The following is a 56925-nucleotide window of genomic DNA, read 5'->3' on the forward strand; positions in this document are numbered from 1 at the left end:
CTGAGCAGCGCCAGCCCGCGGCGTCCCGCGGGCGGCTCAGGCGGCCCGCCGGTCGCGCTTGGTGTTCCGGCGGAGGTGGGCGATGAGCGACGCTGTGCTGGCATACGTGCCGATCGCGGCCACCAGCGTCAGCCACATCGGTCCATGGTCGTGCAGGTTGTTCACGAGATACATGCCGAAGAACGCGGTGCCGGCCGCGGACCGCACGTCGTTCCGCTGCCACCAGTGCTGTCGGGGCGCTTCCGCCTCGGCGAGCTGCCGTGCGTATGCGGCCACGGGCCCGAATTCCTCCTCGGGCTCACGTCCGCATTCCGCGAGGTGGCGGCTCGCTTCCCGGGTGAGTTCGGCCGCGCGCGCCCGCGGGAGCGCGTGGCGTCCTTCCAGGAGCCGCGGCAGCTTGCGCAGCCACGCCTCGGACGGCAGTCGCTCGTGGGCGGGGGCGGTCGGCGGCTTGGAGAACAGCACCCATGAGGGGAGCAGGACGCCCAGCGCACCGATGGCGGGCGTCGGCACGTGTGCGATCACGGTGTCGGGCCCCTCGACCAACGCGACAGCGGCGACGACGACGGCGGCGATGGCCGCCAGCCCGCAACCGGCCGCGCGGCGGCGGGAGCCGGAGTGCAGTGCGAACTGCACGCCGTGCAGGGCAGCCACGGCGGCGGCGATGGCGACGCAGCCGACGAGGGCGGCGGTGGTGAGACCGGTCATGAGGCCGTTCGTCACGAACTCGTACGCCCCGGCCCCAAAGGTCATCAAGCCCAACTGCCCGGTCACGGCGACGGCGTAGTCGGTGGCCGTCATCGCGTCGGGGTCGCCTCCGGCCCGTACGGCGGCGGGCCGCCGCCCGCTCGCCACGGCCTCGGCGAAGTCGTCCGGGCGGCCGAAGGTGTCCCTGTCCATGCCGGTCACCTCAGCCGGGGCGCTTGGCCGTGACGACCAGACCCGGCCCCGTTTGCTCATCCGCGGGGAGCCGGAGTTCGGCGACCGGGCGCAGTCCGGCCTGCTCGATCAGGTCCACGAGGTGTTCCGGCCGCCATTTGTATGTCGTCCAGCGGATGGGCACACCTCCGTAGCCCTCGGTGCGCACCGCGTCTTCGTCGCCGACGTGTGTCGCGGTGATGAAGTGTCCGCCCGGCTTCAGGGCGCGCGCGAACAGGGCGAGAACCTGAGGGAGGACGTCACGGGGGAGGTTGAATAGTGACCACCACCCGAGCACGCCGCCAAGGGAGGCTTCACCGAGGTCGAGGTCGGTGGCGGAGGCGACGCTGAAGCGGCATTCGGGATGAAGACGGCGCGCGTTCTCGATCATGCGAGGGGAGAGATCCACCCCGGACACGTCGAGTCCGCGTTCGGCGAGGTAGGCGGTCACCGTTCCGGGTCCGCAGCCGACGTCGAGCACAGGCCCGAGGTCGCTCACGGTGTCGGCGAAGGCGTCGATCGATGCCTTGAGCCATGGATGCCTACGGATGTCGCCGAGCCCCGTCGTCTCCACCATGTGGGCGTAGTTGTCGGCCACGCGGTCATAGGACTCACGGACCACGTCGAGATCGGCTGGGCGGGCAACACGGTCTAAGCGCATCAGCCAACCATAGGGGCGGCGCGGCAGAGCGTGTCCTTTTCCGGCATCGTGCCCTCGACCAGGTAGCGCGTGGTGGTGTTCAGCGTGCAGGGGTTGTCGCCGAGGACGTAGGCGCCGTGACCGGTGTCGTCGACGCTGAGCAGCCGGGATCGGTCCGCGAACTTCCGGCGGAGCATCTTCCCGCCCTGGTGCGGCGTCGCCGGGTCGCGCAGGTTCTGTACGAGCAGCACGTTCCGCGGTCCGTCGTCGTCGACCGCGACCGGCGGCTCGGCCGGGGCGTACGGCCAGAAGGCGCAGGGCGTGATGTTGGCGGTGGCGGCGCCGAACAGCGGGTACCGCTCGCGGTCCTTGGCGACGCCGTGCCGGTAGGTGTCCACGTTCTCGGGCCACTTGATGTCGTTGCAGGTCACGGCGAGGAAAACCGACAAGGCGTTGTCGAACGAGGACGGCACCTCGCCTGCGGTGGCGTTCTGCGGCAGCAGGCGGCGGGCCGCCGTGGCGTCGCCGCCTGCCAGCGCTTGCCACTGCTGGGCCAGCTTGGGGTACTGCGTCTTCTTGAACAGATTGCCGAAGGTGTACTGCCGCAACAGGCTGCCGTCGAAGCCTGCCACCGGAGCCTTGTCGAGTCGCTCGGCCAGGGTGACGTAGGTCCTGCGGACCTGCGCGGGAGTACGGCCCAGGCCGTAGCTGTCGTGCCGTGCGGCTGCCCACGCCGCGAAGTCGGGGAACGACTGCTCCGTCCCGAGGGCGTAGCGGCGCAGGCCGTCGCGGTCGAGGTGGGTGTCGCCGATGTTGCTGTCGAGCACGATCCGGTCGGAGCGCTCGGGGAACATCGACGCGTAGGCGGCGCCCAGCGCCGTGCCGTAGGAGTAGCCCAGGTAGCTGGTCTTCTCCTCGCCGAGCGCGGCCCGGATGCGGTCCAGGTCGCGGGCGGTGTTCGCCGTGGTCACGTGGCGCAGCAATCCGTTGCGGTCATGGCGCGCGCACTGCTCGGCCACCTGCTCGGCGACCTTCGCCCGTGCGGTGACCGCCGCGTCGTCGGCCGCGTAGGGAGGGATGTTGGCGAAGTAGGGGCCGTCCGGCGTGAACCCGCAACGGACCGGTGCCGAGTGCCCGATGCCGCGGGTGTCCATGCCGATCAGGTCGTAGCGGTCCAGGACGTCGGCAGGAACGCCCCGGGCCACGAGCAGCGCGGGCAGCGCCAGTCCGGACCCTCCGGGGCCGCCCGGATTGAGCATGAGTGTCCCGCGCCGCTTGTCCGGGCGCGCACTGGCCAGCCGGGAGATCATGAGGTCGATCCGGGCGCTCCCGGGGTCGGCGTAGTCCACCGGCACGGACACGGTGGCGCACCGCAGCTCGGTCGGAGCCGCCTCGGCCACGACGTCCTCGGGACAGGTGCCCCACCGCACCTGCGGCGCCCGTGGCCCGTCCGCCACGGCGGGCGCCGCGACCAGCGAGCCGCTGAGGCCGAGGACGGCCGTCACCAGGGCCGCGTACCGGCCGATACTGCATCGTCGTTTCATGTTTCCGTCTCCCCATACCCGTCTCGTCGGCTGTGGTCGCTCCCATCGCACTCCGTGCCCCAAGGGCATGGTCAACACCGTCCCGCTGGTGTGAAGAGACCGGCGCGGTCGAGCGTTGACCGTGCCCCAGGGGCATGGTCTTGAATGACCCGGTGGCGTGGAGCACAAGTCAGCTGGCCGAACTCGCGGGTACGACACTGAAAACCGTCCGGCACTATCACGAGATCGGCTTGCTGGAGGAGCCGGAACGAGCGGCCAACGGCTACAAGCGGTACGGCGTCAAGCACCTGGTCCGCCTGCTGCGCATCCGCAGACTGGTCGACCTCGGCGTGCCGCTGTCGGACATCCCCGCGGTCGGAGCCGGCGACGAGAGGGCGGAGCGGATCCTGCGCGCCCTGGACGCGGAACTCGCGGCGAGCATCGAACGCCAGCAGCGGATGCGACGGGAACTGGCGGAGATCCTGGACAACCGGGCCTCGATCGACCTGCCGGTGGACGTGAAGACACTCGCCGAGGACCTGCCGGAGGGGCAGCGATCCTTGCTGGTGGCGTACTCCAGCATTCTCAGCCCCGCGGCGATGTCCGCGATCCAGGAGCAGCTCTCAGCGCCTCCCAGCGACGTCGCCGCGCAGTTCGAGGCCCTCCCCGCGGACGCGCCCGAGGACGTTCGCCGACAGCTCGCGCAACGCCTCGCGCCCGTGGTCCGCCAACAGCAGCAGGACCACCCGGTCCTGCGTGACCTGGAAGCCTCCTCCCGCTGGGGAGGGGCGATCGCCCAGTCGGTTGTCGTGCAGGCATTGGTCGAGTTCTACAACGAGGCCCACCTCGACGTCCTGCGACGCGTGCACGCGTTGCTCGCGGAGGACGACGCCGGGGAGTGCCGTCGGTAGGGTCACCGCTGTCCGCCGCTGCCGATCGGAACAGGTTTCATGTCTGGTTCCCCCGCCCCTTGGATCTTCTCGCTGGTCTTCACCCTGGTCGGAACCGTCCTCGGCGTGGTGATGTACCGCCAGATCCAGCGGCGTCGGACCCTGCTCCGGACGGGCGCGCGTGCGCAGGGTGTGGTGACCGGCCTGGAACCGACCCACATGACACCCGGTTCGGAAGGCGGGCGCACCATCCGGAGCTACGGGACCCTCGTCTACTACCCGGTCATCTCCTGGACCACGGCCGACGACCGGCCCATGGAGACCCGGTTCCACATGGCCCGCCCCCGCGAGAAGACCTTCGCCCTCGGCACCCGGGTCGAGGTCCGCTACGACCCGGCGGATCCCTCCCGCTGGACGCTCCCGGCGGAGAGCGACACCGTGTGGTGGCTCTTCACCGCGGTGGGGGCGCTCTTCGCGGCGATCGGGCTGGGCAGCTTCATCTGGGCGCTGCTCGCGCTGCCGCTCTGAGCGGTCTGGCGGACCGGCGGCATCATGATCAAAGCTAGGTGCCGTGGACGGAGTTACGGACAGCACGGTTCTCGCCCTGATCGGCGTTCTGCTCGGGACGGCGGGGACCCTCATCGGGCAGCACCTGGCGAACCGCGTCGAGGTGCAGCGCGACCATCGGCACCGCGCGGACCTGGCGCGGTCGGAGCGCAAGGAGGCCATATCGGGGTTCTTAAAGGCGGTCCAGCGGGTCGAACTGGTCTTGGACCGCCGAAAGCTCGGCATGCCGACCCTCGACGACCCCGAGGACGTGAAGCTGCATGACCTGTGGCTGGCGACGAAGGCGGTCGAGCTGGTGTGTTCCACCGAGGCCGCCCAGGCCGCCCACGACTACACCAAGGAGCTGCACGCGCTGATGCGCAGTGAGCGGGGGCGGTCGCCGGTCAAGCGCGAACGGCGCGAGGCGTTCGTGGAGGTGGCCCGCGAGGAGCTGGAAAGCGGCCGCGCGCGCATCAGAAGGTGAGGGGCATCTCTAATGATCTCCCTGGTGATCCGCGTGGACAATGCGAACCGAGGTGGCCGACCTCCCCCACACGGCCGCCGAGGAGGATGCATGACGTCCGCCCAGCCTCTGACGTAACCGTTCGCGGCCGAGAAGCTGAACCTGGCCCCGCTTGTACGCACGCCGCGCGTACGGCCGTAGGCGCCCGGCCCCGGCACCATCAGCACCTTCGACCCGCCGGAGCACAGCCGGTTGCGGCGGCTCGTGACGAAGGCGTTCACCGTGCGCCAGATCGAGCGGTTGCGCATCCGCGCCCAGCAGATCGCCGACGACCTGGTCGACGCGATACGGGCCGACGGCGCCCCCACCGACCTCGTCGAGGACTTCGCCCTGCCCCTGCCGATCACGGTCATCTGTGAGCTGCTGGGCGTGCCGGTCGAGGACCGGGAGGACTTCCGTCTGTGGTCCGAGGCGTTCCTGTCCACGACGAGGGCTACCGGGCCCTGCACCGGGACTACATGGCCGGTCTCGTCGAGCAGCGACGGACCGCGCCGCAGGAGGATCTGCTCAGCTCCCTCGTTGCCGCGCGCGACAACGACGACCGGCTGTCCGAGGACGAACTGCTGTCGTTGGCCGAGTCGATACTCATCGCGGGCCACGAGACCACCGCCACGCAGATCGCCAACTTCCTCACCTCGACCTGCGCCGTCACGAGGCAACCCACATCGGCTTCGGCCACGGCCCCACCACTGCCTGGGCGCTCCGCTGGCCCGGATGGAGCTACAGATCGCCCTGCGGACGCTGCTGGAACGGCTGCCGGGGCTGCGGCTCGCCGACGCGGACGTGGAGTGGAAGGTGGGCGTGTCCACGCGCGGCGTGCGGAGGTTGCCGGTTACCTGGAGCGCGTGAGGGTGGTCAGGAAGCTCGACCAGGCGTCGGCGGGTATGTGAAGGTTCGGCCCGTCGGTGACCTTGGAGTCCCGTACGTGGACGGTGGCGGGGGTACGGGCGATCTCTACGCACTGACCGCCGGTGTTGTCGCTGTAGCTGGACTTGTGCCAGTCGAGGGCGACCTCGACGCAGTCGCCTCCGCTTGAGTCGCTGTAGCTGCTCTTGAACCACATGAGTCTGCTCATAGCTCACCCATCAACTGCTCGATGAAGCCTACGGATTCGTCCGGCCCGAGAGCCTGGGACCTGATCATGGCATAGCGCCGGGATAGGACGCCCACTTCGTCGGGCTTGGACAACAGGATGCTCCTCCCGTTGCTCTCCATGTAGACCATGGGTGTCTCGTCCGGCGTTTCGATCAGCTTCATGGGCCCTTGCAACCCCGCGTGTCCGGCTCGGCTCATCGGCATTACCTGGATGACGATGTTGGGCCGTGCGGCACACTCGATGAGGTGCGCGTATTGCGCACGCATGAGCTCTGGTCCGCCAATCTGCCGCCGCAGCGCCGCCTCTTCCAGAATGACGCTGACCACGGCTCCTGGCTTCCGGTCAAGGAGCGCCTTGCGATCCATCCGAGCCTCGGTCAGATCGGCGATCTCTTGCTCTTCAAGCGGCGGAAAGGCATGCACCAGAACCTCGCGGGCGTACTCCTTGGTCTGCAACAGACCGTCGATCAGCTGCGTGCAGTACGACGACACGCTGACCGCCTCCTGCTCCAGCTGTACGAAGCCCTGGAAGTGCACTGGGTACCGCTCCAGCCGCAGGAGCTTGATGGCCGCCCTCAGCAACCCTCCCGCGTCCAGTGCCATATCAGCCGCTTCGATGAACGCGTCCGTCGGCGGCTTCGCACACGTCTCGACCGCGCTCACGGCCGAGCCCGCGTATCCCATCCGTTCACCCAACTCTTCCTGAGTCAGTCCCACTTGCTGGCGCAATAACCGCAGCACAGCGGCGAAGTACTGCGCGGTCGGCGATGCCGAGTCCTTCTTCTTCGACTGGGCCACCTCAGTCAGCCTTTCAACGTGACTCAACGCCAATCAACGGCTGTTCGACCAGGCTCGCTGATTCGTACCGTCGACTCTCTGCTACTGGTGACGCTAGCCACCTGCACCGACAGTGGGGGCATGAATGCACAAAGTCACGACGTAAATCCCTGCCATGGCTGGAAGCAGAGGTTTACGCCCGTACCCCCATCCGTCCACCGCGCCCGCCACGCCGCCGAGGCCGCTCTCCGCACGTGGGGCGTGGCTCCCGGGTCCATCCCCATCGTGCTGCTCGTGGTCTCGGAATTGGCGACGAACGCGGTACGGCATGGCCGCGTACCCGGGAGGTACTACGAGGTGCGTATCGCATACGACGCAGAGAAGTTGGTCGGCGTCGAGGTGTCCGACCCCCGCGAGGGCTACCCCGGCTCGGCGACGCGACGCCGGACGCCGAGTCGGGGCGCGGGCTGGCGATCGTGGAGGCGTTCGCCGAGGCGTGGGGCGTACGCGAGCGCATCGTCGGAAAGACCGTCTGGGCTCGCGTCCGCCTCTAGGCGCTCACGCGGGCAGCTTTGTGTCGGCGACGAGGCTGATCTCGATGACCTGGCCGGGGAAGGTCAGTTCGGTGACGCCGAGGACCGTACTGGCGGGGCGGTGGTCACCGAAGTACGCTCGGTTGCCCTCCGCCACCGCCGCGGCGTTCTTCAGCAGGTTCACCACGTACAGGGTCTGCGAGACGACCTGGCTGCGGGTGACGCCGTAGTGGTCCAGGACCTTGTCCATGTTGACGTACGTCTGCTCGAGCTGGGCGGTGAAGTCGTCCGCGTGGCGGAAGTCGCCCGACTCGTCCAGCGAGAGCTGTCCGGAGACGTGGATCAGATCGCCGGACTTGATCGCCTGCGAGTAGCCGAAGTCGTCCTCGGCGGGCACGTTGTGGTTGAAGACATCGATGGTGGTCACAGTTCTCACTCTCTTCTTGTGCGCTCTCTTGCGGTTACTCGGAAACCGTAAGAGAGTGAGGGCCGACCTGGAAGAACGCACTTTTCGGTGACTGGGGAACCTGATGGTGACCAAGCAGCAACTCAAGGGCCTGCCCGAGGACGCGGACCTGCGCCGCGCGGATTCGCTGGCGCGGGAGATCTTCTCGGACGTCGCCAACAAGTGGGCGCTCCTGATCATCGAGGCGCTCGGCGAGCGCACCCTGCGCTTCAGCGAGCTGCGGAACGAGGTCGAGGGCGTCAGCCACAAGATGCTCACCCAGAACCTGCGCATGCTGGAGCGCAACGGCCTGGTCGACCGCAAGGTGCACCCCACCGTGCCGCCGCGGGTCGAGTACACCCTCACCGAGCCGGGCCGGGCCCTGCGCGCCACGGTCGACGCCATATGCGGCTGGACCCACCAGTACCTGGGTCACATCGAGGGGGCGCGTCATCGCTTCGATGCCTGACGCCTTCGTGACGACGGGGCGTCGTGCCGAATCCGCCCAAGTGACGCGCCCCGGGCGCGAGGCGCTGGGGCGGGCCCTGTTGGAGGGGCAGGCTATGGCGGCGGACTGGGCTGCTACCTTCGCCGCCGTGGACCGGGCCGCCTTCCTGCCCGACCTCATGTAGCCGTTCGACACCCACACCCACGTGGCCACGCCCGTCCACAAGGCCGAGGACCCCGGCGCCTGGTACGCCGCCGCCGACCGCGACGCGCCGATCGTGACGCAGTGGGACGACGGCGAGCACACCGGCACCGAACCCGGACGGGTATCCACCAGCAGCTCCTCCAAGCCATCCGTCGTCTACGCGTTGCTCCAGGACCTCGCCGTGGACGACGGCATGACGGTGCTGGACGTCGGCACCGGCACGGGCGAGACGGCGGCGGCCCTGGCGCACCGCTGTGGCAGTGGCGGCGGGGTCACCACCGTCGAGGTGGACCCCGCCGTATCGCGGCGGGCGGGCGAACGGCTCCGCACCGCCGGGTGGCACCCGGCCGTCGTCGTGGCGACGGAGCGGAGGGGCACGCGGGCCGCGCACCGTACGACCGCGTCCTGGCCACCGTGGGGGTCCGTGCGATCCCCGGGGCGTGGATCCAGCAGACCCGTCCCGGCGGCTTCATCGTCGCACCCGGGGGCACGCACTTCACCCACGCCGACGCCGTCGCCCGGCTCACCGTGCACAAGGGGACGGCGACCGGCCGCTTCACCCGGCCCGGGGAGTTCATGAAGCTGCGCTCCCAGCGGCCGGCGCTCCCCGACCACGGCGCGTACGACCCGACCGACGGCGCCGATACGGTGGAGGGCGCGTACCGGTGGTGGCAGGCGCAGGGCGCGCCGGACCACACCCGGTTCGGGCTGACCGTGACGCCGGACGGGCACCGGGTGTGGCTGGACGAGCCGGACGTCACCGTGTCGTAGGCCGCCTCAGTGGCCGGAGGGCGGCTCGAAGCAGCCGGTCTCCATGTAGGGCCCGTTGGTGCTGACCTGGAAGTTGGTCGGTTGCAGGAACGCCGTGACGCACGCGTCGTCATGGACGCGAAGGGCGACCCGGGTGCCCTCGGGGGTGACGTAGTGGTCGCGCTCGTAGCGCGAGGCCATCCCCTGTACGGTGAGCTTCCCGCCCAGCCGCTCTCCCTTGGGCCCGATGCGCTCCTCCTCGTAGCCGAGCTTGAGCAGCGCCGCGCGCACGCTCTTGGGGTCCCACTTCGTCTGGCCCCACAGCCGCTTGAGCACGGGCTCGATGCGGTCGGCTTCCTTCCGTGCGTCCTCGGCACTGGCCGGGGACATCTCGCCGGGACGGCGATAGGCGTTGTTGTCGCCGTGGTGCGGGGCGCCGTCGACGACTTTGGGTTCCACGTAAGGGGAGGCGCCGGAAGGACTGGGGCTGGAACTCGGGGGAGCGCTCGGGGCGTCAGCCGTCGTGACGCGCTGCTCCCCGCAGGCGGTCAGGGAGAGGGCGGAGCCCAGGAGGAGAGCGGCGACGCGTCTGCGCCGCCCCGGCAATAAGGTCAGCATGCGCATGACTCTACGGCTCGGCAGCCGGACGCACGCCCAGTCCGACGCCCATGGTCTCACCGGTGGAGGCGAAGGGACTGCCTCCTCCTACGAGGTCACGACGCGCTGTCGTGCGGGAATGCTGCCCCTGACCGGGTCGGCGGGGCGGGCGCGCGGTTCGCATCGGCGACCGCGGCCGTCAGCTGCTTCTGGACCGCTTCGGGCAGGGTGCCTCCCTGCATCGTGCCGACCAGGTCCCGGGCCAAGCGGTGCAGCTTGGTGTTGGTGTTCTGGGAGGTCTTGACCAGCACGTTCCAGGCCGCCTCGGGGGTCAGGCCGAAGGAGGCCATCAGCATGCCGCGGGCCAGGTCGATGGTCGGCCGGGTCTGCATGGCCCTGCGCAGTTGGAGCACCTCGGTGCACAAATCCTGCCCGGTTTCCTCTCGTGGGTTCGCGTCGTGGCGGGCGGTGGGCGCCGCGCCCTTGCCGGCGGAGCCCGGGTGGGCTAACAGATCCCGAGTGCCGGTCTCGTCCAGCAGCCGCTCGACGGCCGGGCTGCTGCCGCGGATCATGACGGTCTTGCCCTGGCCAAGGGCCCGCCGGCGCAGGTCGAGCAGGATGTTGAGGCCGGAGCAGTCGCAGAATCGCAACGCGGTCAGGTCCAGATCGATGCCGCTTCCCGACCGGCGCAGGGCTTCGTGCAGGTCGCCCTGGAGCAGCTGGCCGCCGAGGTCGAGTTCCCCCCGCAGACTCACGCGCATCCGGTCGCCGTCCGGCGCGACGTCGCTGGCCGCCGGGCAGGGCATGACCACCGTCGGTTCGCCGTCGCTCTCCGCGTGCCCGACGCCCTTCTCGGCGACGGGCTGTGCAGGTTCCGGCATGACGGTGGCCTCCCCATGTCTGATCGCCGGCCTCGGCTTTCAGATTCACCTACCTGCCCCACACACGTCAACCGATACATGAAATGAGTTACGTGTTTTTGGGTGCGTGTAGGGTCAGTCGCTAGAGTTGGGCCATGGATGAAGTGCCCGAGCCGCACACCGGATGGACGTTCCTGACCAACCATGCACGGGTGCTGGCAGCCATCGCGGACAACCACAACGCTCGCATCCGTGATATCGCCGTCCACTGCCGACTCACCGAACGCGCCGTTCAGAAGATCATTTCTGATCTGGAGCGGGACGGCTATCTCTCCCACACCCGGGAGGGACGCACCAACACGTACCAGATCGACCCGAGCAAGGTGCTGCGCCACCCGGCCGAAGCCGGACTGACCGTGGCATCGCTGCTCTCCTGGCTCGTCCAGGACGAGGCCGAACGCACGACGGCCCCCGACCGCCACGCCCGGTCTCGCACCTCCGCCTGACGGCGGTCACGCCCCGTCGCGGTGGCCGGTCGAGGATGTACGGTCGCGGCCGGTATCGGCCGTCACCATGTCGTAAGCGGAATGGTCCACTCCCCGTCACCTCGTGCCCGCCGGGACGCACCCGCGCTGTGTAACGCTGGGAATCGGTCCGCGCGCCCAGCGCGGACCGGAATCCGAAGTGAGGCCACGGCGTGCAGAAGCCCCGATGGAAGACCGTGGGGGGAGCGCTGCTCCGGGTGACGGCCGTGTGGGCGGTGTCGACGCTCACGATGCTGGCGCTCGCGGGCATCCTGCCCGATTTCCGGTTGCAGGCCGCTGGCGGCGACAGCGCGACGCGGATCGCGATCACCGCCGCCAGCGGTGCCGGTGCGTTCGGTGTGCTGAGCGCGCTGGTGTGGCCGCTGCTGGTGCGGGCGTTGCTGCTGATGCCCGCGTTGGTGCTGGGGCTGCTGGTGTTCGTGCTGAACGGGTCGATGCTGCTGATCGCGCTCAGCGTGATCCCCGACGGGCGGGGCGCGGTGGACCCGGAGACGGCGGTCGTGGTGGCGGCGGCGATGTCGGCCGCGTCCTCGGCGACCAGCACCTTCCTGACCGTGCGGGACGACGGGGCGTACCGGCGCCGGCTGGCGCGGCTCGCGGACCGTCAACGACGGCTCAGCGGCGGGGACGGGGGCCGGGCGCGGCCGCCGGGGACGGTGTTCCTCCAGCTCGACGGGGTGGGGCATGCCGTGCTGCGGGACGCGCTGCGGCCGCGGGACAACAAGCCGCCGGTCATGGAGACCGTGTCGACGTGGGTGGGACGCACGCACACCGTCACGCCGTGGCGCACCGACTGGTCCAGCCAGACCGGCGCCAGCCAGCTCGGAATCCTGCACGGCTCGAACGAGGACGTGCCCGCCTTCCGCTGGTACGAGAAGAAGAGCGGGGAGGTGATGGTGAGCAACCGGCCGACGAGCGCGGCCGTGTTGCAGCGCCGCGCCGCCGCCCGCGCCGGGCACGAGGGGCTGCTGACGGTGGACGGAGCGAGCCGGGGCAACCTGTTCACCGGGGGCGCCGACGAACTCGCGCTGGTGCTGTCGGTCGCGGCGCGGCGCAGCAAGCGCAACCGCTCCCGCAGCGGCTACTTCGCGTACTTCTCCGACCCGGCCAACGCCACCCGCACCGCGGCCTCGTTCGTGGCGGAGGTGTTCCGGGAGCTCTGCCAGTCCACGCGGGCCAAGCTGCGCCGGGAGTCGCCGCGGGTGGGGCGCGGCGGGCTGTACCCCTTCATCCGGGCGTTCGCCACGGTCGTGGAGCGGGACGTGGTGGTGGCGGCGGTGAGCGGGGACATCCTGTCGGGCCGCACCGCGATCTACGCCGACCTGGTGGCGTACGACGAGGTCGCGCACCACTCCGGCCCGCGCAGCCGCGACGCCCAGCAGGTGCTGGCCCGCCTGGACCGGTCGATCGCGCTGATCGCCAAGGTCGCGGAGCGCGCGCCGCGCGACTACCGCATCGTGCTGCTGTCCGACCACGGCCAGAGCCCGGGCGCCACCTTCGCGGGGGCGTACGGGCTGACGCTGGAGGACCTGGTGCGCGCCGGGTGCGGGCTGCCGGTGCCGAAGGCGGCCGGGCGTACGGCGAGCGGGGCGGAGGCGCGCGAGGCGGCGCGGGCGGCGCTCCACCGGCCCGAGAAGGACGACACGGACGCGGAAGGGGCCCGGCCGGTGGTGCTCGCCTCCGGGAACCTGGGGCTGATCTCGTTCCCCGACGTCCCCGGCCGGATGAGTCGCGAGGCCGTCGACCGGCGCCATCCCGCGCTGCTGCACACCCTCGCCAACCACCCCGGCGTCGGCTTCCTGCTCGTGCGCTCCGAGACGGAGGGCGCGGTGGTGCTGGGGGCGAACGGCGCCGAGCACCATCTCGACACCGGCCGGGTGATCAAGGAGAGCCCGCTCGCGGTCTTCGGACCGGGCGCCGCCGAGGCCGTACGGCGGACCGCGCACTTCCGGAACACCCCCGACATCATGGTCAACTCGGCCTATGACGCGGCGACCGGCGAGGTGCACGCCTTCGAGGAACAGATCGGCTCGCACGGCGGGCTCGGCGGCGAGCAGGGCCACCCCTTTCTGCTGTGGCCGGTCCAGCTCTCCGCGCCCGTCGCGGCGGGGGAGGAGCTGGTGGGCGCGGAGCGGGTGCACACGGTGCTGCGGCGCTGGCTGCGGGAGGCGGACGGGCCGGAGGTGCCGGAGGTCTCCGAGATCCCCGAGGTCTCCGCGGTCTCCGTGCAGACGGACGAGGGGGTCTTGTCTGACGGTGCGCAGGGTCTGGCGCAGGAATCCCGGATTCCGGGCCCCACGGCCGTACCATTTCCGGCAGCCGACCCCCTCCTGCCGGACAAAGCCCGGTGATTTGGTGCACCGTACATCGTCCATGACGATATTCGCATGCTCGACCAGCACCACACGCGCCGTTTCGGCCTGCCCACGGCGACCGCCCTCGTCATGGGCAACATCATCGGCGGCGGCATCTTCCTGCTCCCCGCCTCCGTCGCCCCGTACGGCACCCTCAGCCTGCTGGCCTTCGTCGTCCTGACGGTCGGGGCCATCGCGCTCGCGCTCGTCTTCGGGCGGCTCGCGCGGCGCGACCCGAGCACGGGCGGGCCGTACGTCCACGCCCGCGCCGCCTTCGGCGACTTCGCGGGCTTCCTGTCGGCGTGGTCGTACTGGACGATGACCTGGGTCAGCAACGCGGCGCTCGCGGTGGCGGCGGTCGGCTATGTGCATGTGCTGGCCCCCGGGCACGCCTCCAAGGGCATGGACCTGGCCATCGCGCTGCTCGCGCTGTGGCTGCCCGCGCTGGCGAACCTCGCGGGGACGCGCTGGATCGGTGCCGTACAACTCGTGTCGACCGTGCTGAAGTTCATCCCCCTGCTCTTCGTCGCGGTCGTCGGGCTCTTCTACTTCGACCCGGCCAACATCGGCCCCTTCAACGCGGGCGGCGGCAGCGCGGTCGGCGGGATGTCGGCGGCGGCCGCGATCCTGCTCTACAGCTACCTGGGCGTGGAATCGGCGTCGATGAGCGCGGGCGAGATGGAGAACCCGGAGCGGAACGTGGGACGGGCGAGCGTGCTCGGCACGATCGGCGCGGCCGTGGTCTACCTCCTCGGCACGGTGTCGGTGTTCGGCACCGTCGCCCACAAGGACCTGGTGAACTCCACCGCCCCCTTCTCGGACGCGGTCGACGCGATGTTCGGCGGCACCTGGGGCGGGACGCTGATCGCGCTGGCCGCCGTCGTGTCCATCGTCGGCGCGCTCAACGGCTGGATCCTGATGAGCGCCCAGGCGCCGTACGCGGCCGCCAAGGACGGGCTCTTCCCGGCCGTGTTCGCGAACCGGCGGCGCGGGGTGCCGACGGTCGGGGTGTTCGTCGGCGTGATCCTGGCGTCGCTGCTCACCGTGGTCAACTACACCTCCGGGTCGAACGGCGTCTTCGCGACCCTCGTCCTGATCACCACCTTCTCGGCGACGGTCCCGTATCTCCTGGCGGCGGGCGCGCAGCTGTACTTCCTGCTGGCGGGGCGCCGCGACGAGGTCCGGACCGGGCGCTTCGTCTGGGACCTGGTGCTGGCGCTGGCGGGCTTCGGCTTCTCCTTCTGGCTGGTCTCGGGGGCCGGGTACGCGGCGGTGTACCAGGGCGTGCTGTTCCTGTTCGCCGGGGTGCTCGTGTACGTGGTGATCGCGGCCCGCCGCCAGAGCCAGGGGGCGGACGGCGCGGTCGCCGGGGAGGGCGCAGCGGTGGCCGGGGACGGCACGGCGGCGGCCGGGGACGGCACAGCCGCGGAGGCCGGTATTCCGTAACGCCGCGGTCGCATATATTTTCGTAGGCACCGCACACGTAGTTTCATGCCTCCTCGATATTCCCCCGGGATATGTGATGAGGAGCCGTGAATTCCCCTTTGAAACACGGCATTTCTCGTGCGGCATATGGGGATGAGGGGGTGGATGTTATCCCTTTCGGTTCGCCTTTCCTCTTTTCTCGTGCGGCGCAATGGGGCGAAAATTTCTCACCATGAGTGCCGAGCTGACCACCGGTTGCCCCTTCCGTCTCGACCCCACCGCGGGTGACATCCACACCGAGGCGGACCAGTTGCGGGACCGGGGTCCGGCGACCCCGGTGGAACTGCCCGGCGGCGTGGTGGCGTGGGCGGTGACCGACCCGGCTCTGGTCAAGCGGCTGCTCACGGACAGCCGGATCTCCAAGGACGCCCACCGGCACTGGCCCGACAGCTACATCGACGAGCGTATTCCGCCCAAGTGGCCGCTCCGCCTGTGGATGGACGTCCGTAACGCGCTGACCGCATACGGCCCGGAACACGTCCGGCTCCGCCGGCTGATCGGTGCCGCGTTCACGCCCGGCCGGGTGCGGGCCCTCGCGCCGAGAATCGAGGGAATCACCCAGTCTTTGCTCGACGGGTTGGATGCCACCGAGGCCACCGCCCCCGGGGCGCCGGTGGATCTGCGGTCGCGGTTCGCCTGGCTGTTACCGCTGATGGTCGTCAACACGCTCCTCGGCGTCCCCGACGAGTTGCACAACGCCTTCCGCGCCGGGGTCGCCGGGGTCTTCGCGACCGGGCTGTCGGAGGAGGAGGCGGAGGCCAACACCCGTGAGTTGTACGGGCTGTTGACGGAGCTGCTGGCCATCAAGCGGCAGGCTCCCGGCGACGATGTGACCAGCGTTCTCATCGACGCACACGACGACGAGACCGACTCCCGGCTCAGCGAGCAGGAGTTGGCGGACAGCGTGCTGCTGTTGATCGGCGCGGGACACGAGACCACGGTGAACCTGCTCGACCACGCGATCGTCAATCTGCTCACCCACCCCGACCAGCTCGCCCTGCTGCGCTCCGGGCAGGCGTCATGGGAGGACGCGGTGGAGGAGACGCTGCGCCATCAGGCACCGATCGCCTCCATCGTCATGCGGTTCCCGATCGAGGACGTCCACGACCCGGCAACCGGACTGACCTTCCGTGAGGGCGACCCGATCGTGGTCAACTACGCCGCCGCGAACCGCGATCCGCGGGTCCACGGCGACCACGGCGGACGCTTCGATCTCACCCGGGCGACCCGCCGCGAACACCTGGCGTTCGGCTACGGCCCCCACTTCTGCCTGGGTGCGGAGCTGGCCAGGCTGGAAGGGCGTATCGGCCTGCGTGCCCTCTTCGAGCGCTTTCCCGACCTCGCCCTCGCGGCACCGGCCGCCGAGCTTCGTCCACTGGAGTCCTTCATCTCCAATGGACATCAACAACTGCCCGTCCTGCTGCGGCGCTAGATCTTCATCATCGGGGCCGCCCACCTCGCATACCTCGCAAAGGGCGAGTTGACCATAAAACGGTCCGTCACGTTTTGGTTGCGTCCTCCGCGCGGCGACTGCTACGGTCGCTTCGTCTTGGAACTGATGTTAACTCGCAATCGTGAATACCGCGGTTCGTTAACGATCCCGGTCGGGCCCGGGATGAGCCTTATCGACATCTGCCGTAATGAACTCCGATGAACCGGCCGACGTGTGGGAGCCGGCGCTCCGGGTAGTGGCAAGGGGCTCGCGTTCCATGAGACAGACGGGGTAAGCGGAAGTCCACGGGGGTGGCCCTTGAGCCGGTCATTACTTCACCTTCGCGTCGATGTGGCTGGGCTTGTCGTCCAGCGTCCAGCCCTCCATGGGTAGTACGCCTCCTGATGTCTTCGTCCATTGCTGTCTTCCATGAAGCACCGGATTGTCACAGGGGGATAGGCACATGAATGGTCAGCTCATGGCTGACACCGCCGAAATCATGTCGCAGCGGTCCACCGAAATGGTGTCCCTGAGCGAGTTAACGCACTTTGATTCGCCCCGGCTGTCGGGCGCGGACCACGAACATGTGCGGCTGCTCGCCGAGTCGGATGCCGAACTGCCGCCCATTCTCGTCAATCGCAGGACGATGCATGTCATCGACGGGATGCATCGGGTGCATGCCGCGGATCTGCGCGGCCTGGGTAAAATCGAGGCGATTTTCTGCGAGTGCGACGATGAAGAAGCGTTCGTCCTCGCGGTCAAAGCAAACGTCTCACATGGACTTCCACTGCCGCGAGCCGACAGGAATGCCGCGGCCAAACGTATCATCAACTCCCATCCGGAGTGGTCCGATCGAGCCATTGCCTCGGTCACCGGGCTCTCCCACAAGACGGTCGGCGCGATCCGCCGCCGTGCGAGTGGGGAAATTCCCCAGTCGAGCACCCGGCTCGGGCGCGACGGCCGGGAACGCCCGGTCGACGCCGCCGAGGGCCGTCTCCAGGCCGGCCGGATCCTCGCCGAGCGCCCGGGTGTCTCGCTGCGGGAGGTCGCCCGGGAGGCCGGGGTCTGTGCCGCCACCGTGCGGGACGTCCGCGACCGGCTGCGGCGCGGTGAGGCCCCCGTGGGGCCCGTACGCCGCGAGTCCGAGGCGGCGGCCACCGCGACCCCGCTGGTGCCCAAGGCGGTGGCCCGCATCGACGGCGCCGACCGCGCCACCGACCTCCCCGCGCTGATCCACAACCTGCGCAAGGACCCTTCGCTGCGGCTCTCCGAGTCGGGCCGCACGTTGCTGCGGCTGCTGGACGCCTGCACGGTGGGCCCGCAAGAGTGGACCCGGATCAGCGACAACGTCCCGCCGCACCGCGTGGAGCTGATCGCCACGGCCGCACGTGAATGCAGCAGGGCGTGGCAGGACTTCGCCACGGAGCTGGAGCAGCGCTCCAGCCGGCAGGCGTCGGGCTGACGTTCCGCGTCCGTCCCGTTCGTTCACCTCCCCGTTCGTTTACTTCGTCTCCTTCGTCCATCCACTCCCAGCGGGTCGATACCCGTCGCATCGTGAGTCAGCTTCTCGGCGCCCAGGGGGTGTCGTGCCGATCATGCCGGGCTCCCGACGCCTGGCACGGCACCTCGCGGCGCCGCGCTCGTCGCACGCAGCGCCGCTGCGCTCTCCTCACGCGACGTGCGAGCCACCGCACCAGACGCCGCTCGCTGATCCGGCCTGATCGACAAGACACCCCCTAGGGAAGGCAGGCATGACGAGCCATCAAGTCAGGGGCCTCCGCGACACGGATGCCCAGGATCTCCTCCACACGCTGGTGGCGCCCGACCCGCCCCCGTTCGCCCTGCTGCGCAGAGCGTGTGCGGGCGGGCACGAGGTGGAGGTGCTGACCGGGACGGTGGCCGAGGTGGGATCGCTCGCCGAACTGCCGTCGCCCGGCCCCGCGGACCCGGGCTCCGGGGGCGGCGGACCGGCCGAGGTGCTGGCGGCCATCCCCTTCCGCCAGGTCACCGAGCGCGGCTACGCGTGCAACGACGACGGCGAACCGATCCTGGCGCTGACCGCGGAGCGCCGCGCCGCCCTCCCCGTCAAAGAGGCGCTGGATCTGCTGCCCGACGCCGAAGTCGCCCTGCACGACGGCGGGTTCGACATCGGGGACGAGGACTACGAGAAGGTCGTGGAGAAGATCCTCGACCAGGAGATCCGGGCCGGTGAGGGCTCCAACTTCGTCATCAGGCGGTCCTTCCGGGCCACCCTGGGCGACTACCGGCCCGAGGTCGCCCTGACCGTCTTCCGGCGGCTGCTCACCATGGAGTCCGGCGCCTACTGGACCTTCGTGATGCACACCGGCGACCGCACCTTCGTCGGCGCCTCCCCGGAGCTGCACGTCCAGGTCGACGGGGGCACCGCGCGGATGAACCCGATCAGCGGCACCTACCGCTATCCGCCCTCCGGCGCGGACCTGGACGGGGTGCTGGAGTTCCTGGGCGACCAGAAGGAGACCGACGAACTCTTCATGGTCGTGGACGAGGAGCTGAAGATGCTCGCCCGGGTCTGCGACCGCGGCGCCCGGGCCCGCGGCCCCCATCTGCGCGAGATGGCCAAGCTCGCGCACACCGAATACCTGCTGGAGGGCGCCACCTCGCGGGACGTCCGCGAGGTGCTGCGCGAGACGATGTTCGCGCCGACCATCACCGGCAGCCCGCTGGAGAACGCCTGCCGGGTGATCGCCCGGCACGAGGAGAGCGGACGCGGCTACTACGGCGGCGCCCTGGCCCTCCTCGGCCGGGACACCACCGGCCGGGACACCCTGGACTCGGCGATCCTCATCCGCACCGCCGACATAGGCCGCGAGGGCGACCTGCGCATCGACGTCGGCGCCACCCTGGTCCGGGACTCCCGGCCCGCCGCGGAGGTCGCCGAGACCTGGGCCAAGGTGGACGCGCTGCTGGCCGCCACCGGACTGGAGCGGCGGTGCGCCGGGCCCGCGGCACCGGCCCGGCCCGCGGGCGGCGGTGCGCCACTCGCCCACGACCCCAAGGTGATCAGTGCGCTGGAGCGGCGCAACGCTGGTCTCTCCGCCTTCTGGCTGGGCAAGGAGGACGACCGGCCCGTACGGACGGCCGGTCCGGACGCCGGACGGGTGCTGATCGTCGACGCCGAGGACATGTTCACCGGCATGCTCGGCCACCAGACCCGCTCGCTGGGCCTGGACGCCACCATCCGCTCCTGGGACGCGGTGGCGCCCGGGGACGTCGACGGCTACGACTGCGTCGTCCTGGGGCCCGGCCCCGGCGACCCCCGGGCCACCACCGACCCCAAGGTGCGCGGCATCGCCGACCTGATCGTCCGGCTCTTCGCCCGGGGCATCCCGTTCGTCGGCGAATGCCTCAGCCACCAGGTGCTGTGCGCGCTGCTGGGGCTCGAACTCTTCCCCAGGGAGCGGCCCAACCAGGGCACCCAGCGCCGCATCGACTTCTTCGGACGGTCCGAGCCCGTCGGCTTCTACAACTCCTACGCCGCCCGCCACACCGCCGACCGGCTGCATTCCCCACTTGCCCGCGGCGCCGTCGAGCTGTGCCGCAACCCGGCCACCGGCGAGGTGCACGCGGTGCGCGGCGAGCGGTTCGCCGCCACCCAGTTCCATCTGGAGTCGGTGCTGACCGAGCACGGCACCGACCTCCTCGCCGACCTGCTCGGCTGGGCGCTGCGGCACCCCGCCGAGCTGATCGAATGCGAAGCCGACCGGTGATCGGCGACGGCACCCGGGCCGCGCCCGGACCCTCCTGGCCCGAGGGGGCGGTGGCCGCCCAGCAGCCGGAGTGGAAGACCCACCCGGACTACGTGGCGAGCCGCGCCGCGCTGGCCGCCGCGCCCGCGCTGGTGACCGCCGCGGAACTGGCCCGGCTGCGCCGGGGGCTGGCGGTGGTGGCCGGTGGCGGGGCGCGGATGGTCCAGCTCGGCGATTGCGCGGAGAGCTTCGAGGAGACCGGCGCCGATCACGTCCGCGCCAAGACGGCGGTGCTGCACGCCCTCGCCGATGAACTCGGCGGCGACGGACCGGTGTTACGGGTCGGGCGGATCGGCGGCCAGTTCGCCAAGCCGCGCAGCAGTCCCTTCGAGGACGTCGACGGGGTGCAGCTGCCCGCCTTCCGCGGCCACATGGTCAACGGCGAGGCACCGTCCGCCGGGGCGCGGGCGCACGATCCGCGGCGGATGGTGCGGGCGTACGAGGCGAGCGCCGAGGTGTTACGGGTCCTCGCCCGCGACCGGGACCGCCGCGCCGGACGCCGCACGCGGCCGTTCCCCGACGGGCCCTGGGCCAGCCACGACGCGCTGGTCATCGACTACGAGGCCCCGCTGGTCCGCACTGACGCCGGGCGGCGGATCCTGGGCTCCACCCATCTGCCCTGGCTCGGCGACCGCACCAGAGCGCCCGGCTCGGCCCATGTGCGGCTGCTGTCCCAGGTGGCCAACCCGGTCGCGCTCAAGCTCGGCCCCTCCGCCGACCCCGCCGAACTGGCCGAGGTGTGCGCCCTGCTGGACCCGGACCGGACCCCCGGCAGACTCACCCTGATCGCGCGCATGGGCGCGGAGCGGGTCACCGAACTGCTGCCGCCCCTGGTGGCCGCCGTACGGGCCCGGGGCCACCGGGCGGTCTGGCTGAGCGACCCGATGCACGGCAACACCGTGCGGGCGGGCGGGGTGAAAACCCGGCACCTGAGCGCCATCGTGGACGAGGCGGTCCGCTGCAAGAGAGTCCTGGAAGCGGCGGGGGAGCACCCCGCCGGACTCCATCTCGAAGTCGCCGCATCGGATGTCACCGAATGTCTCGGCGGAAAGGTCGACGGGGTCGAGCGACTGGCCGAGCGCTATACGACGCTGTGCGATCCGCGGCTGAATCCCGACCAGGCAGCCGAATTGATGCGCACCTGGATTCGCGCATAGGAATCCGTAGACTCGGAATACATCCGCCGAACATACGCGGCGTCTCTTCGCTCCGCCCGGCGGCTGCCCTTCTCTTCTGGAAGGTGAGGATTTGACCGAGCACAAGGACATCGCCTGCCGGGTCGCACTGGTCACCGGCGCGGCCGGCGGAATCGGAACCGCCATCGCACGGGCACTCGCGGGCGGCGGAACTCTGGTGGCCGCCGTGGACAAGGATGCCGACCGGCTGACCGATCTGGTGGAGAAGATGGCGGCGGACGGACTGACCGCCGCCGCCTTTCCCGCCGATGTCACCGACAGCGGGCGCATCAACGCGGTCGTCGACCGGATCGAAACCGAACTCGGTGCCGTGGACCTGCTGGTGAACGCGGCCGGAGTGATGCGCGCCGGGTCCGCGCTGGAGATGTCGGACCTCGATTGGCGGGCCATCTTCTCGATCAATCTGGACGGTGTCTTCCACTGTTCCCGGGCCGTCGCCTCGCGCATGAAGGAACGCGGCGAGGGAGCCATCGTGACCGTCGCCTCCAACGCCGGGCGCATACCCCGGGTGCATATGGCGGCATACGGTGCGTCGAAGGCCGCCGCGTCCCTCTACACCAAGTCCCTCGGACTGGAACTGGCGGAATACGGAATCCGCTGCAACGTGGTGTCGCCCGGTTCGACCGACACCGACATGCTGCGTTCTCTGTGGTCCGCGGAATCCGACCGGCAAACCACGATCGACGGTTCGATGGCCACGTACAAGACCGGAATCCCGCTGCGCCGGATCGCCGAACCCGGTGACATCGCGGACGCCGTTCTCTTCCTCGCCTCCGACCGGGCCCGGCACATCACCATGCAGGACCTGTGCGTCGACGGCGGCGCCATTCTGGGGGTGTGAGAAAAGGCCATGGGCATTCCCGCCATCGCGCCCTATCCGATGCCGACCGCGGCCGATCTGCCGAAGAACCAGGTCGACTGGCGGCCCGACCCGGAGCGCGCCGTCCTCTTCTTCCACGACATGCAGGCGTACTTCCTGGCGCCCTACGACCCGGCCAGCGCCCCGTACGACGAGCTGCTGGCCAACACCCGCGCCCTGCGCGACCGGGCCGCCGCGCTCGGCATGCCGGTGGTGTACTCGGCCCAGCCCGGCGACATGGACCGCGGCCAGCGCGGTCTGCTGTACGACTTCTGGGGGCCCGGGATGTCCGCGCACGAGCGGGACACCGGGATCGTGGAACCGCTGCGCCCGGCCGACGGGGACACCGTGCTGACGAAGTGGCGTTACAGCGCTTTCGTCCGCTCCGAACTCCGTGGTCTGTTTGAGAAGTCCGGCCGCGATCAATTGATCGTGTGCGGGGTCTATGCCCATGTCGGCTGTCTCATGACGGCGGTCGACGCCTTCAGCTCCGATATCCAGCCGTTTCTGGTGGCGGACGCCCTCGCCGATTTCACCGCCGACCACCACCGGTCCGCGCTGGACTATGCCGCGCGCTGCTGCGCGGCGATCCACACCACCGAGCAGATGCTCGACTTCCTGGCTGCCGAGAAGACCTCAGCCCGATAGAGGGGTGCCGACCCATGAGTTCCACGGAAACGTTCCGCGTGGACGCCACCACCGAAATCCGCGCCGATCCCGCCGCCGTCTTCGCCTATGTCAGCGACCTCACCCGCAGCGGTGACTGGAGCCCCGAGTGCCTGGGCGGGGAGTGGAGCGAAGGAGAACCCGCGGCCGTCGGCTCCGTCTTCACCGCGCGCAACCACCGGGAGCCGGATGTGGTCGCCTGGGCGCCGGTCGTGCGCGGGGACTGGACCACGCAATGCGAGGTCGTGGAATCCGTCGCCCCGCGCGTGTTCAGCTGGGCCATGCGCACCAAAGACGGCCGCGCCCAGGAGAGCGTATGGTCGTTCACGGTCGAGCCGACGGCGGGCGGCAGTGCGCTGACCCACGCCTTCTGGATGGGCGAACTGACCGAAGGCATGCGGGGAATTCTCCACGGCATGAGCGACGCCGAGGTGAAGAAGTTCCTCGACGACTGGTCGGACAAAATCGACGGCGATATGCGGCAGTCGCTCGCCCGCATCAAGGCCGCACTCGAAACCGCCTCCTGATGGCGAGGGGTGACGCCCACCGTGATTCTGCAACGCATCGGGAACAGGGGACTGTTCCTGGGCTCCTTCTTCGACGGGGCTGCCAAGAAGAGCCCGTACCAGAAAATCACCCTCGACCACGAACTCGACATCGCACCGGAGCTGGGCAGCGACCTCACCGTCTACGCCTGCGCGAACCTCGTCGCCGAAATGGCGTCCGCGCTGCGTGATCTGAGGGTGCGCCCGGGCGACAAGGTCGCCGTCTACAAAGAGGACGGCTTCGACATCTTCCTGCTCACCTGCGCGGTCGCCCGCGTCGGCGCGGTCCCCGTCGCCCTCTCGCCCAGCCTCACCGGCGAGGTCGTCGCGGAGCTGCTGAACCGCTGCGACTGGCCGCATCTGATCACCGACGAGAAGAAGCTGGTCGGCGAGCTGCCACCGGATGTCACCAAGCGCTGCAAGCGGGTCTTCCTGGTGACCGGCGAGGCCGAGGGCACCACCCCGCTGCGGCGGGACCCCGAGGCGCATCTGCGCCCGTACACCAGGACCAGGACCAGGCGTCCCGCGCTGCTGACCCACACCTCCGGCACCACCGACACCCCCAAGCTCGTCGTGCACACCGCCCGCTCGCTGCGGGCCCGCTACCGCCCGCAGGCGCTCGGCGCCCGGCTGCTGATACGCGGCCGCGAAACCCTCGCCGTCCGGGTGTCGTTCGTGCACTCGCGCCTGGTGACCGCGCTCGCCATCGCGCTCAAGCGCGGCTTCCCGATCGTCATCACCAAGGACGCCACGCCCGAGCGGATCGCCGACATCTTCGCCGAGGTCAAGCCCGGTGTGCTGGAGGCCCACCCCAACACGTTCGTGGAGTGGGAGCCGCTGGCCGACGACCCGCGCGGTCCGCTGTCCAACGTCCTGGCGCTGAGCAGCACGTTCGACGCCATCCATCCGCGGACCGTGCAGAAGATCCTGGGCGCCTCCCGGCGCCGCCGCCCGTTCCACCTCCAGCTGTACGGACAGAGCGAGGTCGGGCCGACCGTCGGCCGCGCCACCTCCCGGCGGCGCGCGATGTCCGCCGACGGACGCTGTGTCGGCTTCCCGTTCCCCGGAATGACGGCGGTCCGGGTGGTCGACCGCAACGGCCGCACCCCCGGCCCCGGCGACCCCGGCTTCATCGAGGTCCGCTCCGACGGCCGGGCGCTCACCTACTTCGGCGAGGACGCCCGCTTCCAGCGGCAACTCGACGACGGCTGGTGGCGGATGGGCGACGTCGGCTACCGCACCCGCTGGGGCTGTCTGCACGTCTCCGACCGCGAGGTCGACGTCATCCCCGGCTTCGGCAGCGCGCTGGAGGCCGAGGACCTGCTGATGTCGCGGCTCGACAGCCTCCTGGAGGTCGTGGTCGTCCCCGGCGAGGAGGGCGCGCCGACCCCGGTCGTGGTGACCCGGGACGGCGGGCCGCTGGACCTCGCCCGCTGGGAGGAGGCGGCTGCCCGACTGGCCCCGATGCGGCCGCCGGTGCAGCTGAGCCTGGACGAACTGCCGCGCACCGCCACCGCCAAAGTGCAGCGGCTGGAGCTGGCGCGGCTGCTGCGGGACCGGAGCGCCGGGCCCGGACCGGACACCCGGCCGACCGAATAGAGGGGGAAGGTCACCATGTCGCAGCGAACATCGCAGCGAACGCCGCAGCGCAACTCCCGGCCTGAAACACCCGACCACGACCGCGTGTTCGGCTGGCTGGACGACCCGTCGGACGAGCGCGGGATGCGGTTCCGGCTGGACGACGGCTCCTGGCAGCGGCTCACCTACCGGGAGCTGGCCGGGCGGACCCTGGGCGCGGGCGCCGCGCTCGCCGACGCGGGGGTGCGGCCCGGCGACGTGGTGCCGCTGGTGCTGCCCGGCGGGGAGGACTTCGTCACGCAGTTCTTCGGGCTGCTCGCGATCGGCGCCACCCCGTCCGTGCTGCCCCTGCCGCTCGCGCTGCGCGGGGGAGAGGGCTACCAGAACCAGCTGAAGGCCATCACCGCCCGCATCCATCCGCGGCACGCCATCGCCGACCCGCGCTACCACGACGTGGTCGCGGAGAACGTGGCCCGGCTCGGCGGCGGCACCGACGTGCTGGCGCCGCAGTACGCCGACCGCCCGGAGGAGGCGCCGCGCGCCTGGGGCGAGCTGGCGGTGCTCCAGTTCACCTCGGGCTCCCGCGGCTCACCGCGCGGACTGCGCATCTCGATGGCCAACCTGGCCACCAACCTGCGCATGATCGAGGGCTGGATGAACCCGGTGGGCTACGGCGCGGTCACCTGGCTGCCGCTCTACCACGACATGGGGCTGGTCGGCGGGCTGCTGGGCGCGCTGACCCTCCAGGTGGAGCATGCGCTGATGCGGCCCGAGCAGTTCATCCGGGACACCCGCGGCTGGATCGCCGAGTACGGACGCACCCCGTACTCCAACATGTGCATGCCCAACTTCGGCTTCGAGCGGGTGCTGTCGGCGGTCCGCCCCGAGGACCTCGAAGGGCTGGACTTCTCCGGCTTGAGCGCCGTGGTCAGCGGCGCGGAGCGGATCGACCCCGCGGTGCTGGCCCGCTTCGCCGCGCTGCTGGGCCCGCACGGCTTCGACGTACGGGCGCTGATGCCCGCGTACGGGCTGGCCGAGGGCACCCTCGCGGTCACCGGGGTGAGCAAGCACCACGTCGCCCGGATGGTGCGGGCGGGCGGTCTGGAGCGGCGGCTCGGGGAGAAACTGGACGTGAGCGAGGTCGTCGAGCTGAGCACCGTGCCGGTCGACGAACCCTGGACCTGGCAGGTCAGTTGCGGTCCGCCGCTGGAGACCGCGCGCGTGGAGATCCTGGACGAGGACGGCGCACCGCAGCCCGAAGGGGTGCTCGGGGAGATCTACGTCGAGGGCCCCTCGGTCGCCGACGGCTACGCCGACCCCGCCCCCGAGGACGTGGCCAAGCTGCACGACGGCAGGCTGTACACCGGCGACGCCGGGTTCCTGCTGGACGGGGAGCTGTACGTGATCGGCCGGCTCGGCGACAGCGTGAAGATCAACGGCCAGAACGTCTTCGTCGAGGACATCGAACTCGAACTCGTCGCCTCCGGGGCCGTCTCCCGGCGGTACGCGACCGTCGTCGCCGGGATCACCGGGGGCGAACCGAGGGTGCTGCTGGTCACCGAACGCCCGCTGGGCGACCGGCTGGACGACGCGCTGTCCGTCATCGCGTCGTTCACCGGCGACGCGGCCCGCGCCGAGGTGCTGTACGTCAAGCGCGGCACCATCCCCCTGACCTCCAGCCGCAAGCCCCGCCGCCGTTCGCTGTGGCTGTCGTACGTGGCGGGTGAACTGAAGGAGCGTAACGACTCGTGAGTGTTGTGGCCGCACCGGCGGAGCAGACCGCACCGGCGGAGCAGACCTCCCGCCTCTTCACGGCCGGGCCGTTCGGCGAACGGGTGGAGGACACCCGCAAACGCGTTGCGGAGCTGCTGCGGCGGACCTTCGAACCGGTCGCCGAACAGGCCGAGGCCGAGGGGCTCTTCCCGCGCGACGCGCTGGCCGAACTCGGTCGCGCCGGACTGTTCGAGGAGCGCTGGCGCGCGTCGTCCCCGGCCGACCCGTACGGCGACCCCGGACTCGGCGTGATCATCGCCGAGGAGAGCGGCCGGCTCGGGCACGCCAGCCTGTCGGTCGGGCTCAGCCTGCACTGCGAGACGGTCCTCTCCATCCTCACCCGCTTCGGGGACTCCCCGCTGCTCGCCGAGTACCGGGCCGGGGCGCTGGAAGGGCGGCTGGTGGGCTGTCTCGGCGCCTCCGAACCGACCGGCGGCTCCGACCTCAACGGGGTGCGCACGGTCGCCCGCAAGACGCCCGGCGGCTGGCGGGTCACGGGCGAGAAGAAGTATCTGTCGCTCGGCCTGGTCTGCGACGTCGCCCTGCTGCTGTGCCGCCTGGACGAGGGCTCGGGGCCGGTCGACGGCAGGCTCGGGCTGCTCGCCGTACCGCGCGACGGACTCACGCCGCGCAAACGGCTCGACAAGGCGGGCACCTCCGCGCTCGACACCACCTGGATGGTCATCGACGCCGAGGTCCCCGACGAGGCCCTGGTGGGCCGCCGCGGCGGCGGACTGCTCGGCGCCACCTGGGGGCTGAACCACGAACGGCTCTCCATCGCCGCCCAGGCCGTCGGCGGCGCCGCCCGCGCCATCGGACTGGCCACCGCCCACCTCCAGCGCCGCAAGCAGTTCGGCAAACCGCTGATCGAACAGCAGGCGCTGCGGCTGCGGCTGGCCGAACTGTCGTCCCGGCTGATCGCGCTGCGCTACGCGGTCTACACCGCCGCCCAGGGCGTAGCCGTGCCCGGCGCGTGCGGCACCCGCGAGATCGCGGCGCTCAAGACCACGGCGGCGCGGTTCGTCGAAGAGGTCATGAGCGAGTGCATGCACCTGTTCGGCGGCCCCGGCTATCTCGAGGACGAGACGCCGCTCGCCCGCATGTGGCGCGACTCCCGGCTGGCCCGGCTCGGCGGCGGCACCGACGAGATGATGTGGGAGCTGGTCGCCGGGGGACTGGTGCCCGACAACGCGGCCTACGACGAGGGTGTCGATCTCGGATGAAGCTGCTGCTGACCGGAATCACCGGACAACTCGGCACCGCGGTCGCCGAGATCGCCCCGCGGCGCGGGGTCGAGATCGTGCCGCTGGTGCGCCGCGCCCGCCCCGGCCAGGTCCCCTTCGAGCGGCTGTTTCCCTCGCTCGCCGCGGCCCGCGTCGGCGGCGACGTACGCGAACCGCTGTGGGGGCTGACGGACGCGGAGCTGGACGAGCTGGCCGAGGACGTCGACGCCGTCGTCAACCTCGCCGGGGACACCAACTGGGCGGGCAGCGGCCGCGATCTGTACGCGGTGAACGTGCTGGGCGCCCGCAACGGCTACGAGGTCGCCCGCGAGCTCCAGCGCCGCTCGGGCCGCCGGGTGGTCTACGGCTACGCGTCGTCGATCTTCGTCGCGGGCGGCACCCTCGGCCGGATCGCCGAGACACCGCTCGCCCCCGACCGCCACCGCACCGCGTACGAGCACAGCAAATGGCTGGCCGAACAGGAGCTGATGCGGCGGCACGGCCCCGGCGAGCCCGATGTCCTCATCAGCCGGGTCGCCGCCCTGCTCGGCGACTCGCAGACCGGCGCCACCCGCAAGCGCAACTCGCTGTACCTGCTGGCCGAGCGGTGGGACGAGCTGCCCGGCCGGGTGCTGCCCGCCATGCGCGGTGCCCGGGTCGACGTCCTGCCGCGCGACCTGGCGGCGGGCACCCTGCTGGACGCGCTGGCCGGGCTGCACCGCTCCGGCCCGCGCCCCGAGCCCGTCGTCACCCATCTGTCCGCCGGGGAGCGGGCCCCGTCCATCCGCGGCCTGCTGGAGGTGGCGCGCGCGATCTCCCCGCTGCACTTCGGCAAGTGGCTGCGGCTGGTCCCGGCCTCCGCCGAGCAGGTGCTGTGGCTCTCCGCCAACGCCGAACGCTTCCTGCCGCTGTCCCAGGCGTGGCGCAACAGCCTCATCGGACTGCGCTACATCGGGCTCGACCGGGTGATGGAGCGCGGTCGGCTGGCCGGTCTGGTGGACGGGCCGCTGCCCGAGCCCTCCACCGAACTGCTCGCCCGGCTCCTGTTCGACCTCCCGGCGCCCAAGCGCCCCCTGGCCCCCGCCGACAGCGGATTGTCGAGGTTCCTGGCATGAACGATCCCGGCATGAACGATCCCGGCATGAACGATCCCGGCATGAACGTATTGATCCTGGGCGGCTCCGGGTTCCTGGGCACGGCCGTGGCGCAGGCGTGCGAACGGGACGGCGCCACCGTCCGGGTGCTCTCCCGCAGCGGCCGCACCGCCGTCGGCGAGGGCGTCCGCGGCGACGTACGGATGCCGCGCCTCGGCCTGTCCGCCGCCGACCTGGCCCGGGTCCGGGAGGAGACCACCCATGTGGTGCTCTGCTTCGGCTCGGTGTCCTGGACCTCCGGCCCCGGTGAGGTGCTGGAGACCCACAGCTCCGGGATGCGCTCCGCGCTGGCCTTCCTGCGCGAGATGCCCGCACTGCGGCAGGCCGTGCACATCTCCTCGCTGCTGGCGCTCGGCCGCGCCAAGGGCCGCGTCACCAACCGCGAGCTGTACACCGGCCAGCGCTTCCGCAACTGGTACGAGTACGGCAAGTACTGCGCCGAACGTCTGGTCCGGGACACCCCCGAACTGCCCGTCGGCGTCGTCCGCTTCGGCCCGGTGCTCGGCCCCGACCCGCGCGGCGGACGGCCCGACACCCGGCACGGACTGCCGATGGTCTTCCCGCATCTGCTCGCCGGATACCCGGTGCACCTGGCCCGGCGCGGGGACTTCCCCTGCTGGATCACCGACGCGACCTCCGCCGCGCAGATCGTGCTGAAGGCGCTCACCACGCCCATCGGCCGGTCCACCTGGACCTGGTTCGACCCGGCGATGCCCACGCTGGGGGAGGTGTTCACCGAGGTGTGCCGACCCTGGGGCGTGGTGCCGAAGATCGTCGAGGCCGGGCCGCTCGGCCGGTTCACTCGCCTGATCGGCGAACGGGTCGGTGCGCCACGGGAGCTGACGGAGTACACCGAGCCCTGGTTCGACCTGGACGTGAACGTCCTCAAGGAGATCCCCGAGCCCTGGCCCGTCCCCGACCCCGACTACCTCGGGGCCACCGGTGAGGCGCTGCGCGGCGGTACGGAGAGGAGGGCCCTCGTATGACCGAGGAGGCGACCGAGCAACCGCAGACCGTGGAGATGTCGGTCGACACCGATCCGCATCCGTACTTCCGCGTCTACTCGGCGGGCAACTTCGGCGAAGTGGCCCCGCAGCGGCTCTCGCCCATGTCCTGGTCGCTGGTGGGCGACCCGATGGAGCGCGGCACCCGGGCCCTGGCCCGGCGGCTGTGGGGCCGCCCGGCCTGGGCCGAGGGCGGACACTACGTCTTCGTCGGCTACTTCGGCTGCCGTCCGTACCACAACCTGGCCGCCTACTGCCATCTGTCCGCCTCCATCCCGGGACTCCAGCCGAGCGACGTCACCGACGCCTACTTCGAGGGCATCGACTCCCCGGAGGAGCTCACCGCGCTGCGCTCCGGCCGGGTCCGCCAGGTCGCGGGCAGCGCCAAGCTGCTGGGCGAACTGCGCGACACCGGACCGCGGCTGCGCGCCCTGGAGGAGCGGGTCGCCGAGCTGGAGTGGGGGCTGCGCGCCGCGACCACCACCGACAGCCCCGTCGCGCTGGCCGGGGTGCTGCGCGACGCGCTGCCCGTCCTCGAAGAGGCCTGGGCGGTGCACATCCTGACCACCTCCGGGCTGGTGCCGGTCCGCGCGCTCCAGCGGCGCGTCTACGGCAAGCTGCTGCGGCACGGCAAGGAGATCGCGCACTGGCTGACCCGGCCGCGCGAACTGGTCTGGGACCGGCTGCACACCGCGGCGTCCACCCTGGACCCGTTCGGCCCCGGCGACTTCCTGGCCTCCTCCTTCTACGAGGTCGCGGACGGGCAGGCGCCCTGGCAGGACTACGCGGTGCGGCACAAGCAGGTGGCGGGCGGCAGTGGCGAGGCGTCCGTGGCGCCGATCGACCCGGCCGAGGCCCTGTCCGGGATGGTCTCGCCCTGGCGCAGCCGCACCGTACGGTCGCTCGCGGTCGCCGTCGGCGAGATGATGGCGGGGCGCGAGCACTCCAAGTCCCTCGCGATGCGCACCCTGCACATCTACCGGCGGCTGCTGCCCGCGCTGGCGTCCTCGATGGGCGGCGACGCCGACCTGTGGCCGTATCTGACGATCCGGGAGTTCACCGAGCTGGCCACCCGGCCGGGGCTGATCGAGCGGGCCCGGCCGCGGATCGAGGCCTGCCGGGCGGCGCTCGCCACCCCCATGCCCGAACACCTCGATCTCACCGGCGACGACGGGGTGATCCGGCCGTGGCTGAGCCAGACGCCCCAGGGGCTGCGCGGGGTGGCGCCCGGCATCGGCACCGGTACGGTGATGACGCCCGAGGGCGATCTGCCCGACGAGCCCGTGATCATCGTCTGCTCGTCCGCCGACGCGGACATCGCCCCGCTGCTGCCCTTCGCCGAGGGCGTGCTCAGCGAGCGCGGCAGCGATCTGTCGCACATCGCGATCCTCTCCCGCGAGTACGGGATTCCGTGCGTCGTGGGCTATCCCGGCGCGGCCTCGCTGCCTGCGGGCACGGCCGTCTCCATCAACGGCAGTACCGGAGAGGTGAACATCCTTGACCCTTCCTGACTCCACCCGGACGTCCGCGAACGCCGAGACCCTGACCGCCCTGGAGGAGGTCTACGCCCAGGTCAAGCGGGTCCATCGGGATCTGCGGCCGACCGATCGCATCATCCAGGACCTGGAGATCGACTCGCTGGCCACCCTGGAGATCCTGCTGGCCCTGGAGGAACGCTTCGGCGTGGCGCTGGTCGACAACCCCAAGGCCGCCACCATCACGACGGTCGGCGACCTCGTCGGACTCCTCGACGAACTGCGCGCCGACGCCACCACGACATGACGACGGGAGACGCATTGCTTCCCGAAAGCGACACCGACACCGCCGCCTTCGACGTCCTGCACACCCTGGTCATCAAGGGCATGGCACCGGCCGACCCACTGGTGGCGGGCGCCGGGCACGACCGCGAGGACGTCCTGGCCGAACTGGAGAAACTGCGGGCCGACGGGCTCGCCACCCACATGGAGCGGCGCGGGCTGTGGCGCATCACGGCCGAGGGCCGCGAGCGGCACACCGCGCTGATCGCCGACGACCTGGCGGGCGACGGCCGGGACCGGCTGCGACCGGGATATGAGCGCTTCCTGCCGGTGAACGACCGGTTCAAGGAGCTGTGCACCCGCTGGCAGCTCCGCGACGGTGCCACCAACGACCACACCGACGCCGCCTACGACCAGGCGCGGGTGGCCGAACTCGGCGCCGTGCACGACGAGGCCGCTCCGGTTCTTGCCGAACTTGCTGCCGTACGCCCCCGGTTCGGGCGCTACGCCGACGGGCTCACCGGCGCCCTGGCCCGGCTGCGCGACGGCGACCACAAGGCGTTCACCGGCGTCATGTGCGACTCGTACCACGATGTCTGGATGGAGCTGCACCGCGATCTGCTGCTCTCGCTGGGGATCGAGCGGGAGGCCGAGGAACGGGCGGGGACGGCGCGGTGAGCGGCGCGGACATCCCCGCGGACGCCCCCGCGGACGCCCCCGCGGACATCCCCGTGGGCGCTCCCGTGACCGGCGCGGACACGGTGCTGCGGCTCACCGGCGAACTCGGCGACGGCGACCGGAGCGCGGTCGGCGGCAAGGCCGTGGGGCTCGCCGCGCTGCTGCGCGCCGGGGCGACCATCCCCGACACCTGGGTGGTGCCGGTCGGCGCCGAGCCCGCCGCCGACGACCTCGCCCGGCTCGCGGCCGTCGCCCCGCGCTGGGCGGTGCGCAGCTCGGCCACGGTCGAGGACGGGGCGGCGCTCAGCTACGCGGGCATGTTCCGCAGCGAACTCGACGTCCCCGCCGACGGCTTGGCCACCGCCATCGCCGCCGTACGGGACTCCGCGCGCAGCGGCCGGGTCGCCGCCTACCGGGAGCGCACCGCGTCCGGACCGGTCCTCGACGTCGGGATGGCGGTGCTGCTCCAGCCCTTCCGCACCCCGGCGCGCAGCGGGCTGTGGCTGGGCCGCGGCCCCGGCCGGGGACGGCTGGAGTGGGTGCGCGGCAGTGGCGACGCCCTGGTCTCCGGCGCCGTCACCCCCGCCTGGGAGGAGTGGACGCCCGAGGGGCCCGCCGGGGGATCGGAGCCGGAGCCGCTGACGAGCGGCGGGCTGCCGGTCGGCGCGGCGTGCGTCGCGGTGCAGAACGCGCTCGGCATGCCCGCCGACCTGGAATTCGCCCTGCTCGACAGCGGCCTGGTGTGGCTTCAGTTCCGGCCGATGACCACCGTGCTGGGGGAGTCGCCGGGGCCCGCCGCCGAGGCGGACGAGAAGGTCGTGCACGGCATCGCGGCCTCCGCCGGGGCGGCCACCGCCCGGGCGCTGCGGCTGCGGGACATCGACGACCCCCGCTGGGAGCCGGGCGCGGTGCTGCTCGCCGAGCAGACCGACCCGGACTGGGTCCCGCTGATGGCGGAGGCCGCCGCCCTGGTCACCGCCGAGGGCGGGATGCTGTGCCACGCCGCCATCGTCGCCCGCGAACTCGGGGTGCCCTGTGTGACCGGGGTCGGCGCGGCGGCTCTGGAGCGGCTGGCCGCGGGCGGCCCGGTCGCGGTGGACGGCTCGGCGGGAACGGTGGCGATCCTGTGACCCCGGTACGCGAGCCCGCGACCCCGGTGCGCGAGGAGCTGGCCGATCTCGCCGACGAGCAGCGGGAGTTCGGCGCCCTGGTGCGCTCCCTCACCGACGACGACTGGGCCCGTGACTCGGCGGCGGACGGCTGGACCGTGGCCGACCAGGTGTCCCATCTGGCCGACACCGAGGAGGTCGCCCGCGACACCCTGACGGGCGGCCCGCGCGCCTTCGCCGCGGCCGTCCCCGCGTACCCGACCGCCGAGGACTTCACCGCCGCCGGGTGCCGCCGGGGTGACGGGCTGTCGCCCGGCGACCTGACCGCCTGGTGGGACCGGGCCGGTACGGCGACCCGTCGGCTGATGGCCGAACGCGCCCCCGGCGACCGCGTGGCCTGGGGATTCGGCATGACCACCGAGGTGTTCGCCACCGCCCGGCTCATGGAGCACTGGGCGCACGGCCTGGACATCCGGGACGCGCTGGGGCTGCCGGTGGCCGAGACGCCCCGGCTGCGCCACATCGCCGCGCTCGGCCACGCCACCCTGCGCTACGCCCTGGGCCGGGCGCGGGTGCGCCCGCCCGCGGACCGCACCCTGCGGCTGGAGCTGACGGCGTGCGACGGCACCGGCCACGCCGTCGGCCCCGACGACGCGACCGATGTGCTGCGCGGCCCGCTGCTGGCGTGGTGCCGGGTCGCGACCCGGCGCACCCGGGGCGCCGCGGCGGGGGAGCTGACGGCCGACGGCGAACTCGCCGAACTCGCGCTGCTGCACGCGCGGGCGTATCTGTGAAAGCGAGGCAGGACGGTAGTGTGACGTCATGGTCAAGGTGGAGAAAGAACAGACAATCGCCTGTACACCGGAAGCCTTCCTCGACTTCGTGATGGACATCGAACGCTACGTCGAAGTCGATGACAAGGTCGGACCGATCTCCTGGGTGCGCAGGAACGGTAATCTCACCGAGTTCAAGTTCCAGCCCCGGCTGCCCGGGCTGCGGCTTCCGGAGCCGAAAGCCATCGCCCAGATGCGGCTCACTCCGGGCTCGTGCATCGACATCCGGCTGGCGCCCTTGCCGCTGAACAAGTTCAATCACCGGATGGCCGAATTCAGCGCCCGGTTCTCCTGTGTGCCGGTGGACGGCGGCATCCGGGCCACCCGCATGATTTCCTTTCAGTTCAACCCGCTCACCCGCTGGATGCTCGACCCGGTACTGCGGCGCACCATCCCCGGGTCGGTGGAGCGGGAACTGCGGTTGAGCAAGGAGATTCTGGAACGCGCGTAGTGACGCGACAGGGGGAAACCCATGGATATACCGGCGGACGACGACACCCCGGCCCCGGCCGGGGAACAGCACGCGCATGTCATCGTGATCGGCGCGGGATTATCGGGGATCGCCGCCGCGGTCAAACTGCGGCGCGGCGGCATCACGGACTTCCTGGTGCTGGAGAAGGCCGACCGGGTCGGCGGGACCTGGCGGGAGAACACCTATCCGGGGTGCGCCGTCGACATCCCCTCGTCGATCTATTCCTTCTCCTTCCACCCCAACCCGGGCTGGAGCAGGAATTTCGTCGGCCAGCCCGAGCTGCTGTCCTACATCGAGGACACGGTGGAGAAGTTCCGCCTCGCCCCGGCGCTGCGCTTCGGCACCGAACTGCTGGAGGCCGCCTGGTCCGGGGACCGCCGCCGCTGGGTCCTCGACACCAGCCGGGGGCGTTTCGTCGCCCAGCACGTCATCTTCGCCTCCGGTCTGCTCCACGAGCCGACCATCCCGTCCCTGCCCGGGCTGGACGGGTTCCCCGGCGACACGTTCCACTCGGCCCGCTGGAACCACGACGTGGACCTCACCGGCAAGCGGGTCGCCGTCATCGGCACCGGCTGCTCGGCCATCCAGCTCGTGCCGGAGATCCAGCCGCAGGTGCGCGAGCTGTACGTCTTCCAGCGCACCGCCGCCTGGGTGATACCCCGGCTCGACTTCCGGGTCCCGAGGCCCGTCCAGCGGCTCTTCCGGCACGTCCCCCTCACCCAGCGCCTGTTCCGCGGCGTCTGCGACGGCTTCCTGAAGACGCTGGCCCTGGTCATGCGCCGCCGAAGCGTCGCCCGGCTGCTCACCCCGGTCGGCAAGGGGCTCCTCCGGCGCCAGGTGCCCGACCCCGAGCTGCGCGCCCAGCTGACCCCGGACTTCACCGTCGGCTGCAAGCGGCTGCTGCTGTCGAACACCTACCTCCCGGCCCTGACCCGGCCCAACGCCCGGCTCGTGCCGCACGCCCTCGCCGGGGCGGACGGCAGCGAGCTGATCGCGGCGAACGGCGAACGGGTGGAGGTCGACGTCGTCGTCTTCGGCTCCGGCTTCGAGATGCGTCATCCGCCGATCGCGACACGCATCCGCGGCCGCGACGGCCGGCTGCTGTCCGAGACGTGGAAGACCAAGAGCCCCGAGGCATACCGGGCCACCACCCTGCCCGCCCTGCCGAACGCCTATCTGCTGCTCGGCCCGAACATCGTGATGTACAACTCGCTGCTCGCCCTCGCCGAGGCCCAGCTCGACTACGTCGTGGACGCGATCCGCACCGCACGCGCCCGGGGCATCGACGCCCTGGAGATCCGGCCCGAACCGTTCCGCTCGTTCAACGACGAGGTGCAACGCGGCCTCGCCTCGACCGTTTACAACACCGGCGGATGCAGCAGCGTCTATCTCGACGAAAACGGCAAGAACTTCGTCACCTGGCCATGGTCCACCAAAAGGATGCGCAACGGCCTGGCCCGCTTCGACATCGAGAACTACGCGACGACCCCTGCGGAGCGCTGAATGTACGACTACACCCAGCCCTTGAGCCGGAGCGAGGCGAGCCGGGCCGACGTACGGCAGCAAAGGGACATCGAGCTGAGCGGCAAGGAATGGACCCTGCTGCCGGACGTGTTCTCCCCGGCGCACTCCAAATCCAGCCTGGCCCATCTGTCCCTGCTGCAATTCCCGGTCGGCGGCACCTTCCTCGAAATCGGCTCCGGCATCGGACTGATCGCCGTCGAAGCCGCTCTCGCGGGCTGCCGCGCCGTATACGCCACCGATCTCAATCCGGCGGCGGTCAAGAACACCGAACTCAACGCCGAGCGCTTCGGCGTCGCGGACCGGGTCACCTCCGTCCACAGCGACCTGTTCGACGCGCTCCACGACGCACCCGCGTTCGACGTGGTCTACTGGCATTCCAACAATGTGTGGGCACCGCCGGAACTCGACCTCAGCGCGCACGAGCTGGCCTATGTCGACCCCGGATACGAGGCGCACCGGCGGTATTTCCGCGAGGCGAGGAATCACCTCGCGCCCGGGGGCCGGGTGCTGATCGCGCTCAGCAGCCGGGCCGGCCGTGCCGAACTGGACGAGCTGGCGGCGGCCGAGAAACAGCGGCTGATCACCCTCGACTCCACCACCGTGGACGAGCCGGAAGGCCCCGTGGTCTACGAACTGCTGGAACTTGTCACGCGGTAACCCGGTCATCCGGAAACCCGGCACATTCCGAGAAGAGGCCCACCTTGATCTTCGACAAGCTGCTGAGTCTGCCCAGTGACGCCGAGCCCTGGATCGTCGACCACCAGCCGATCGCCGTCACGGCCGAGGACGAGAAGGTACGGCCGGGCGATGTCGCCGACGCCGCCGCCCGCGGCGCGACCGCCCTGCGGTCCCACGGCATCGAGCCGGGACGGCGGTGCATCGTCTGGCTGGAGTCCCCGACCGACATCATCGTCGCCTACGCGGCCATCACCGCCCTCGACGCGGTGCCCATCCTGATGAGCCCGACCCTCTCCGGTCCGGTCGTCGCCTCCATGGTGGAGAACGTCTCCGGCATCACCGCCGTCATCTCCACCGACGACCGGCTCGCGGAGAGCGAGAAGACCTTCCCGGACATCGGCACCTTCATCGACTGGCGTGACATCGCCGCCGAACTCCCCGACCACAAGCGGATATCCCGGCCCCGCGAGGTCGCCTCCGACGCCGCGTACGTCGTCGTGCACACCTCCGGCACCACCGGCACCCCCAAGCTGGCCGAATGCTCCAGCGCCAGCATCCAGTTCAACGCCCGCGTCCAGGCCGTCATCCACTGGCTGTCCCGGCTGGACGGCCATCTCGCCCTGGCCATCTCACCCGTGCACGGCCGGACCGTGGTCGGCATCCTCGCCGCCCTCATGCGCAAGGCGCCGCTGCTGCTCCTGGAGGACGACTCCCCGGACAACGTGGACCGGATGCTCAAGCGGCACCGCCCCACCTATCTGGAGACCCACCCCAACACCTTCCGCGCCTGGCAGCACCTCGCGCCCGGCGGCGCGTTCCGCTCGATCCGCTTCTTCGGCGCCGGATTCGACGTCATCCACCCGGACACGGTCAGCGCCCTGCTGAAGGGCTCGGACCACCGCTTCGCCGTGTGCGTCGAGGTCTACGGGCAGAACGAGACCGGGCCCGTCGCCATCCGCAGCCACCTCAAGGGCACCCAGAAGCCGCTGCGCGCCCTGCGCCGGCTGCGCCGCGCCAAGCTGCTGCGCGGCCACCCGGCCGGGCCCCGCTTCCCGTTCTGCCGGGTCCGCATCGTCGACGACTCGGGGCGGCCCGTACCGGCCGGCACCCCCGGGCGCATGGTCGTCAACACCCCGGGCGTGTTCTCGGGATACATCAACCGGCCCGATCTGACGTCCAAGAACTACCCCGACAAACGCTGGTGGGACACCGGCGACTGGGGCACCAAATCGCGCACCGGACGCATCACCCTGATCGACCGCCAGGTCGACAAGGTCTCCGGCGCCATCAGCGGCATCGGTATCGAGGACATCCTGCTGGAGAAGTTCCCCGAGTTCCTGGAACTGGTCGTCCTGGAAAGGGACGGCACCCTCCAGCCCGTCCTCTCCCTGCGGCCCGGCGCCGCGTTCCGGCGCAAGGCCTGGGAATCCGCGTCCCGTCGGCTCGCCACCATGGCCGAGCCCGTCATCATTCCCGACAGCGAGTTCCCCCGGACCGTCACCGGAAAGATCAAGCGGGAGCAGCTGAAGAAATCGCTGGCCGAACAGCGCCTTTCCATAAGCGTCTGAGGGAGCGTGTCCATGACCGCCACCAGCGCGTCCGGCACGACGTCCGACGCGACGAAGATACCGCTCGGCACCAAGCTCATCGGGTACGTCCAACTCGGCAAGGTCCGGATCTACCACCACGCCTACGGCTGGATCCTCGCCCTGCTCCTGCTGCGCCTCGACGGCCGCGTCGGCGGCGACACCGCGGCCGCGCTCGCCCTGACCCTGCTCATGGTGTGCGCCACCCAGTGGAGCGGGGGCGCCGCCGATGACCTCGGCGGCTTCCGGGACGGCAGCGACGCCCGCAACTACGCGGGCCGCCCCGCCTCCACCGTCGCCAAGAAGCCGCTGCTCACCGGCGTGCTGACGGAGCGCGAGGCGGTCCGCTTCGGGATCGTGATGTGGGTGATCGCGATCGCCGCCGGGCTCGGGGCCGTGGCCAGCCTGGACGGCACGGCGCCGCTGGCCGCCGTCCTGGTGATGCTCGTGGGGCAGATCGCCTCGGTGCAGTATTCGATCGGGCTGAAACTCAGTTATCTGCCCGGCGGCCTCGAAGTCACCATCTTCTATGTCATCGGCTGTATCGGGCTGGTGCCGTACTGGCTGATCGCGGGCCGGGTCAGCGCCGAATCCCTGATCGCCAGCGCCCTGGTCGGCCTGTGGTTCCTGCTGATCGTGTCCTACGGGAACGCGTCCGACAAAGAAGGCGACGCCGAGGTGTCCCGCTACACCATGGCGGTTCTCCTCCCGTCCAAGGCGTTCAAGGCATTCCTCACCCTGCTCTTCGCCGCCAGCGTCACCCTGCTGACCCTGTTGTTCACCACCACGCGATTCGATCCGCTCCTCGGGCTGACCGTCGTGCCTGTCGTCGTGCTCCACGCCGTGCAGCTCTATTACGGTGCCGGAAAGGAAGAGTGGCGAAAGGCGCGTTTCATCGGGCTCAGCTCGGTCGATCTGGGATGTCTGGGACTGGCGCTCGCCTTCGTTCTCGCATGAACGGCCCCGAACGGGCCCCCCGACGGGAGAGCAGTGCAGTGAACGGCGATATGACGGCGGCCTACATCACCGCCCTCGGCGGTGCCGACGACATCAGGATCGGGCCGCTGCCCCGTCCCGTACCAGGCCCGGACGAGGCGCTCGTCCGGGTCGAGGCGGTGGCGGCCAATCACGTGGACACCTTCGTCCGCTCCGGCGCGTACGCCACCGAGGTGCCCTTCCCGTTCGTGGTCGGACGGGATCTGGTCGGCACCGTCGAGACCCCCGCCGGGACCTTCGCCCGCGGTGAGCGGGTGTGGTGCAACAGCCTGGGCCACGACGGCAGACAGGGCTCCTTCGCCCAGTACGCCGCCGTGCCCGTGGACCGGCTCTATCCGCTGCCCGCCGGGGTCGACCAGGTAGCGGCGGTGGCCGTGCTGCACACCGCCGGGACCGCACACCTCGGCCTGTTCCGGGACGCCCGCCTCCGGCCGGGGGAGACGGTCCTCGTCGAGGGCGCGGGCGGCGGCGTGGGCAGCGCCGTGGTCCAGCTCGCGACCGCGGCCGGGGCGCGCGTCATCGCCGTCGACCGCGCCGAGAACGCCGAGTGGTGCCGTTCCTGCGGGGCGGACCAGGTCCTCGACCGTGCCGACCCGGAAGCCCTCGCCGCGGTCCGCCGCCTCGCCCCGGACGGGGTCGACGTGGCGTGGGACTGCTCCGGGCACCATGACTTCGAGACGACGATCCCGCTGCTCGCCCGGGGCGGCCGCGTCGTCCTGATGGCCGGGATGGGCGCGCGCGCCGTGCTGCCCGTCGGCGCCGTCTACACCCGCGACATCAGCCTCCACGGCTTCGCGATCAGCAACGCCTCGGCGGCGGACCTCGCGGCCGCCGCCGGGACCATCAACCGCGAGCTGGCGAGCGGCCGGCTGCGCGGCAGGGTCCGCGTCGAGCTTCCGCTGACGGAGGCGGCGCGCGCCCACCGCCTGCTGGAGGGCCGCGAGGGCGGTGCCGGTGGCCCGGGCCGCATCGTGCTGATCCCCTGACCGGAAGAGAAAGGAAGGCCGTACGTGCCGCGTCTGCTCAGCAAGGAATGGTGGGAACAGCGATTTCTGCGGATGTACGACTCCTGGCGGGACCCGGTGACCTGGCAGGTCACGGCGACCCCCAACGGCCCCGGTGACCTGCGGCAGTTCAAGCGCCGCCGGTTCGCCCTCCTGGTCACCTACAAGCGCAGCGGCGACCCCGTCCCGTCGGCGATGTGGTTCGGCCTCAAGGACGGCCGGGCGTATCTGCGCACCGGCTGCGACTCCTGGAAGGTCCGGCGGATGCGCAACAACGACCAGGTGCTGTTCGCCCCGTCCAACATCCGCGGCAAGCCCAAGGGCGCGGTCATCCCGTGCACCGCGCGCATACTGCCGGACGAGGAGAAGCCGCGCGCCGCGGGGATCATCGTGAACGCGTACGGCGCGGGCCGGAAGCTGTACGACCGCACGGTGGCCACGGTGTACGAGGAGGCCGCGTACATCGAGATCACCCCGAACGCCCTGCTGAAGGCCGAAGCCGAGCGCGCGGAAGCCCGGCGCTCACGCGACTGAGGATCGACCACACGGCGCCGGGCGCGTCCGGGACCTCCCGGACGCGCCCGGCGCTTGTGTGTTCACTTCTCCCGCAGGCCCACCTTGGCGTGCAGCGCCCGCAGCGGCTTCGGCGCCCACCAGTTGCCCTTGCCGACCAGCCGCATGAAGGCCGGTACCAGGGTGCCCCGGACGAGCGTCGCGTCCATCAGCACCGCGAGCGCCAGCCCGATCCCGATGGCTTTGAGATAGACGATGCCGGAGATCAGGAAGCCCAGGAACACGATGGCGATCAGCACCGCCGCGGCCGTGATCATCGAACCGGTGCGCTCCAGTCCGCGGGCGACCGATGCCACGTTGTCCCCGGTTCTGTCGTACTCCTCCTTGATCCGGGACAGCAGGAACACCTCGTAGTCCATCGACAGCCCGAACGCGATGCAGAACAGCAGCACCGGCACGGTCCAGGTGATCGAGTCGGTGACCACGAAGTCGCCCACGATCCCCTCCAGATGGCCGTCCTGGAACCCCCACACCAGCACGCCCAGGGTGGCGCTCAGGCTCAGGCAGTTGAGGATCAGCGCCTTGAGGGGCAGCAGCAGGGAGCCGGTGAAGAGGAACAGCACGGTGAAGGAGCTGGCGGCGATCACCGCGAGCGCCACCGGCAGCCGGGCGTTCATCGAGTCGATGGAGTCGGTCAGCTCCGCCGCGGGCCCGCCCACCTGGACGGGGTAGGGCGCCGGGAGGTCTCTGATGTCCTTGACCAGCGCGCGGCCCTCCTCCGAGAGCGACTGGTGGCTCGGCACCACGGACAGATAGGTGCTGTGGCCGGAGCCGAAGCGTTTCGACAGCTCCGACGGCCGCTGCACCAGCCGTCCGTCGGTGAACGTCCCGGCCTCGCTGTCCACCCGGGACACATCGCCGAGCTTCGACAGCCGCTCGGCGTACGGGGCCACGTTCCGGTCGCCGGGCCCGGGCGTACGGTCGAGGACCACGTTGAGCGCCTGGGTCTCCTGGGCCCGGAAGCTGTCCCGGATGTCGTTGCCGACCTGCCGGGCCTGGCTCTCGGCGGGCAGCACCCGCTCGTCCGGCAGGCTCAGCCGCAGATCGAGGAAGGGCGCGCCGAGCAGCAGCAGAAGCGCGGTGACGGCGCCCGCGACGGGCAGCGGGAACCGCATCACCCCGGTGGCCAGCCGGTGCCAGAAACCCTCCCCGGACGCCTCCTCGGCCTTCGGCGTGCGGCGGCGCAGGACGCGCCCCTTCTCGATGCGGTGGTCCAGCGCCTTCAGCAGCGCGGGCAGGAAGGTGAGCGAGACGAACGCGGCGAGCAGGGCGGTCGGGATCCCGGCGTACGCGAACGAGCGCAGGAAGTAGAACGGGAACACCAGCAGCGCCCCGAGCGCCAGGGTCACCGTCACCGCGGAGAACAGCACCGTGCGGCCCGCGGTGCGCAGCGTCGTGGCGATGGCCTGATCGGTCTCCGAGCCCTGGCCCCGCTCCTCCCGGTAGCGCTTGATGAGGATCAGGCTGTAGTCGATGGCGAGGCCGAGCCCGAGGCCGGTGGTGACGTTGCTGGCGAGCGCGGAGACCTCGGTGAACAGGGTCAGGACGCGGATGACCAGCAGCACCGACAGGATGGTCAGCCCGCTGACCATCAGCGGCACCAGGGCGGCGACCACGCTGCGGAACACGAACAGCATCACCACCAGCAGGACCGGGAAGGTCACCGCCTCGATCTTGACCAGGTCCTTCTCGGTGGTCTCGGACATCTCCTTGTCGGCGAGGGCGTTGCCGCCCACCCGGACGTCCAGCCCCTCGGCGCGGTGCTCGTAGTGGCTCTCCAGCCGTTTGAAGGTGCTCTGGACCTGGTCCTCGTCGCCGGAGATCCGGGCCATCAGCAGCGCCTGGCGGCCGTCCTCGGCGCGCAGCGGCGCGGCCTTGCCCAGCGACCAGTACGACGCGGCCTGCTCGACCCCGGGCTCATCGGCGACGCGTTCGGTGAGCCGGGCCCCGGCGGCGGCCACGGCGGGGGAGTCCACGCCCCGTTCGTCGGAAACGAGCAGGACGAGGTCCGGGGCGCCCGCCCGGAATCTGTCGTCCATGACCTGCGCGGTCTTCGCCGATTCCGTCGAGTTGTCGACAAACCCTCCGGCGGACAGCTCCTTGATCACTCCGCCGCCCAGCGCGCCCGCTATGACGAGCAGCACTCCGGACAGATACAGCACCAGTTTGCTGCGGCGGCAGGTGAACCGGGCCAGTGAGACGAACAATTCGGCTAACCCTTCTCGCGCTGCGGCTTCCCCTGCGAGCGGTTGACCCGCAGGGCGCGCAGCAGCGTGGACGGTGCGGCCAGGGAACGGGGGTGGGTGCGCATGTACGTCACCGAGTTGAACCGCACGGCGACGGACCGGTCCGTCACCGAGGCGTCGGCGATCTGCTCGGCGAACCATTTGCTCAGGCGGTAGCCGCGCGGATACGGGCCCGTCACGTCCGGCCGGGCGAGATCGGCCGAGGTGGATATCTGCCAGGCCGCGTCCACCACGACGCGCTGGCGGGCGAAGAAGCTCCGGGCGGGGGCGTCGAGGTCCGGCCGGGAGCGCAGATACTCCGACAGGGCCGAGGCGTGCAGGGTGGCCGAGGACATGCCCTGCCCGTAGATCGGGTTGAACGAGGCGACCGCGTCACCGACGCTGATCAGCCGGGCGGGGAACCGGGTGAGGAGATGGAAGTCCCGGCGGCGGCTGTCGGCCTGGTGGTAGGGGAGGATCTCGCCGAGCTGATCGCCCGCGACCGCCTCGCGGTAGACCGGCGGCAGCTCGCCGCACAGCTTCCGGAACTCCGCCACGTCCCGGATCGGCGGCTGCTTCCCGTAGTTGGCCAGGGTGATCAGCCAGCGGTCGTCCTCGATGGCGGTGATCGCGCCGCTCGCCACCCGCGGCGGGGTCGCGGTGGGGGTCCGGTAGGCGATGGCCGCGGCCAGCTCCGGGTCGGCGTCGGTGCGCCGGAAGTAGCCGGTGGCGTAGTCGATGTTGATGGCCATCCGCCGCATCGCGGGCCGCTGCCAGCCGTTCTTCTCCAGCCAGTCACCCAGCTTGCTGGCCCGCCCCATGGCGTCGACGACGAAGTCCGCTTCCTCGACCCATTCGTCCTCGCCCGCCCCGCCGCAGCGCACCCCGCTGACCCGTCCCGCGCGGAACTCCAGGCCCCGGGCGCGGCAGGTGAGGACCTTCACATTGGGCAGGGCCAGGGTGCGCCGCCGGACCAGCGACTCCAGGAACGGGCGGCTGCTGGAGATCAGCCCCATCGTGCCGTCGCTCACCTTCGGGACGCCGTCGGCGTACGCGCGGATGGTGTACGGGGACGAGATGATCGCGCCGCCCGCCTTCGCCTCGTCCTCGAAGCCGGGGAACAGCCGCCGCAGTTGCATCCGGCCGCCGTGCATCAGGGTGTGCAGCTGCCCGTCGTGCGGGGTGCCCGGCCGCGGGGCGGCGCCGGCGGGTAAGGCGTCCCGCTCCACGATGACCACGCTTTCGGCATGGTCGGACAGCACCCGGGCCGCCAGCATTCCGGCCATGCTCCCGCCGAGCACCACGGCCTTGCCCATCAGGACGTCGGTATTGGTGATCGGCTCGTCCGTACTGAGCCGGGCGAACACACGGGCGGCTGACTCCATCACGAGACCTCCAGACCGGTTAGATGCATCAACCAGGAACCGCTGGGTAGGCGCACGAATCCGTCTGACGAAGAGAGAGAAAATAGTTGTGCCTGCCCTGACCGATTCCGATGCCCCCGCCGCAGTCCGGCACCCCATGCTCCACCGCGCCATCAAGCGGCGCAAGAACCCTCCTCTGCGGCGCACTGACATCACGGTCACCGAGGAGAAGGACGTTCACCGCGCGGTCAAGGCAGCCGCGCTGGGGAACGCCATGGAGTGGTTCGACTTCGGGATCTACAGCTATCTCGCGGTCATCATCGGCAAGGTCTTCTTCCCCGGCGGGAGCGCCACGATCCAGGTGCTGTCCTCCTTCGCGACGTTCGCGGTGGCCTTTCTCGTACGGCCGCTGGGAGGTATGTTTTTCGGGCCGCTCGGTGACCGCATCGGGCGGAAGAAGGTGCTGTCCTTCACCATGATCATGATGGCGACGAGTACGCTCGCCATCGGCCTCATCCCGGGCTATCACTCCATCGGCTACGCCGCGCCCGCGCTTCTCATCCTGTTCCGCATGATGCAGGGATTCTCCACCGGCGGTGAATACGGCGGCGCGTCCACGTTCATCGCCGAATACGCCCCCGACAAGCGGCGCGGTTTCTTCGGCAGCTTCCTCGAATTCGGCACCCTCATCGGCTACACCGCCGCGGCCGGACTGGTCACCATCCTGACCGTGACGCTCTCCGACGACACGATGATGTCCTGGGGCTGGCGCATCCCGTTCCTGGCCGCCGCCCCCATCGGGCTCGTCGGTCTGTATCTGCGGCTGAAGCTGGACGAGACCCCCGCCTTCCAGAAGCTGGAGGAGGAGGCGTCCGCGGCGCAGGAGCGCACGACGCTGCCGTTCTGGCAGGTGTTCCGGACCCAGTGGCGCGCGATGGTGCTGTGCATGGCGCTGGTCGCCGCGTACAACATCACCGACTACATGCTGCTGTCGTACATGCCGACGTACCTCTCGTCCACGCTCCACTACAGCGAGACCAAGGCCCTCGTCTCGATCATCATCGTGATGCTGGTGCTCATGGCCGCCATCACCTTCGTCGGGCGGCTCTCCGACCGCGTCGGCCGCAAGCCCGCGCTGCTGGCCGGGTCCATCGGCTTCTTCGTCCTCGCGGTGCCCTCCTTCCTGCTCATCAAGCAGGGCGGCGTGGTGCCCGTCTTCGCGGGTCTGCTGCTGCTGGGCCTGTGTCTGCTGCCCTACGTCGCCGTGATGTCGGCCTCCCTGCCCGCGCTCTTCCCGACCGATGTGCGCTACGGCTCCCTGTCCATCGCCTTCAACATCTCCGTCTCCCTCTTCGGCGGCACCACCCCGCTCGTCGTCGAGGCCCTGGTCAGCGGCACCGGTGACGACCTGATGCCCGCGTACTACACGATGCTCGCCGCGATCGTCGGCATCATCGCCTCGGCCGTGATGAAGGAGACGGCCCGCAAGCCGCTGGAGGGCTCGCCGCCCTCGGTCGCGACCAAGGAGGAGGCCATCGCCCTGGTCGAGTCCCAGTCCCCGCAGGCCCAGCGCCACTGAACCCGGCGCTCCCGTCCCGGTCATTACCCCTGCGGTAATCGACCCCCTCGTACCCCCGGCGGCACAGTGAGGTCATCGGGTTCCGGGCCGGCGCACTCCGGCCCGGGATCCGGATCCGAGACCATGCACAGGCCGCCCGAGGCCGCTTGTGCCGCCGCCCTGGAGGGGACGAGATGACCGACTACGACACCGCCGTGGCCCGCTACTTCGAGGCGTGGAACGCCACCGGGCCGGAGGCCCTCGCCAAGGCCGTCGCCGCCGCCTGGACGGAGGACGGCGGCTACACCGACCCGCTGGCCGACGTGCGGGGGCACGAGCAGCTGGCCGCCGTCATCGCCGGGGCGCACGAGCAGTTCCCCGGCTTCGTGTTCCGCCCGCTGGGCAGCGTCGACGGGCACCACGCCATCGCCCGCTTCAGCTGGGAGCTGGTGGCGCCCGACGGGTCCGCGCCGGTCGCCGGCTCCGATGTGATCACCCTCGCGGAGGACGGCCGCATCCGCTCCGTCCTCGGCTTCCTCGACCGGGTCCCTACGGCAGCGTGATGCCCCTGAGCGCGGCGGCGGTCTCCGGGTCGGCCGGGAGGAACGTCTCGATGGCCAGCTCGGAGACGGTCACGTCCATGGGGGTGTTGAACGTCGCGATCGTCGAGATGAACGACAGCACCCGCCCGCCCTGCTCAATCATCATCGGCAGCGCGAACGGCGCGTGGCCGCCGCCGGTGGCCGACTCCCGCCCGCCCGACTCGGGCAGCGGATAGCCGGCCACCTCGTCGTACAGCTCGCGCAGCGGCGAGGAGCGCATCAGCGCGAGCTGGCGGTCCATCTGGTCCAGCAGATGACCGCGCCACTCCCTCAGGTTGCGGATGCGCGGGGCGAGCCCGTCCGGGTGGAGGGTGATCCGCATCGCGTTCATCGGCGGGGTGAGCAGATGGTCCGCCACGCCCTCCAGCAGCGCCTGGATGCCCCGGTTGGCCGCCAGCACCTCGTACGTCCCGTCCAGCACCAGCGCCGGATACGGCTCGTAGCCGGTCAGCAGCCGCTCCATCCCCTCGCGCAGCGCGCTCATCGACGGGTCGTCCACCGCCCGCTCCGGATAGTGCGGGGCGTATCCGGCGGCGATCAGCAGCGCGTTGCGCTCCCGCACCGGTACGTCGAGGTGGTCGGCGAGGCGCAGCACCATCTCCTGGCTCGGCCGGGACCGGCCGGTCTCGATGAAGCTGATGTGGCGGGCCGAGGAGTCGGCGCGCAGCGCCAGCTCCAGCTGGCTGATGCGCCGCCGGTCCCGCCATGCGCGCAGCAGCGCGCCCACCCCGGGCGGCGCGACAGTTGTCATGCCCCGAAGGTAACGGAACCCCGGCGGTGCCCGTGGCAGGGTGGAAGGCCGAGCCATCACCTGACGCGCAATGATGGAGGAACCGCCATGGCAGTCGAGCCGCTGGCCCGCGAGGAGATCGAGGAGCGTCTGGAGCAGCTGCCCGGCTGGTCGGTCGCGGACGACCGGCTGGTCCGCAGTTACGTCTTCGACGGGCATCCGCAGGCCGCGGCCCTGGTCGCGGAGGTCGCCCGGATCCAGGACGAGCTGGGCCACCACTCCGATCTGACCCTCGGCTACAACAAGGTCACCGTCACCGTGAACACCCACAGCGTCGGCGGCAAGGTCACCGAGCTGGACTTCGGGCTCGCCCGCCGCATCGAGGCCGCCGCCCCCGGCCACGGCGCACATACCTGAACCCGCCGCCCCCGCGCGGGAATCGTGACCAAACCGCTCCCCGATCGGCTCCGAATACCCCCATGAGAGGGCGGTGTCGAACGGAGGAGCGGGCATGGGCGGGCAGCGGCAGCGGATCGCCGTCGTCGGCAGCGGAGTGGCGGGACTGACCGCGGCGTACGTACTGCAACGCACGCACGACGTCTCGCTGTACGAGGCGGACGACCGGTTAGGGGGCCACGCCCACACCCACCACGTGGCGGCCCCCGGGGGCCGGGTGTGGCCGGTCGACAGCGGGTTCATCGTCCACAACGAGCGCACCTACCCGCAGCTGCTGAAGCTCTTCCGCGAACTCGGCGTCTCCACCCAGGAGTCCGAGATGAGCATGTCCGTGGTGTGCGAGGGCTGCGGACTCCAGTACGCCGGGGCGCGCGGTCTGCCCGGGCTGCTCGCGCGGCCCTCCAACACCGTCAGAGTGCGCTATCTGCGCATGCTCACCGAGGTCCCGGCCTTCCACCGGGCCGCCCGCCGGTTCCTGGACCGGGTGCCGGACGACACGGTCACCCTGCGCATGTTCCTGACCATCGGCGGCTGGTCGCGCTACTTCGTCTCCCACTTCGTCACCCCGCTGGTCTCCGCCGTTTGGTCCTGCGACGCCGAGACCGCGCTGCGCTACCCGGCCCACTACCTGTTCCGCTTCCTCGACCACCACGGCATGCTGTCGGTCACCGGCGCCCCGCCCTGGAGAACCGTCACCGGCGGCTCGCGCACCTACGTCGAGGCCATCGCCAAACAGCTCTCCGCCCTCCACACCTCCGCCCCCGTGCGCACCGTCGTCCGCCACCCCGACGGCGTCGACCTCGTCACCGAGGACGGGGAACAGGCCGCGTACGACGCCGTCGTGATCGCCGTCCACGCCGACCAGGCGCTCCGGCTGCTGGAGCGCCCCACCGACGAGGAACGCGACATCCTCGGCGCCTTCCGCTACTCCCGCAACGACACCGTGCTGCACACCGACCCCACCCTGCTGCCACGCAACCGGCGCGCCCGGGCCGCCTGGAACTACCGGATGCCGTCCTGCGCCACCCCCTCCGGCCGGGTGCTCATCAGCTACGACATGAACCGGCTCCAGCGGCTCGACGCCCCCCGCGACCACATCGTCACCCTGGGCGGCGGCGACCGCGTGGACCCGGACCGGGTGCTGGCCCGCATGGTGTACGAACACCCCGTCTACACCCCCGAGTCGGTGGCCGCCCAGCAGTGGCTGCTGTCCCTCAACGACCGCGTCACCGCCTTCGCCGGGGCCTACCACGGCTGGGGCTTCCACGAGGACGGCTGCGCCTCCGGCGTACGGGCCGCCGCCGCCCTGGGGGTGCGCTGGTGAACCACCCCCGCCGCCCCGCCGCCCCCGCCAGGCCCGGCACCGCCGTCACCCGCACCCCCGCCCTCTACGACAGCGTCATCACCCACGTCCGCACCCGCCCGCTGCGCCACGCCTTCACCCACCGCACCTACCTGTGGCTGGTCGACCTCGACCACCTGCCGCGCCCGCCCCGGCCGCTGCGCCCGCTCGCCCGCTTCCACCCCCGCGACCACTTCGCGGGCACCGGCCCCACCCTCCGCGCCGCCCTCGACCGCTGGCTCACCGCCCAGGGCGTCACCCCGCCCGGCGGACGGGTGCTGATGCTCGGCCACGCCCGCGTCCTCGGCCACGTCTTCAACCCCCTCACCCTCTACTGGTGCCACGACCGCGCCGGGGCCGTCGTCCTCGTCGTCGCCGAGGTGCACAACACCTACGGCGAACGCCACTGCTATCTGCTGCGCCCCGACGAGGAGGGCCGGGCGGACACCGCCAAGGACTTCTACGTCTCGCCGTTCTTCCCCGTCGACGGCGGCTACCGGATGCGGCTGCCGCGCCCCGCGGAAGGGCTCGCCCTGACCGTCCACCTGGAGCGCGACGGCGCCCGGCCGTTCACCGCGACCGTACGGGGCAGGGCCCGCCCCGCCACGCCGCGCGCCCTGCTGCGCGCCGCCCTCCGCCACCCCTGGGCCACCGCCGCCGTCAGCTGGCACATCCGGCTCCAGGGCATCCGGCTGTACCTGCGCGGACTGCCCCTCCAGCCGCGCCCCCGCCACCCCGTACAGGAGGGCCTGGAGTGACCGAACTGCACCACGCCACCGGCGCCGCCCACCGCCCGGCCGTCGACGCCGCGCGCTGGCCCGCCGTGGCCAACCGGCCCGGCCCCTCCCGGCCCCGCGACGCGCTGGCCCGGACGCTGGTCCGCCGGGCCCTGGCCCGGCTGCCGCTGCGGGTGCGGTACGGCACCGGGCCCGTCCGCGGCACCACCGGGCCGCTGCTGGACATCGCCGACCCCGAGGGCTTCATGCGGCGCATCGGCCGGGACGGGCTGATCGGCTTCGGCGAGTCGTACCTCGCCCACGAATGGGACGCCGAGGACCTGGTGGGCGTGCTCACCGTGTTCGCCGAACACGCCGACCGCATCGTCCCCCGCTGGGCGCAGCGGCTGCGCCGCGCCTGGGCCCCGGCCCACCCCGTCGGCCAGTACAACACCCTCGAGGCGGCCCCCAAACACGTCCACCACCACTACGACCTGTCCAACGAGCTGTTCGGGCTCTTCCTCGACCCCACCCTCAGCTACTCGGCCGCCCTCTTCAGCCGCCTCCCCGCCGCCTGGGACGACCTCGCCGCCGCCCAGCACCGCAAGATCGACCGGCTGCTCGACCTGGCCGGGGTCGGCCCCGGTACCCGGCTGCTGGAAATCGGCACCGGCTGGGGCGAACTCGCCCTGCGCGCCGCCCTGCGCGGGGCGCACGTGGTCACCGCCACCCTCTCCGAGGAACAGCGCCGGCTCGCGGCGCGGCGCGCCCTGCGCGACGGGCTCACCGGCCGCATCACCCTGCTGCTGCGCGACTACCGGGAGCTGGAGGGCCAGTACGACGCCATCATCAGCGTCGAGATGATCGAGGCAGTCGGGGCGGCGTACTGGCCCCGCTACTTCCAAACCCTTCAGGAACTGCTCGCCCCCGGCGGCCGGATAGCCCTCCAGGCCATCACCATGCCGCACGACCGGATGCTCGCCACCCGCCACACCTACACCTGGATCCAGAAGTACATCTTCCCCGGCGGCTTCCTGCCCTCCGTCACCGCCCTCGAACAGTGCGCCGCCCGCCACACCCGGCTGCACATCGCCCGCCGCGACGGCTACGGCGACCACTACGCCCAGACCCTGCGGCTGTGGCGGGAACGCTTCACCGCCCGCGACGCACAGGTGGCCGACCTCGGCTTCGACGCCACCTTCCGCCGCATGTGGACCTTCTACCTCGCCTACTCCGAAGCGGGCTTCCGCGCCCGCTACCTCGACGTCCAGCAGATCCTGCTCCAGGAGGCAGACCGATGAGCGACGCGGCCCCCACCCTCGCCCCGATCGCCGAACGCCTGCTCGGCGGGCCGCTCCCGGTGCGGCTGTGCGCCTGGGACGGCAGCGAGGCAGGCCCGCCGGACGCGCCACGCGTCGTCCTGCGTTCGCCGCGCGCCGTGCGGCGGCTGCTGTGGCAGCCCGGCGAACTCGGCCTCGCCGAGGCGTACATCAGCGGCGACCTCGACGTCGAAGGGGACCTCACCGACGGGCTGCGCGCCGTGTGGAACGCCCTCCGCGAGCGCTCCGTCACCCCGCCCCGGGTCACCCTCGCCGCCCGCGCCCGGGCCGCCGCCGGGGCAGCCCGCCTCGGCGCCATCGGCCCCCCTCCGGCCGCCCCCGGCGGCCGCGCCCGCCTCGGCGGCGCCCCGTACTCCCGGACCCGCTCCCGCGCCGCCATCAGCCACCACCACGCCTTCCTCAGCGAGTTCTACGAGCGGCTGCTCGACCCCTCCATGGCGTACTCCTGCGCCTACTGGACCAGCCACGACCCCTCGTACGGCCTCGCCGACGCGCAGCGCGACAAGCTGGAGGTCATCTGCCGCAAGCTCGCGCTGGTGCCCGGCGCCCGGCTGCTGGACATCGGCTGCGGCTGGGGCGCCCTCGCCCTGTACGCCGCCGACCGCCACAAGGCGCAGGTCACCGCCGTCACCCTGGTGCCCGAGGAGCGCGACTTCGTGCGCGAGCGGGTCGACGAACTGGGCCTGGGCCAATTCGTCGAGGTCGTCCTGAGCGACTACCGCGACCTGGAAGGCGGCCAGTACGAGGCCGTGGCCTGCGTGGAGATGGGCGAACACGTCGGCCACGACCAGTACCCGCGCCTCGCCCGCACCCTCCACGGCATGCTGCGGCCCGGCGGCCGCGCCCTCGTCCAGCAGATGTCCCGCGCCGCCGGAACCCCCGGCGGCGGCGCCTTCATCGAAACCTACGTCGCCCCCGACCTCCACATGCGGCCCCTCGGCGACACCATCGGCCTGCTGGAGGCCGCCGGACTGGAGGTACGCACCTCCGAATCCTTGCGCGAACACTACGTCCGCACCGTCGGCGCCTGGCGCGAGGCGCTGGAGGCCCAGTGGGACGCCTTCCGGCTGCTGGCGGGCGACCACACCGCCCGCATGTGGCGGCTCTACCTGGCCGGTGGCGCGCTCGCCTTCGAGGAACGGCGCATGGGCATCGACCAGATCCTCGCCGTACGGCCCACCGCGCGCGGCGTCAGCGGCATGCCCGACACGCCCGCGGACTGGTACCCGGCGCCCGCGCTGGAGGCCGCATGACCGCATTCCCCTGGCCCGCCTTCGGCGTGGGCCTCGTGTACAGCGCCATCGCCGCCCTGACCATCATGCTCGTCACCTTCCTCGTCGCCCTCGCCAAAGGCGTCCACCGCATCGTCGACGTGGCGTGGGGGCTCGGCTTCACCGCCATCGCCCTCGTCACCTTCGCCGCCTCCGACGGCCACGGCGACGGCACCCGGCGGCTGCTCACCACCGTGCTCACCGCCGTCTGGGGGCTGCGGCTCGCCGTCCACATCGGCGTACGGCGCTGCGGGCACGGCGAAGACCCCCGCTACGAACGCCTCCTCGCCCGCGCACCCGGCAACCGCCACCTCTACGCCCTGCGCGCCGTCTACCTCCTCCAGGCCGCCCTGATCTGGCTCGTCTCCCTCCCGGTCCAGGCCGCCCAGTACGCCTCCGGCCCCCTCGGCCCGGTCGCGGCCGCCGGCGCCGCCCTCTGGCTCCTCGGCCTCACCTTCGAAGCCGTCGGCGACTCCCAACTCGCCCGCTTCCGCGCCGACCCGCGCAACCGGGGGCGCATCATGGACCAGGGCCTGTGGCGGTGGACGCGGCACCCCAACTACTTCGGCGACTTCTGCGTCTGGTGGGGCCTCTACCTGCTCGCCTCCGAAGCCTGGCACCCGGCCCTCATCTCCCTGATCTCCCCCTTGGCCATGACCTACGTCCTCATCAGGGGAAGCGGCAAGGCCCTCTTGGAACGCCACATGGCCGACCGCCCCGCCTACGCCGCCTACGCCGCCCGCACCAGCGGCTTCTTCCCCCTCCCCCGCCGCCGCCCAGCCGACCCCTGACCCGGGGGCGCGCCCCCGGCCCCCGCCGGGTCTGCGCCCCGCCGCGCGGCGGGCCCCATATCCAGCCCCTCCGGCGTTTGAGGAGCGGGGTCCGGGGCGGAGCCCCGGGTCGGGAAGGGGCGGGGCTGGGGAAAGGCTCACCGTCAGGGGGTGTGGCGGGCCTGGCGGAAGCGGGTGGCGGCTTCCGCGAGGTCCACGATCGGGGCGGGGTAGGGAAGGGCGGCGCGTTCGGGTTCGGGGAGGGTCCAGGGGGTGTGGACGCGGCGTCCGGGCACCTCGGCCAGTTCGGGCACCCAGCGTCGTACATAGGCGCCGTCCGGGTCGAAGCGGCGGGCTTGCGCCAGGGGGTTCAGGACGCGGTTGGGGCGGGTGTCCGTGCCCGTCCCGGCCACCCACTGCCAGTTGAGCTGGTTGTTCGCCACGTCCCCGTCCACCAGCAGGTCCAGGAAGTGCCGCGCCCCCACCCGCCAGTCCACGTACAGCGTCTTCGTCAGGAAGCTCGCCACCAGCAGCCGGGCCCGGTTGTGCATCCACCCCTCCGCCGCCAGCTGCCGCATCCCCGCGTCGACGAGCGGGTAGCCGGTGCGGCCCGCCTTCCAGGCCGCGACGGCGGCGTCGTCGGACCGCCAGCGGTCGCCGCGCGGGCGGTAGTCGGCGTGGGAGGCGTCCGGGCGGGCGGCGAGGACCTGGTGGTGGAAGTCGCGCCAGGCGAGCTGCCGTACGAAGGCGTCGGCGCCGGGCCCGCCGGACTCCCGCGCCCGGTGCACCAGCTCCACCGCGGACAGGCAGCCGAAGTGGAGGTAGGGGGAGAGCCGGGAGGTGGCGTCTCCCGCCAGGTCGTCCTGACGGTCGGCGTAGGCGCCCAGCCCCGACCGCAGCCATGCGCTGAGGCGGCGGCGCCCGGCCCGTTCGCCGCCCTCGGGCAGCCTGGGGGAGGGGCTGCCGGAGGCGAGCGAGGCCACGGCGGCGACCGGTTCGGACCGCACCCCGGACGGCACCGCCACGCCGCGCGGCGCGGCGAACGGTCTGCGTAGTTCGACGCCCTGCCAGGCGCGGAAGTACGGGGTGAAGACGGAGAAGTGGTCCTTTCCGGACGGGGTTACGGTGCCCGGCTCGGCCGCCGTCAGGACGGTTCCGTGCACCCGCAGCGCCCGCCCGCCCAGGGCCTCCCGCAGCCGCGCCTCCCGCCGCCCCGCGAACGCGCTCACCCCGCCCGCGATGTGCACCTCCCCGGCGTCGACCTGTTCGGCCACCCGGCGGATCTCCTCCACCGCGTCACCCGTACGGATGACCAACCGGCCGCCGCGCTCCCGCAGGCCCGCGTCGAGGTCGGCCAGGCAGTCCCGCAGGAACGCCACCCGGTTGGGCACGGCGAAGCCCGCCGCGGCCACCCGGCGGTCCACGACGAACAGCGGGACGACCCGGTCGGCCGCGCGGAGCGCCGCATGGAGCACGGGGTTGTCGCGCAGCCGCAGCTCTGAGGTGAAGACGGCGATCGAGGGCTTGGGTTTCGATGGGGTCACTCCTTTCCCTTACACCGGGCGCCCTCACCCCGCAGGGAGCGACATCAGCCCGATCGGATCGGTCGTCGGCGCCTTGGAGCCCCCGGCGGGCTCGACGGTCACCCCGACCCCCGATGCCTTCCCGACCGCGCCGCTCAGCAGGGCGGCCGTGCCGCGGCCGGTGCCGGTGCCCGCGGTGTCCATGAGCCCGGCCGACCGCATCGTGCCGCCGTCGCTGAACCACAGCTGGTACACCCGCCCGTCCGGCGGTTTCGGCAGGCCGGAGGCGAGGAAGGCGGCCTTGTCCAGGGCGTGGGAGACCACGACCGTGCCCGTGGCCCCGTTCGTCAGCTTGGTGTTGCGGCTGTGGGCGTCCGGGGCGGCCAGCACCTCGGTCACCGCCTCCACCCGCGCCACCTGCTGTTCGGAGCGGCGGGCCGTATCGCGCGCGTCGGACGCCTGCTGGTTCTGCCATACGGCGACGCCGCCGAGCGCCACCGCCCCGGCGAGACAGGCCGCCAGCGCGAAGTTCTGCCACCGGCCGCGCGAGGAACGCCGGGGCGCGGCACCGCCGCCGGAGAACTCCGGTTCGCTCCGCGCCACCCGCGGCGGGTCCTGACGGACCGTGGCGATCCGCCGCATCACATCGTCCTTGAGCACCGGCGACGGCGTCAGCGAGGTGGCCATGCCGAGCTTGGCGGCGGTGGCCCGTAGCTCCCGTACCTCCTGGGCGCATGCCTCGCAGTCGGCCAGATGCCGTTCGAAGGCCAGCAGCTCCCGCCCGGAGAGGGCGTACACCGCGTACGCGCCGGTCAGCGTGTGCAGATCCGCTCGGTCCGCTCTGGTCATGCCCCGACCCCCATGCAGTCGCGAAGCCGGATGAGTCCGTCCCGGAGTCTGGTCTTCACCGTGCCGAGCGGGAGCTGGAGCAGCTCCGCCACCTCGCGGTAGGTACGGCCTCGGTAGTAGGCGAGCGTCACGGACTGACGCTGTAGTTCGGTGAGCCCCTGCATGCAGCGGCGCACCTGCTCGCGCTCCAGCCTGGCCTCCACCTGCTCCGTCACCTCGTCGAAGGCGGGGGTGCGGTTCAGCAGCGCGGCGCGCTCCTCGCGGTCCGACGCGGACTGCGCGGACCGTACGCGGTCGACGGCGCGCCGGTGCGCGAGCGTCATGATCCACGCCATGGCGCTGCCCCGGGCCGGTTCGAACCGGGCCGCGGTCCGCCACACCTCCACCAGGACCTCCTGGGTGACCTCCTCCGCCTGGGCGGGGTCGCGCAGCAGACTGCGCGTCAGCCCGAGGACGGACCCGCTGACGGCGTCGTAGAGCGCTGCGAAGGCGTTCTGGTCCCCCCGGGCCACCAATCCGAGCAACTCCTCGAGGTCCGGGCCCCTGGGGGCCGGTCCACCGATGAACACGGGCTCTCTCACTAGCCGTCCTTCCGGATGAGCATGACGATCCACGCAG

At 71.4% G+C, this 56925-nt stretch carries 54 protein-coding genes and 2 pseudogenes; 42 read left to right on the forward strand and 14 right to left on the reverse strand.

The annotated features are described in order from the left end of the window. Nucleotides 1–36: 36 nt before the first annotated feature. The 3 genes from HYQ63_RS33325 to HYQ63_RS33335 are packed head-to-tail and all read right to left on the reverse strand — an operon-like array spanning nt 37 to nt 3102. The gene (locus tag HYQ63_RS33325; protein WP_179937489.1) at nt 37–900 is read right to left on the reverse strand and encodes a hypothetical protein; all 864 of its coding nucleotides are present in this window, start codon (nt 898–900) and stop codon (nt 37–39) included. 10 nt (nt 901–910) lie between these two features. Further along, nucleotides 911–1579, reverse strand: a complete 669-nt coding sequence (locus HYQ63_RS33330) for a class I SAM-dependent methyltransferase (RefSeq protein WP_179937490.1) — start codon at nt 1577–1579, stop codon at nt 911–913. After that, nucleotides 1579–3102, reverse strand: a complete 1524-nt coding sequence (locus tag HYQ63_RS33335; protein WP_179937491.1) for an alpha/beta hydrolase — start codon at nt 3100–3102, stop codon at nt 1579–1581. Before HYQ63_RS33335 ends, HYQ63_RS33330 begins: the two co-directional genes overlap by 1 nt. Before the next feature lie 152 nt (nt 3103–3254). Between HYQ63_RS33335 and HYQ63_RS33340 the strand changes: the two genes are divergently transcribed. From HYQ63_RS33340 to HYQ63_RS45045, 4 genes are all read left to right on the forward strand, one after another. Continuing rightward, complete coding sequence (locus HYQ63_RS33340) at nt 3255–3992, forward strand: MerR family transcriptional regulator (RefSeq protein WP_179937492.1); 738 nt, start codon at nt 3255–3257, stop codon at nt 3990–3992. Nucleotides 3993–4031: 39 nt separating this feature from the next. Then, on the forward strand, nt 4032–4499 hold the full coding sequence (locus HYQ63_RS33345) for a DUF3592 domain-containing protein (RefSeq protein WP_179937493.1): 468 nt from the start codon (nt 4032–4034) through the stop codon (nt 4497–4499). Between the two features lie 43 nt (nt 4500–4542). Next, nucleotides 4543–5001, forward strand: a complete 459-nt coding sequence (locus HYQ63_RS33350; protein WP_123103838.1) for a hypothetical protein — start codon at nt 4543–4545, stop codon at nt 4999–5001. Between the two features lie 753 nt (nt 5002–5754). Next, on the forward strand, nt 5755–5889 hold the full coding sequence (locus HYQ63_RS45045; RefSeq protein WP_257232302.1) for a hypothetical protein: 135 nt from the start codon (nt 5755–5757) through the stop codon (nt 5887–5889). On the opposite strand, the gene HYQ63_RS33360 is transcribed toward HYQ63_RS45045, so the two are convergent. After that, on the reverse strand, nt 5873–6115 hold the full coding sequence (locus HYQ63_RS33360; RefSeq protein WP_179937494.1) for a DUF397 domain-containing protein: 243 nt from the start codon (nt 6113–6115) through the stop codon (nt 5873–5875). The genes HYQ63_RS45045 and HYQ63_RS33360 overlap by 17 nt on opposite strands. Further along, entirely contained in the window at nt 6112–6933 is an 822-nt protein-coding gene (locus HYQ63_RS33365) for a helix-turn-helix transcriptional regulator (protein WP_257232303.1), read from the reverse strand. The genes HYQ63_RS33360 and HYQ63_RS33365 overlap by 4 nt, the downstream gene beginning before the upstream one ends. A gap of 120 nt (nt 6934–7053) precedes the next feature. On the opposite strand from HYQ63_RS33365, the pseudogene HYQ63_RS46140 reads away from it, so the two are divergent. Beyond that, a pseudogene (locus tag HYQ63_RS46140) lies at nt 7054–7299 on the forward strand (ATP-binding protein); the annotation flags it as partial. Between the two features lie 171 nt (nt 7300–7470). Here HYQ63_RS46140 and HYQ63_RS33375 read toward each other — a convergent pair. Continuing rightward, nucleotides 7471–7872: a RidA family protein gene (locus HYQ63_RS33375; protein ID WP_179937495.1), complete on the reverse strand. Its 402-nt coding sequence runs from the start codon at nt 7870–7872 to the stop codon at nt 7471–7473. Between the two features lie 103 nt (nt 7873–7975). On the opposite strand from HYQ63_RS33375, the gene HYQ63_RS33380 reads away from it, so the two are divergent. Together HYQ63_RS33380 and HYQ63_RS33385 are read left to right on the forward strand one after the other, a co-directional pair. Further along, complete coding sequence (locus tag HYQ63_RS33380; protein ID WP_179937496.1) at nt 7976–8359, forward strand: helix-turn-helix domain-containing protein; 384 nt, start codon at nt 7976–7978, stop codon at nt 8357–8359. Between the two features lie 94 nt (nt 8360–8453). Beyond that, nucleotides 8454–9313: pseudogene (locus tag HYQ63_RS33385) on the forward strand (methyltransferase domain-containing protein). Nucleotides 9314–9319: 6 nt separating this feature from the next. Here the strand turns inward: HYQ63_RS33385 and HYQ63_RS33390 are convergent. Beyond that, entirely contained in the window at nt 9320–9910 is a 591-nt protein-coding gene (locus HYQ63_RS33390; RefSeq protein WP_179937497.1) for a hypothetical protein, read from the reverse strand. A gap of 95 nt (nt 9911–10005) precedes the next feature. Then, nucleotides 10006–10770 (reverse strand): ANTAR domain-containing protein, encoded by a 765-nt coding sequence (locus HYQ63_RS33395; RefSeq protein WP_179937498.1) that lies wholly within the window; start codon nt 10768–10770, stop codon nt 10006–10008. 134 nt (nt 10771–10904) lie between these two features. Between HYQ63_RS33395 and HYQ63_RS33400 the strand changes: the two genes are divergently transcribed. The 27 genes from HYQ63_RS33400 to HYQ63_RS33530 all read left to right on the forward strand — a co-directional run bounded on the left by HYQ63_RS33400 (nt 10905) and on the right by HYQ63_RS33530 (nt 41522). Continuing rightward, the gene (locus HYQ63_RS33400) at nt 10905–11255 is read left to right on the forward strand and encodes a helix-turn-helix domain-containing protein (RefSeq protein WP_179937499.1); all 351 of its coding nucleotides are present in this window, start codon (nt 10905–10907) and stop codon (nt 11253–11255) included. Nucleotides 11256–11446: 191 nt separating this feature from the next. Then, entirely contained in the window at nt 11447–13645 is a 2199-nt protein-coding gene (locus HYQ63_RS33405; RefSeq protein WP_257232305.1) for a phage holin family protein, read from the forward strand. A gap of 36 nt (nt 13646–13681) precedes the next feature. Continuing rightward, on the forward strand, nt 13682–15094 hold the full coding sequence (locus HYQ63_RS33410; protein ID WP_179937500.1) for an amino acid permease: 1413 nt from the start codon (nt 13682–13684) through the stop codon (nt 15092–15094). A 211-nt stretch (nt 15095–15305) separates the two neighbouring features. After that, nucleotides 15306–16565 (forward strand): cytochrome P450, encoded by a 1260-nt coding sequence (locus tag HYQ63_RS33415; RefSeq protein WP_179937501.1) that lies wholly within the window; start codon nt 15306–15308, stop codon nt 16563–16565. Nucleotides 16566–17043: 478 nt separating this feature from the next. Next, complete coding sequence (locus HYQ63_RS33420; RefSeq protein ID WP_257232306.1) at nt 17044–18027, forward strand: ParB/RepB/Spo0J family partition protein; 984 nt, start codon at nt 17044–17046, stop codon at nt 18025–18027. Between the two features lie 289 nt (nt 18028–18316). Beyond that, a complete protein-coding gene (locus HYQ63_RS33425; protein ID WP_179937503.1) occupies nt 18317–20314 on the forward strand; it encodes an anthranilate synthase family protein in 1998 nt (665 codons plus the stop codon). Continuing rightward, a complete protein-coding gene (locus HYQ63_RS33430; protein WP_179937504.1) occupies nt 20296–21510 on the forward strand; it encodes a 3-deoxy-7-phosphoheptulonate synthase in 1215 nt (404 codons plus the stop codon). Before HYQ63_RS33425 ends, HYQ63_RS33430 begins: the two co-directional genes overlap by 19 nt. Before the next feature lie 91 nt (nt 21511–21601). Continuing rightward, nucleotides 21602–22390, forward strand: coding sequence for a 2,3-dihydro-2,3-dihydroxybenzoate dehydrogenase (locus HYQ63_RS33435; RefSeq protein WP_179937505.1), 789 nt, complete (start codon nt 21602–21604; stop codon nt 22388–22390). A gap of 9 nt (nt 22391–22399) precedes the next feature. Then, nucleotides 22400–23056, forward strand: a complete 657-nt coding sequence (locus tag HYQ63_RS33440) for an isochorismatase family protein (protein ID WP_179937506.1) — start codon at nt 22400–22402, stop codon at nt 23054–23056. Between the two features lie 14 nt (nt 23057–23070). After that, on the forward strand, nt 23071–23601 hold the full coding sequence (locus tag HYQ63_RS33445) for an SRPBCC family protein (RefSeq protein ID WP_123103802.1): 531 nt from the start codon (nt 23071–23073) through the stop codon (nt 23599–23601). A 21-nt stretch (nt 23602–23622) separates the two neighbouring features. Beyond that, on the forward strand, nt 23623–25218 hold the full coding sequence (locus HYQ63_RS33450) for a class I adenylate-forming enzyme family protein (RefSeq protein ID WP_179937507.1): 1596 nt from the start codon (nt 23623–23625) through the stop codon (nt 25216–25218). A 15-nt stretch (nt 25219–25233) separates the two neighbouring features. Then, entirely contained in the window at nt 25234–26949 is a 1716-nt protein-coding gene (locus tag HYQ63_RS33455) for an AMP-binding protein (RefSeq protein ID WP_179937508.1), read from the forward strand. Beyond that, complete coding sequence (locus HYQ63_RS33460) at nt 26946–28193, forward strand: acyl-CoA dehydrogenase family protein (protein ID WP_179937509.1); 1248 nt, start codon at nt 26946–26948, stop codon at nt 28191–28193. Before HYQ63_RS33455 ends, HYQ63_RS33460 begins: the two co-directional genes overlap by 4 nt. After that, nucleotides 28190–29308 carry an SDR family oxidoreductase gene (locus HYQ63_RS33465; RefSeq protein ID WP_179937510.1) on the forward strand — a complete coding sequence of 373 codons (1119 nt, stop codon included), beginning with the start codon at nt 28190–28192 and terminating at the stop codon, nt 29306–29308. Before HYQ63_RS33460 ends, HYQ63_RS33465 begins: the two co-directional genes overlap by 4 nt. 41 nt (nt 29309–29349) lie before the next feature. Beyond that, on the forward strand, nt 29350–30333 hold the full coding sequence (locus HYQ63_RS33470; protein ID WP_179937511.1) for an SDR family oxidoreductase: 984 nt from the start codon (nt 29350–29352) through the stop codon (nt 30331–30333). Continuing rightward, nucleotides 30330–31862, forward strand: coding sequence for a PEP-utilizing enzyme (locus HYQ63_RS33475; RefSeq protein ID WP_179937512.1), 1533 nt, complete (start codon nt 30330–30332; stop codon nt 31860–31862). The genes HYQ63_RS33470 and HYQ63_RS33475 overlap by 4 nt, the downstream gene beginning before the upstream one ends. Further along, nucleotides 31849–32133, forward strand: a complete 285-nt coding sequence (locus HYQ63_RS33480; RefSeq protein WP_179937513.1) for an acyl carrier protein — start codon at nt 31849–31851, stop codon at nt 32131–32133. Before HYQ63_RS33475 ends, HYQ63_RS33480 begins: the two co-directional genes overlap by 14 nt. Then, nucleotides 32130–32786 carry a MarR family transcriptional regulator gene (locus HYQ63_RS45055; protein WP_179937514.1) on the forward strand — a complete coding sequence of 219 codons (657 nt, stop codon included), beginning with the start codon at nt 32130–32132 and terminating at the stop codon, nt 32784–32786. Before HYQ63_RS33480 ends, HYQ63_RS45055 begins: the two co-directional genes overlap by 4 nt. Continuing rightward, complete coding sequence (locus HYQ63_RS33490) at nt 32783–33916, forward strand: PEP-utilizing enzyme (RefSeq protein ID WP_179937515.1); 1134 nt, start codon at nt 32783–32785, stop codon at nt 33914–33916. Before HYQ63_RS45055 ends, HYQ63_RS33490 begins: the two co-directional genes overlap by 4 nt. Further along, nucleotides 33913–34689 (forward strand): maleylpyruvate isomerase family mycothiol-dependent enzyme, encoded by a 777-nt coding sequence (locus HYQ63_RS33495; RefSeq protein WP_179937516.1) that lies wholly within the window; start codon nt 33913–33915, stop codon nt 34687–34689. Before HYQ63_RS33490 ends, HYQ63_RS33495 begins: the two co-directional genes overlap by 4 nt. A 28-nt stretch (nt 34690–34717) precedes the next feature. Continuing rightward, complete coding sequence (locus tag HYQ63_RS33500) at nt 34718–35179, forward strand: SRPBCC family protein (RefSeq protein ID WP_123103782.1); 462 nt, start codon at nt 34718–34720, stop codon at nt 35177–35179. A 21-nt stretch (nt 35180–35200) separates the two neighbouring features. Then, entirely contained in the window at nt 35201–36703 is a 1503-nt protein-coding gene (locus tag HYQ63_RS33505; protein ID WP_179937517.1) for an NAD(P)/FAD-dependent oxidoreductase, read from the forward strand. Then, on the forward strand, nt 36704–37381 hold the full coding sequence (locus tag HYQ63_RS33510; protein WP_179937518.1) for a methyltransferase: 678 nt from the start codon (nt 36704–36706) through the stop codon (nt 37379–37381). Nucleotides 37382–37425: 44 nt separating this feature from the next. Then, nucleotides 37426–38970 carry a class I adenylate-forming enzyme family protein gene (locus HYQ63_RS33515; RefSeq protein WP_179937519.1) on the forward strand — a complete coding sequence of 515 codons (1545 nt, stop codon included), beginning with the start codon at nt 37426–37428 and terminating at the stop codon, nt 38968–38970. Nucleotides 38971–38982: 12 nt separating this feature from the next. Further along, nucleotides 38983–39945: a UbiA family prenyltransferase gene (locus HYQ63_RS33520; RefSeq protein WP_179937520.1), complete on the forward strand. Its 963-nt coding sequence runs from the start codon at nt 38983–38985 to the stop codon at nt 39943–39945. A 50-nt stretch (nt 39946–39995) separates the two neighbouring features. After that, a complete protein-coding gene (locus HYQ63_RS33525) occupies nt 39996–40970 on the forward strand; it encodes an NADPH:quinone reductase (protein WP_179940764.1) in 975 nt (324 codons plus the stop codon). A 24-nt stretch (nt 40971–40994) separates the two neighbouring features. After that, entirely contained in the window at nt 40995–41522 is a 528-nt protein-coding gene (locus HYQ63_RS33530) for a PPOX class F420-dependent oxidoreductase (protein WP_179937521.1), read from the forward strand. Nucleotides 41523–41584: 62 nt separating this feature from the next. On the opposite strand, the gene HYQ63_RS33535 is transcribed toward HYQ63_RS33530, so the two are convergent. Beyond that, on the reverse strand, nt 41585–43768 hold the full coding sequence (locus HYQ63_RS33535) for an MMPL family transporter (protein ID WP_218929590.1): 2184 nt from the start codon (nt 43766–43768) through the stop codon (nt 41585–41587). 5 nt (nt 43769–43773) lie between these two features. Continuing rightward, nucleotides 43774–45171: an NAD(P)/FAD-dependent oxidoreductase gene (locus HYQ63_RS44075; RefSeq protein ID WP_218929591.1), complete on the reverse strand. Its 1398-nt coding sequence runs from the start codon at nt 45169–45171 to the stop codon at nt 43774–43776. Nucleotides 45172–45307: 136 nt separating this feature from the next. Here HYQ63_RS44075 and proP point away from each other — a divergent pair, with 136 nt between their 5' ends. Together proP and HYQ63_RS33545 are read left to right on the forward strand one after the other, a co-directional pair. Next, the gene (gene proP / locus HYQ63_RS33540) at nt 45308–46729 is read left to right on the forward strand and encodes a glycine betaine/L-proline transporter ProP (RefSeq protein WP_179940765.1); all 1422 of its coding nucleotides are present in this window, start codon (nt 45308–45310) and stop codon (nt 46727–46729) included. Between the two features lie 173 nt (nt 46730–46902). Next, entirely contained in the window at nt 46903–47271 is a 369-nt protein-coding gene (locus HYQ63_RS33545) for a nuclear transport factor 2 family protein (protein ID WP_179937523.1), read from the forward strand. On the opposite strand, the gene HYQ63_RS33550 is transcribed toward HYQ63_RS33545, so the two are convergent. After that, nucleotides 47258–48061, reverse strand: coding sequence for a helix-turn-helix domain-containing protein (locus tag HYQ63_RS33550; RefSeq protein ID WP_179937524.1), 804 nt, complete (start codon nt 48059–48061; stop codon nt 47258–47260). The two genes, HYQ63_RS33545 and HYQ63_RS33550, sit on opposite strands and share 14 nt — an antisense overlap. 87 nt (nt 48062–48148) lie before the next feature. Here HYQ63_RS33550 and HYQ63_RS33555 point away from each other — a divergent pair, with 87 nt between their 5' ends. The 6 genes from HYQ63_RS33555 to HYQ63_RS33580 all read left to right on the forward strand — a co-directional run bounded on the left by HYQ63_RS33555 (nt 48149) and on the right by HYQ63_RS33580 (nt 53956). Further along, nucleotides 48149–48457 carry a 4a-hydroxytetrahydrobiopterin dehydratase gene (locus HYQ63_RS33555; RefSeq protein ID WP_179937525.1) on the forward strand — a complete coding sequence of 103 codons (309 nt, stop codon included), beginning with the start codon at nt 48149–48151 and terminating at the stop codon, nt 48455–48457. A gap of 94 nt (nt 48458–48551) precedes the next feature. Next, complete coding sequence (locus tag HYQ63_RS33560) at nt 48552–49820, forward strand: NAD(P)/FAD-dependent oxidoreductase (RefSeq protein WP_179940767.1); 1269 nt, start codon at nt 48552–48554, stop codon at nt 49818–49820. Between the two features lie 77 nt (nt 49821–49897). Then, on the forward strand, nt 49898–50596 hold the full coding sequence (locus tag HYQ63_RS33565; protein ID WP_257232681.1) for a DUF1365 domain-containing protein: 699 nt from the start codon (nt 49898–49900) through the stop codon (nt 50594–50596). Further along, nucleotides 50593–51855, forward strand: a complete 1263-nt coding sequence (locus HYQ63_RS33570) for a class I SAM-dependent methyltransferase (protein WP_179937526.1) — start codon at nt 50593–50595, stop codon at nt 51853–51855. The genes HYQ63_RS33565 and HYQ63_RS33570 overlap by 4 nt, the downstream gene beginning before the upstream one ends. Next, nucleotides 51852–53147 carry a cyclopropane-fatty-acyl-phospholipid synthase family protein gene (locus tag HYQ63_RS33575; protein ID WP_179937527.1) on the forward strand — a complete coding sequence of 432 codons (1296 nt, stop codon included), beginning with the start codon at nt 51852–51854 and terminating at the stop codon, nt 53145–53147. The genes HYQ63_RS33570 and HYQ63_RS33575 overlap by 4 nt, the downstream gene beginning before the upstream one ends. Next, nucleotides 53144–53956 carry a DUF1295 domain-containing protein gene (locus HYQ63_RS33580; protein ID WP_179937528.1) on the forward strand — a complete coding sequence of 271 codons (813 nt, stop codon included), beginning with the start codon at nt 53144–53146 and terminating at the stop codon, nt 53954–53956. The genes HYQ63_RS33575 and HYQ63_RS33580 overlap by 4 nt, the downstream gene beginning before the upstream one ends. A gap of 143 nt (nt 53957–54099) precedes the next feature. On the opposite strand, the gene HYQ63_RS33585 is transcribed toward HYQ63_RS33580, so the two are convergent. The 3 genes from HYQ63_RS33585 to HYQ63_RS33595 are packed head-to-tail and all read right to left on the reverse strand — an operon-like array spanning nt 54100 to nt 56888. Then, nucleotides 54100–55479, reverse strand: coding sequence for a deoxyribodipyrimidine photo-lyase (locus HYQ63_RS33585; protein ID WP_179937529.1), 1380 nt, complete (start codon nt 55477–55479; stop codon nt 54100–54102). Between the two features lie 24 nt (nt 55480–55503). Beyond that, entirely contained in the window at nt 55504–56307 is an 804-nt protein-coding gene (locus HYQ63_RS33590; RefSeq protein WP_179937530.1) for an anti-sigma factor domain-containing protein, read from the reverse strand. Continuing rightward, a complete protein-coding gene (locus tag HYQ63_RS33595; protein ID WP_123103524.1) occupies nt 56304–56888 on the reverse strand; it encodes a sigma-70 family RNA polymerase sigma factor in 585 nt (194 codons plus the stop codon). Before HYQ63_RS33595 ends, HYQ63_RS33590 begins: the two co-directional genes overlap by 4 nt. Nucleotides 56889–56925: the final 37 nt, after the last annotated feature.

This window comes from Streptomyces sp. Rer75 (assembly GCF_013414305.1).
Lineage (GTDB): Bacteria > Actinomycetota > Actinomycetes > Streptomycetales > Streptomycetaceae > Streptomyces > Streptomyces himastatinicus.

What these genes read in the sequence shown, in the direction of transcription:
- HYQ63_RS33325 (WP_179937489.1), bottom strand. Translation starts at nt 900, where the DNA reads ATGGACAGGGACACCTTCGGCCGCCCGGACGACTTCGCCGAGGCCGTG.
- HYQ63_RS33330 (WP_179937490.1), bottom strand. Translation starts at nt 1,579, where the DNA reads ATGCGCTTAGACCGTGTTGCCCGCCCAGCCGATCTCGACGTGGTCCGT.
- HYQ63_RS33335 (WP_179937491.1), bottom strand. Translation starts at nt 3,102, where the DNA reads ATGAAACGACGATGCAGTATCGGCCGGTACGCGGCCCTGGTGACGGCC.
- HYQ63_RS33345 (WP_179937493.1), top strand. Translation starts at nt 4,032, where the DNA reads ATGTCTGGTTCCCCCGCCCCTTGGATCTTCTCGCTGGTCTTCACCCTG.
- HYQ63_RS45045 (WP_257232302.1), top strand. Translation starts at nt 5,755, where the DNA reads ATGGAGCTACAGATCGCCCTGCGGACGCTGCTGGAACGGCTGCCGGGG.
- HYQ63_RS33360 (WP_179937494.1), bottom strand. Translation starts at nt 6,115, where the DNA reads ATGAGCAGACTCATGTGGTTCAAGAGCAGCTACAGCGACTCAAGCGGA.
- HYQ63_RS33380 (WP_179937496.1), top strand. Translation starts at nt 7,976, where the DNA reads ATGGTGACCAAGCAGCAACTCAAGGGCCTGCCCGAGGACGCGGACCTG.
- HYQ63_RS33390 (WP_179937497.1), bottom strand. Translation starts at nt 9,910, where the DNA reads ATGCTGACCTTATTGCCGGGGCGGCGCAGACGCGTCGCCGCTCTCCTC.
- HYQ63_RS33395 (WP_179937498.1), bottom strand. Translation starts at nt 10,770, where the DNA reads ATGCCGGAACCTGCACAGCCCGTCGCCGAGAAGGGCGTCGGGCACGCG.
- HYQ63_RS33400 (WP_179937499.1), top strand. Translation starts at nt 10,905, where the DNA reads ATGGATGAAGTGCCCGAGCCGCACACCGGATGGACGTTCCTGACCAAC.
- HYQ63_RS33410 (WP_179937500.1), top strand. Translation starts at nt 13,682, where the DNA reads ATGCTCGACCAGCACCACACGCGCCGTTTCGGCCTGCCCACGGCGACC.
- HYQ63_RS33415 (WP_179937501.1), top strand. Translation starts at nt 15,306, where the DNA reads ATGAGTGCCGAGCTGACCACCGGTTGCCCCTTCCGTCTCGACCCCACC.
- HYQ63_RS33420 (WP_257232306.1), top strand. Translation starts at nt 17,044, where the DNA reads ATGGCTGACACCGCCGAAATCATGTCGCAGCGGTCCACCGAAATGGTG.
- HYQ63_RS33425 (WP_179937503.1), top strand. Translation starts at nt 18,317, where the DNA reads ATGACGAGCCATCAAGTCAGGGGCCTCCGCGACACGGATGCCCAGGAT.
- HYQ63_RS33430 (WP_179937504.1), top strand. Translation starts at nt 20,296, where the DNA reads ATGCGAAGCCGACCGGTGATCGGCGACGGCACCCGGGCCGCGCCCGGA.
- HYQ63_RS33440 (WP_179937506.1), top strand. Translation starts at nt 22,400, where the DNA reads ATGGGCATTCCCGCCATCGCGCCCTATCCGATGCCGACCGCGGCCGAT.
- HYQ63_RS33445 (WP_123103802.1), top strand. Translation starts at nt 23,071, where the DNA reads ATGAGTTCCACGGAAACGTTCCGCGTGGACGCCACCACCGAAATCCGC.
- HYQ63_RS33455 (WP_179937508.1), top strand. Translation starts at nt 25,234, where the DNA reads ATGTCGCAGCGAACATCGCAGCGAACGCCGCAGCGCAACTCCCGGCCT.
- HYQ63_RS33465 (WP_179937510.1), top strand. Translation starts at nt 28,190, where the DNA reads ATGAAGCTGCTGCTGACCGGAATCACCGGACAACTCGGCACCGCGGTC.
- HYQ63_RS33470 (WP_179937511.1), top strand. Translation starts at nt 29,350, where the DNA reads ATGAACGTATTGATCCTGGGCGGCTCCGGGTTCCTGGGCACGGCCGTG.
- HYQ63_RS33475 (WP_179937512.1), top strand. Translation starts at nt 30,330, where the DNA reads ATGACCGAGGAGGCGACCGAGCAACCGCAGACCGTGGAGATGTCGGTC.
- HYQ63_RS45055 (WP_179937514.1), top strand. Translation starts at nt 32,130, where the DNA reads ATGACGACGGGAGACGCATTGCTTCCCGAAAGCGACACCGACACCGCC.
- HYQ63_RS33500 (WP_123103782.1), top strand. Translation starts at nt 34,718, where the DNA reads ATGGTCAAGGTGGAGAAAGAACAGACAATCGCCTGTACACCGGAAGCC.
- HYQ63_RS33505 (WP_179937517.1), top strand. Translation starts at nt 35,201, where the DNA reads ATGGATATACCGGCGGACGACGACACCCCGGCCCCGGCCGGGGAACAG.
- HYQ63_RS33510 (WP_179937518.1), top strand. Translation starts at nt 36,704, where the DNA reads ATGTACGACTACACCCAGCCCTTGAGCCGGAGCGAGGCGAGCCGGGCC.
- HYQ63_RS33520 (WP_179937520.1), top strand. Translation starts at nt 38,983, where the DNA reads ATGACCGCCACCAGCGCGTCCGGCACGACGTCCGACGCGACGAAGATA.
- HYQ63_RS33525 (WP_179940764.1), top strand. Translation starts at nt 39,996, where the DNA reads ATGACGGCGGCCTACATCACCGCCCTCGGCGGTGCCGACGACATCAGG.
- HYQ63_RS44075 (WP_218929591.1), bottom strand. Translation starts at nt 45,171, where the DNA reads ATGGAGTCAGCCGCCCGTGTGTTCGCCCGGCTCAGTACGGACGAGCCG.
- proP (WP_179940765.1), top strand. Translation starts at nt 45,308, where the DNA reads ATGCTCCACCGCGCCATCAAGCGGCGCAAGAACCCTCCTCTGCGGCGC.
- HYQ63_RS33545 (WP_179937523.1), top strand. Translation starts at nt 46,903, where the DNA reads ATGACCGACTACGACACCGCCGTGGCCCGCTACTTCGAGGCGTGGAAC.
- HYQ63_RS33550 (WP_179937524.1), bottom strand. Translation starts at nt 48,061, where the DNA reads ATGACAACTGTCGCGCCGCCCGGGGTGGGCGCGCTGCTGCGCGCATGG.
- HYQ63_RS33555 (WP_179937525.1), top strand. Translation starts at nt 48,149, where the DNA reads ATGGCAGTCGAGCCGCTGGCCCGCGAGGAGATCGAGGAGCGTCTGGAG.
- HYQ63_RS33560 (WP_179940767.1), top strand. Translation starts at nt 48,552, where the DNA reads ATGGGCGGGCAGCGGCAGCGGATCGCCGTCGTCGGCAGCGGAGTGGCG.
- HYQ63_RS33575 (WP_179937527.1), top strand. Translation starts at nt 51,852, where the DNA reads ATGAGCGACGCGGCCCCCACCCTCGCCCCGATCGCCGAACGCCTGCTC.
- HYQ63_RS33580 (WP_179937528.1), top strand. Translation starts at nt 53,144, where the DNA reads ATGACCGCATTCCCCTGGCCCGCCTTCGGCGTGGGCCTCGTGTACAGC.
- HYQ63_RS33590 (WP_179937530.1), bottom strand. Translation starts at nt 56,307, where the DNA reads ATGACCAGAGCGGACCGAGCGGATCTGCACACGCTGACCGGCGCGTAC.